General features: G+C 67.6%; 42 protein-coding genes and 1 rRNA gene. 19 read left to right on the top strand and 24 right to left on the bottom strand.

Going from position 1 to position 49,637, the window contains the following annotated elements:
* Both rrf and VL129_RS14885 read left to right on the top strand, forming a co-directional pair.
* Positions 1-89 (top strand): 5S ribosomal RNA (gene rrf, locus VL129_RS14880); the annotation flags it as partial.
* Between the two features lie 123 nt (positions 90-212).
* Positions 213-554, top strand: a complete 342-nt coding sequence (locus VL129_RS14885) for a hypothetical protein (RefSeq protein ID WP_325414044.1) — start codon at positions 213-215, stop codon at positions 552-554.
* Between the two features lie 22 nt (positions 555-576).
* Here VL129_RS14885 and VL129_RS14890 read toward each other — a convergent pair whose 3' ends face one another.
* Positions 577-3,186, bottom strand: coding sequence for a DEAD/DEAH box helicase (locus tag VL129_RS14890; RefSeq protein ID WP_325414046.1), 2,610 nt, complete (start codon positions 3,184-3,186; stop codon positions 577-579).
* A 293-nt stretch (positions 3,187-3,479) separates the two neighbouring features.
* On the opposite strand from VL129_RS14890, the gene VL129_RS17230 reads away from it, so the two are divergent.
* Positions 3,480-3,797 (top strand): DUF3509 domain-containing protein, encoded by a 318-nt coding sequence (locus VL129_RS17230; RefSeq protein ID WP_414705216.1) that lies wholly within the window; start codon positions 3,480-3,482, stop codon positions 3,795-3,797.
* On the opposite strand, the gene VL129_RS14895 is transcribed toward VL129_RS17230, so the two are convergent.
* On the bottom strand, positions 3,721-4,551 hold the full coding sequence (locus tag VL129_RS14895) for an SDR family oxidoreductase (RefSeq protein WP_325414048.1): 831 nt from the start codon (positions 4,549-4,551) through the stop codon (positions 3,721-3,723). The two genes, VL129_RS17230 and VL129_RS14895, sit on opposite strands and share 77 nt — an antisense overlap.
* A gap of 70 nt (positions 4,552-4,621) precedes the next feature.
* Positions 4,622-5,584 (bottom strand): outer membrane protein assembly factor BamD, encoded by a 963-nt coding sequence (locus VL129_RS14900; protein ID WP_325414050.1) that lies wholly within the window; start codon positions 5,582-5,584, stop codon positions 4,622-4,624.
* 131 nt (positions 5,585-5,715) lie between these two features.
* On the opposite strand from VL129_RS14900, the gene rluD reads away from it, so the two are divergent.
* From rluD to VL129_RS14925, 5 genes are all read left to right on the top strand, one after another.
* Entirely contained in the window at positions 5,716-6,687 is a 972-nt protein-coding gene (gene rluD, locus VL129_RS14905) for a 23S rRNA pseudouridine(1911/1915/1917) synthase RluD (protein ID WP_325414052.1), read from the top strand.
* Complete coding sequence (gene pgeF, locus VL129_RS14910) at positions 6,687-7,418, top strand: peptidoglycan editing factor PgeF (RefSeq protein ID WP_325414053.1); 732 nt, start codon at positions 6,687-6,689, stop codon at positions 7,416-7,418. Before rluD ends, pgeF begins: the two co-directional genes overlap by 1 nt.
* A gap of 244 nt (positions 7,419-7,662) precedes the next feature.
* Positions 7,663-10,227 (top strand): ATP-dependent chaperone ClpB, encoded by a 2,565-nt coding sequence (clpB, locus tag VL129_RS14915; RefSeq protein WP_325414055.1) that lies wholly within the window; start codon positions 7,663-7,665, stop codon positions 10,225-10,227.
* 233 nt (positions 10,228-10,460) lie between these two features.
* On the top strand, positions 10,461-11,000 hold the full coding sequence (locus VL129_RS14920) for a hydrolase (protein ID WP_325414057.1): 540 nt from the start codon (positions 10,461-10,463) through the stop codon (positions 10,998-11,000).
* A gap of 94 nt (positions 11,001-11,094) precedes the next feature.
* Positions 11,095-11,400, top strand: a complete 306-nt coding sequence (locus tag VL129_RS14925) for a hypothetical protein (RefSeq protein ID WP_325414059.1) — start codon at positions 11,095-11,097, stop codon at positions 11,398-11,400.
* A 127-nt stretch (positions 11,401-11,527) separates the two neighbouring features.
* Here VL129_RS14925 and rlmF read toward each other — a convergent pair whose 3' ends face one another.
* The 15 genes from rlmF to VL129_RS15000 all read right to left on the bottom strand — a co-directional run bounded on the left by rlmF (position 11,528) and on the right by VL129_RS15000 (position 29,257).
* Positions 11,528-12,499 (bottom strand): 23S rRNA (adenine(1618)-N(6))-methyltransferase RlmF, encoded by a 972-nt coding sequence (gene rlmF, locus VL129_RS14930; RefSeq protein WP_325414061.1) that lies wholly within the window; start codon positions 12,497-12,499, stop codon positions 11,528-11,530.
* A 187-nt stretch (positions 12,500-12,686) separates the two neighbouring features.
* Positions 12,687-13,541: an SPFH domain-containing protein gene (locus tag VL129_RS14935; RefSeq protein WP_325414063.1), complete on the bottom strand. Its 855-nt coding sequence runs from the start codon at positions 13,539-13,541 to the stop codon at positions 12,687-12,689.
* On the bottom strand, positions 13,538-13,993 hold the full coding sequence (locus VL129_RS14940; RefSeq protein ID WP_325414065.1) for an NfeD family protein: 456 nt from the start codon (positions 13,991-13,993) through the stop codon (positions 13,538-13,540). The genes VL129_RS14935 and VL129_RS14940 overlap by 4 nt, the downstream gene beginning before the upstream one ends.
* Before the next feature lie 52 nt (positions 13,994-14,045).
* Positions 14,046-15,875, bottom strand: coding sequence for an SLC13 family permease (locus tag VL129_RS14945; protein ID WP_325414067.1), 1,830 nt, complete (start codon positions 15,873-15,875; stop codon positions 14,046-14,048).
* A gap of 193 nt (positions 15,876-16,068) precedes the next feature.
* Positions 16,069-17,337 (bottom strand): NnrS family protein, encoded by a 1,269-nt coding sequence (locus VL129_RS14950; RefSeq protein WP_325414069.1) that lies wholly within the window; start codon positions 17,335-17,337, stop codon positions 16,069-16,071.
* Positions 17,331-18,161: an ABC transporter ATP-binding protein gene (locus VL129_RS14955; RefSeq protein ID WP_325414071.1), complete on the bottom strand. Its 831-nt coding sequence runs from the start codon at positions 18,159-18,161 to the stop codon at positions 17,331-17,333. The genes VL129_RS14950 and VL129_RS14955 overlap by 7 nt, the downstream gene beginning before the upstream one ends.
* Entirely contained in the window at positions 18,161-18,949 is a 789-nt protein-coding gene (locus tag VL129_RS14960) for an ABC transporter permease (RefSeq protein WP_325414074.1), read from the bottom strand. The genes VL129_RS14955 and VL129_RS14960 overlap by 1 nt, the downstream gene beginning before the upstream one ends.
* Entirely contained in the window at positions 18,946-19,941 is a 996-nt protein-coding gene (locus tag VL129_RS14965; RefSeq protein ID WP_325414076.1) for an ABC transporter substrate-binding protein, read from the bottom strand. Before VL129_RS14965 ends, VL129_RS14960 begins: the two co-directional genes overlap by 4 nt.
* Positions 19,941-21,980 (bottom strand): TonB-dependent receptor plug domain-containing protein, encoded by a 2,040-nt coding sequence (locus VL129_RS14970; protein WP_325414078.1) that lies wholly within the window; start codon positions 21,978-21,980, stop codon positions 19,941-19,943. Before VL129_RS14970 ends, VL129_RS14965 begins: the two co-directional genes overlap by 1 nt.
* A gap of 77 nt (positions 21,981-22,057) precedes the next feature.
* On the bottom strand, positions 22,058-22,354 hold the full coding sequence (locus VL129_RS14975; protein WP_325414080.1) for a winged helix-turn-helix domain-containing protein: 297 nt from the start codon (positions 22,352-22,354) through the stop codon (positions 22,058-22,060).
* Positions 22,355-22,406: 52 nt separating this feature from the next.
* Complete coding sequence (nhaD, locus tag VL129_RS14980; RefSeq protein WP_325414082.1) at positions 22,407-23,786, bottom strand: sodium:proton antiporter NhaD; 1,380 nt, start codon at positions 23,784-23,786, stop codon at positions 22,407-22,409.
* Positions 23,787-23,985: 199 nt separating this feature from the next.
* Positions 23,986-26,820, bottom strand: coding sequence for a valine--tRNA ligase (locus tag VL129_RS14985; RefSeq protein ID WP_325414084.1), 2,835 nt, complete (start codon positions 26,818-26,820; stop codon positions 23,986-23,988).
* Positions 26,821-26,958: 138 nt separating this feature from the next.
* Positions 26,959-27,282, bottom strand: a complete 324-nt coding sequence (locus tag VL129_RS14990; protein WP_325414086.1) for a DNA polymerase III subunit chi — start codon at positions 27,280-27,282, stop codon at positions 26,959-26,961.
* Positions 27,283-27,295: 13 nt separating this feature from the next.
* Entirely contained in the window at positions 27,296-27,715 is a 420-nt protein-coding gene (locus tag VL129_RS14995) for a DNA polymerase III subunit chi (protein WP_325414088.1), read from the bottom strand.
* A gap of 54 nt (positions 27,716-27,769) precedes the next feature.
* A complete protein-coding gene (locus VL129_RS15000) occupies positions 27,770-29,257 on the bottom strand; it encodes a leucyl aminopeptidase (RefSeq protein WP_325414090.1) in 1,488 nt (495 codons plus the stop codon).
* A 143-nt stretch (positions 29,258-29,400) separates the two neighbouring features.
* Between VL129_RS15000 and lptF the strand changes: the two genes are divergently transcribed.
* Entirely contained in the window at positions 29,401-30,504 is a 1,104-nt protein-coding gene (gene lptF / locus VL129_RS15005) for an LPS export ABC transporter permease LptF (protein ID WP_325414092.1), read from the top strand.
* Positions 30,501-31,559, top strand: a complete 1,059-nt coding sequence (lptG, locus tag VL129_RS15010) for an LPS export ABC transporter permease LptG (RefSeq protein ID WP_325414094.1) — start codon at positions 30,501-30,503, stop codon at positions 31,557-31,559. Before lptF ends, lptG begins: the two co-directional genes overlap by 4 nt.
* A 9-nt stretch (positions 31,560-31,568) precedes the next feature.
* On the opposite strand, the gene VL129_RS15015 is transcribed toward lptG, so the two are convergent.
* The 5 genes from VL129_RS15015 to gatC form a co-directional block, all read right to left on the bottom strand.
* Positions 31,569-32,651 (bottom strand): calcium/sodium antiporter, encoded by a 1,083-nt coding sequence (locus VL129_RS15015; RefSeq protein ID WP_325414096.1) that lies wholly within the window; start codon positions 32,649-32,651, stop codon positions 31,569-31,571.
* Positions 32,652-32,746: 95 nt separating this feature from the next.
* Positions 32,747-33,154 carry a septal ring lytic transglycosylase RlpA family protein gene (locus tag VL129_RS15020; RefSeq protein WP_325414098.1) on the bottom strand — a complete coding sequence of 136 codons (408 nt, stop codon included), beginning with the start codon at positions 33,152-33,154 and terminating at the stop codon, positions 32,747-32,749.
* Between the two features lie 108 nt (positions 33,155-33,262).
* On the bottom strand, positions 33,263-34,711 hold the full coding sequence (gene gatB, locus VL129_RS15025; protein WP_325414100.1) for an Asp-tRNA(Asn)/Glu-tRNA(Gln) amidotransferase subunit GatB: 1,449 nt from the start codon (positions 34,709-34,711) through the stop codon (positions 33,263-33,265).
* 66 nt (positions 34,712-34,777) lie between these two features.
* Positions 34,778-36,229: an Asp-tRNA(Asn)/Glu-tRNA(Gln) amidotransferase subunit GatA gene (gene gatA / locus VL129_RS15030; RefSeq protein WP_325414102.1), complete on the bottom strand. Its 1,452-nt coding sequence runs from the start codon at positions 36,227-36,229 to the stop codon at positions 34,778-34,780.
* A 15-nt stretch (positions 36,230-36,244) separates the two neighbouring features.
* Positions 36,245-36,532 (bottom strand): Asp-tRNA(Asn)/Glu-tRNA(Gln) amidotransferase subunit GatC, encoded by a 288-nt coding sequence (gene gatC, locus VL129_RS15035; RefSeq protein WP_325414104.1) that lies wholly within the window; start codon positions 36,530-36,532, stop codon positions 36,245-36,247.
* A gap of 192 nt (positions 36,533-36,724) precedes the next feature.
* Between gatC and mreB the strand changes: the two genes are divergently transcribed.
* The 8 genes from mreB to tldD all read left to right on the top strand — a co-directional run bounded on the left by mreB (position 36,725) and on the right by tldD (position 47,591).
* A complete protein-coding gene (gene mreB, locus VL129_RS15040) occupies positions 36,725-37,762 on the top strand; it encodes a rod shape-determining protein MreB (RefSeq protein WP_325414106.1) in 1,038 nt (345 codons plus the stop codon).
* A 117-nt stretch (positions 37,763-37,879) separates the two neighbouring features.
* Positions 37,880-38,797, top strand: coding sequence for a rod shape-determining protein MreC (mreC, locus tag VL129_RS15045; RefSeq protein WP_414705214.1), 918 nt, complete (start codon positions 37,880-37,882; stop codon positions 38,795-38,797).
* A complete protein-coding gene (mreD, locus tag VL129_RS15050) occupies positions 38,794-39,282 on the top strand; it encodes a rod shape-determining protein MreD (RefSeq protein ID WP_325414108.1) in 489 nt (162 codons plus the stop codon). Before mreC ends, mreD begins: the two co-directional genes overlap by 4 nt.
* 69 nt (positions 39,283-39,351) lie before the next feature.
* Positions 39,352-39,942 (top strand): Maf family protein, encoded by a 591-nt coding sequence (locus VL129_RS15055; RefSeq protein WP_325414110.1) that lies wholly within the window; start codon positions 39,352-39,354, stop codon positions 39,940-39,942.
* Between the two features lie 64 nt (positions 39,943-40,006).
* On the top strand, positions 40,007-41,464 hold the full coding sequence (gene rng, locus VL129_RS15060) for a ribonuclease G (protein ID WP_325414112.1): 1,458 nt from the start codon (positions 40,007-40,009) through the stop codon (positions 41,462-41,464).
* A gap of 1 nt (position 41,465) precedes the next feature.
* Entirely contained in the window at positions 41,466-45,266 is a 3,801-nt protein-coding gene (locus VL129_RS15065; protein WP_325414114.1) for a YhdP family protein, read from the top strand.
* A 4-nt stretch (positions 45,267-45,270) separates the two neighbouring features.
* On the top strand, positions 45,271-46,122 hold the full coding sequence (locus tag VL129_RS15070) for a carbon-nitrogen hydrolase family protein (RefSeq protein ID WP_325414116.1): 852 nt from the start codon (positions 45,271-45,273) through the stop codon (positions 46,120-46,122).
* Between the two features lie 2 nt (positions 46,123-46,124).
* Positions 46,125-47,591, top strand: a complete 1,467-nt coding sequence (gene tldD / locus VL129_RS15075) for a metalloprotease TldD (RefSeq protein WP_325414118.1) — start codon at positions 46,125-46,127, stop codon at positions 47,589-47,591.
* 53 nt (positions 47,592-47,644) lie between these two features.
* Here tldD and yjgA read toward each other — a convergent pair whose 3' ends face one another.
* Entirely contained in the window at positions 47,645-48,163 is a 519-nt protein-coding gene (yjgA, locus tag VL129_RS15080) for a ribosome biogenesis factor YjgA (protein WP_325414120.1), read from the bottom strand.
* 105 nt (positions 48,164-48,268) lie between these two features.
* Here yjgA and pmbA point away from each other — a divergent pair, with 105 nt between their 5' ends.
* The gene (pmbA, locus tag VL129_RS15085) at positions 48,269-49,615 is read left to right on the top strand and encodes a metalloprotease PmbA (RefSeq protein WP_414705215.1); all 1,347 of its coding nucleotides are present in this window, start codon (positions 48,269-48,271) and stop codon (positions 49,613-49,615) included.
* Positions 49,616-49,637: the final 22 nt, after the last annotated feature.

Genomic DNA, 49,637 nt, shown 5'->3' on the forward strand with positions numbered 1-49,637 from the left:
CCTGATCCCATCCCGAACTCAGCAGTGAAACGATGCATCGCCGATGGTAGTGTGGGGTTTCCCCATGTGAGAGTAGGTCATCGTCAAGCACCTAAAACCAAAACCCCAATCCGCTAACGCGGGTTGGGGTTTTGTCTTTTCCGACTTGGTGGATTCAACTTTTCGCCCGTCGAGCCGTTAACGTTTTACATTCATTTTCTAGGCGCTGCGCAATGGCTGTTCAACAAGACAATGCTCTGATCAACGATCTGATGGAACAGGTGCTGTTCCTGGTTTCCCACCCCGCACTGAATATGGAAGAGCCGGATCAGCAGGAAGTGGATCAGCTGTTTGCCGAAGTTCGTCAGAATATCTGGCAGATGCTTTCCGAAAAGCTGGACCTGGTGGGAAAGGAGCTGAATGAGAACAGGGCCAAGGCTATCGATGCCATCATCTATGTGGTCACCGGGCTCGGACAGGCCATGGGCGGCGCGGCTGATGAAGAGGTGCAGCTGGCCCTGCTGAACAAGGCTCGCGGCGAAGTCTGGTATGTGGTGGAGAACCACCTTCTCTGATCGCGGCAGTGCGGCCCGCTCGTTACTGGAGCGGGCCGAGCAGCGTATTTACATCCTCTTCGCTGAGCTGCCAGCCGCCATCCGTACCGCTAAGCAGTCCTTCGGCCAGTTGCGCCTTGTGTCGCTGCAACTGCTGGATTTTCTCTTCGACGCTGCCCCTGGCGATCAGCTTGTAGACAAACACCGGCTTGTCCTGCCCGATGCGATAGGCGCGATCGCTGGCCTGTGCCTCGGCGGCCGGGTTCCACCAGGGATCGAAGTGGATGACGGTGTCCGCCGCGGTCAGGTTGAGCCCCGCACCCCCCGCCTTGAGGCTGATCAGAAAGACCGCATGCCGGCCAGCCTGGAATTCGCGCACTGGCGTGGCGCGATCCTTGGTGCTCCCCGTCAGCGTGGTGTAGCTGATATGGCGACGTTTCAGTTCCTGTTCGATCAGCTCCAGCATGCCGGTGAACTGCGAGAACAGCAGGACGCGTCGCCCCTCGGCGTTCAACTCCTCCAGCATTTCGAGCGTGGCCACCAGTTTTGCCGAGTGTTCCGGCTTGCCGTGTCCTTCATCGAGCAGGCGCAGGTCGCAACAGGCCTGTCGCAGGCGCAGCAAGGCCTCGAGAATCACGAGTTGGCTGCGAGCCAGACCCTGGCGCTGGATTTCCTCGCGCACCTTGCTGTCCATCGCCAGGCGCAAGGCTTCATAGCGATCACGCTGCGCCGGCGTCAGTTGCACCCACTGGACGATCTCGGTCTTCGCCGGCAGTTCGGGCGCGACCTGCTCCTTGGTGCGGCGCAGCAGAAAGGGCTGCACCCGCGCGCGCAGCAAGGCGAGTCTCTCTGCGTCGCCGTGCTTCTCGATGGGGGTGCGGTAATGCCGTGCGAATTCCTGCTCGCGGCCGAGCCAGCCAGGCATCAGGAAGTGGAACAGGGACCAGAGCTCACCCAGATGATTCTCCAGCGGCGTGCCGGTCAGGCAGAGCCGCTGACGGGCAGTGAATGTCGCCAGTGCCAGGGCTGCCTTGCTACGCGCATTCTTGATGTTCTGCGCCTCGTCGAGGATCAGCAGATGCAGGCGCTGGCGACCGAGCTGTTCGGCATCGCGCGGCAGCAGGGCGTAGCTGGTCAGCAGCAGATCGTACTCCGCAAGGCGCGCGAACTGCTGATGGCGACGCGGCCCCTGCAGCGCCAGAACCTTCAACTGAGGTGTGAAGCGCGCGGCCTCATCCAGCCAGTTGGGAATCAGGCTGGTGGGCATGACGATCAACGCCGGAGCGTTCAGGCGCCCGGCGTTCTTCTCCGAGAGGATGAACGCCAGGGTCTGCAGCGTCTTGCCCAGCCCCATGTCGTCGGCCAGCACCCCGCCCATGCCCAGCTCGCCGAGCGCCTGCATCCAGGCCACACCCTGCTGCTGGTAGGGGCGCAGGCGGGCCTGCAGGCCCTCGGGTTGCGGTAGGGCCTGCGAGCCGAGCGCGTTGAGCCGGTGCGCCAGCTCGCGCAACCGCTCGCCGCCCTCCCAGCGCATATCCCCATCCGCGGCCTCCAGGCGCTGCAGCCGTGCCGCGTCCGCCTGCGGCAACCGCAGGCGCTGCAGATCCGCCGGCTGGTCCTGAAAATACAACTCCCCAAGATTGGCCAGCAGCGGCCTGAGGCGGGACAGTGGCAAGGCCACACGCTGCCCGCCTGGCAGCAGGGCAAAGAGCGCCTCGTCATCGGCGGCGTCCTGTGCCTCGCTGTTCAGCAGCCAGGGTTTGCTGCGGATGGCCTGCAACAGGATGGGCAGCAGACTGATGCGCTGTCCTTCCACTTCGATGCCCATTTCCAGGTCGAACCAGTGAGGATCGCTCGCCTCGTCGAGGCGGGCATACCAGCTATCCACCTCCGTGAGATTGAAGTGGAAATCCGGCAGGACGTGAATGTGCCAGCCCTCCCGGCGCAGCGCCGGCAGGCCTTCGCGGGTGAACTGCATCCAGCTGGCCGTATCGGGCAGTTCGTAGGGCTCGCCATCCTTCTCGCCGAGTGCCTCGCTGACCCGCAGGGCGATGCCGAACCCCAGTTCGGCGAGGCGCTGGCGGTACTGCGCCTCGCGCTCCTGGTCCCGGCGAATGCGCAACTGGCGTCCCGGCGCGATGAAGCGCAGCAGATCGCCACCGCTCTTGCCGTGCACGTGCTGGCCCTCGTAATCGAAGGTGAGGGCGGCGCGATGCTGGACCTGTTCGGTCATGCGGCCCTTGCGGGCGTCGAAATGCACGCGCACATGGCTATTGAGCAGCAGGTGCGGCCGAGGCTCGATGTCGGTGCGCACGATCTGCTCGACCTCGGGTTCGCCGGCATGCGGCGCGTCGCCCCGTCGATGCGCGCGTTCCAGGGTCAGCAGGGCCGCCACCACGTGCTTGCAGTTGTAGCCCACCGGGCAACTGCACAGGCCATGCACTTCCCACAGCGTGTCGCGAGGTTGCAGGCGTATGGACTGGCGGTAGTCGCGCCCCTCGGAGCCCTGGCAGCGGGCCTTGAGAATCTGTCCCTCGATCGCCAGCAGGGTGGCGCGTCCCTGTTCCGCATAGCGTCGGCCGCGCGCCACGCAGGCCGGCTCGAAACGGTCGAGCCAGTTACGCTGGGTCACCCCGCGAATGTCCACGCTCATGCCAGCGGGCTCGCTGGTGGGAAGGGAAGGTCAAACTGCATCAACATCACGGGCCGAATCTGGGAAACCGCAAATTCTCGCATGGCCATCGATAGCTGGGCAGTCCTGCGCGATGCGTTGCATCGTTGCGGGGCAGAAATGCGTGCGGGTCGCCGTCCTGGTGCGTGTCACTTCGTGGCGCCCGAGCGGCGCGGCGCTCTGGAATGCCGCTATGACCGTTGATCGGAGGTGTCGGGCGGCTGGTGCGCCGCTTGCTCGCCTTGGATGAGACCAGCGGCGGCGAGGCGACAGCCATGTTCGATCCCTATCGGTACCTGAGGCGGGCCTTCGCGGATGACTTCCGGATGGGCTTCAGCCCCGTGCGGGCGGATGGCAGTCGCCTGCTGGTGCTGTGCGACCGTCACCAACGGGTGATCAGGCGGCGCCTGTCGGCGCGTGAGCTCGAGGATCCCCGGGCGCTGCGCCTGTTGGTGCGCAGTATCCGCTTCGGCATCGCCATCGAGCGCGGTCAGGCGCTGCTCTGGCTGGCTGGGATCAGAGCTGACGGCGCAGGCCGAAACGCCGGCTCAGCACGCGATCCAGCAAGGCCCCGGGCAGGCAGGCGGCCATGAGCGGCAGGCTGCGGCTGCCATTGCCCAGGCGCAGCACGCGGGGACGCTTGCGTGCCTGGACGGCGGCGACTACCGCGTGGGCGAAGGTCGCGGCCGGGGTGGGATTGTCCTGGGAAGCCCTGGCGCGGGCGCGGATGCCGTCACGCATCGGCCACCAGGGCGACGATTCCGTCAGCATCGCTTCGGCCTGCTGGCTGGCATTGGCGCCGAAGCTGGAGGCGATGGCGCCGGGCTGGACCTCCATCACCTGGATGCCGAACGGCGCCAGTTCCAGGCGCAAGGCATCGGACAGCGCATGCACGGCCGCCTTCGATGCGCAGTAGGCGCCGGCGAAGGGCGTGACCAGCACGCCGGAGACGCTGCCGATGTTGATCACCAGGCCGCGACTGGCGCGCAGCAGCGCAAAGCAGGCGCGGGTCAGCTCGATCGGCGCGAACACATTGGTCTCGAACTGCCGGTGCAGCGCCTCGGCGCCACCATCGAGCAGCGGGCCCATGGCGCCATAGCCGGCGTTGTTGATCAGCACGTCGAGCCGGCCGGCACGCTGGCGCAGCTCGTCGGCCAAGGCCTGCACGGCCTGGGCATCGTTGACATCCAGGGCCGCCGCGCTGAAGCCGGCCGCCTCCAGCGCGGCGAGATCATCGGGCTTGCGGGCCGTGGCCCATACGCGATAACCGGCTGCCTGAAAGGCCTCGGCCAGGGCGCGGCCAATGCCGCTGGAACAGCCGGTGATCAGGACGACGGGTTGGGTCATGGGCGGCCTCGTTCTTGTTGTTGTGTGGCGCGGCAAACAAAAGGGGAGCGCCTGGCGCTCCCCTTGGTAGTCAGTCGAACAGGCCGAAGGTCAGCCAGCTCCACCAGGAGCGCTTGCGCTCGGGTTTCAGCTCCTCCGGCAAGTCATCCTCGGCTTCCTCGTACTGGCGTTGCACATCCTGGCTGGCCCGGGTTTCGCCGGGTTCGAGGGTGGTCTCGGTCTCGACCAGCCCCAGGGTGGCGCGCGCCAGCCAGCCGCGTTCGTCCAGGCTCTCGCGGGTAATGAACTGCCCATCCTCCAGGCTTGCGTGCCCGGGATAGTTGAGTTTCAGGGCAGTCAGGCTGCTGGCGGCCAGATCCTGCATGCCCAGGTGCAGATAGGCCTCGACCATCAGGGCCAGGCCGTCGCCGACCGCCGGGGTCTCCTGGAAGTTTTCCACCACGTAGCGGCCGCGGTTGGCGGCGGCCACATAGGCCTTGCGGGTCAGGTAGTACTGGCCGACATGGACCTCGTTGGCGGCCAGCCGGTTGCGCAGGAAGATCATGCGCTGCTTGGCGTCCGGCGCGTAGCGGCTGTTCGGGAAGCGACTGGTCAGCCGGGCGAACTCGTTGTAGGAGTCGCGCGCCGCGCCGGGGTCGCGCTTGGACATGTCCAGCGGCATGAAGCGCGCCAGCAGGCCACTGTCCTGGTCGAAGGCGGCCAGGCCCTTGAGGTAATAGGCGTAGTCGACCTGCGGATGCTGCGGGTGCAGGCGGATGAAACGATCGGCGGCCGATTTGGCGGCCTCCGGCTCCAGATTCTTGTAGTAGGCGAAGATCAGTTCCAGCTGCGCCTGCTCGGCGTAGCGACCGAAGGGATAGCGGGACTCCAGGGCCTTGAGCTTGCTGACGGCAGTGGTATAGCTTTCGTCGTCCAGCGCGGACTGCGCCTGGCGATACAGCTCGGCTTCGCTGAGCTCGTCGTCCTTGGAATCCTGGGAGGCGCAGGCGGCAAGGGCCAGGGTGGCGATCAGCAACAGGTGTTTCATGTGCATGGCGGCTTGCGTCCCTGTGACGGCCGCGGCCGTCCTGATATAGTGTGCGGCCCGGAACTCCGGGCCAGGACGCCGTATTTAATCACAAGCGCCGCCCCAGTCCAAAGGCCGCGCCCCTGCCGTTGCCGAGCATGTCACCGACTCCCACGCAAACCATTCAACTGCGCGCCGAGGTTCCCTACGAACTGGGCGGCCAGCGTCTCGACCAGATCGCCGCCCAGCTGTTCGCCGACCATTCGCGCTCGCGCCTGACCGGCTGGATCAAGGACGGCCGTCTGACCGTCAATGGCGCAGTGCTGCGTCCGCGCGACATCGTGCACGGCGGCGCCGTGCTGGAACTCGAAGCCGAGCAGGAAGTGCAGGGCGACTGGGTAGCCCAGGACATCGCGCTGAATATCGTCTATGAAGACGACCAGTTGATGGTGATCGACAAGCCGGCCGGCCTGGTGGTGCACCCGGCGGCCGGGCACGCCGACGGCACGCTGCTCAACGCGCTGCTGCATCATGTGCCGGGTATCGATCAGGTGCCGCGTTGCGGCATCGTGCATCGCCTGGACAAGGACACCACTGGCCTGATGGTGGTGGCCAAGACGCTGGAAGCCCACACCACGCTGGTGGATCAGCTGCAGAAGCGCACCGTCAGCCGTATCTACGAGGCCATCGTGATCGGCGTGATCACTGCCGGCGGCACCATCGACGCGCCGATCGGCCGTCACGGCACCCAGCGCCAGCGCATGGCGGTGAGCGTCGGCGGCAAGCCGGCGGTCAGCCATTACCGGGTGCTGGAACGCTTCCGCTCGCACACCCACGTGCGGGTCAAGCTGGAAACCGGGCGCACCCACCAGATCCGCGTGCACATGACCCACATCGGTTATCCGCTGGTCGGTGACCCGGTGTACGCGGGCCGCTTCCGCATTCCCCCGGCGGCCAGCCCCACGCTGGTCGACAGCCTGAAGAACTTCCCCCGTCAGGCGCTGCACGCGCGCTTCCTGGAGCTGGAGCATCCGACCACCGGCAAGCGCATGAAATGGGAATCGCCGCTGCCCGAAGACTTCGTCTGGCTGCTCTCCCTGCTGCGCCAGGACAGCGAGTCCTTCGTCTGATGCAAGCCGACTGGCTGGTCCCCGACTGGCCGGCACCGGCCCGCGTGCGCGCCTGCGTGACCACCCGCAGCGGTGGCATCAGCCAGCCGCCGTTCGACAGCTTCAACCTCGGCGACCACGTCGGCGACGACCCGCAGGCGGTGGCCGCCAATCGCCGCTGCCTGCAAGACACACTGAACTGCCAGCCCGCCTGGCTGAGCCAGGTGCATGGCATCCGCGTGGTGCAGGCCGATCCCGCCTGCGTCCAGGAAGCCGATGCCAGCTGGAGCGTCACACCCGGAGTGGCCTGCGCCATTCTCACCGCCGACTGCCTGCCGGCGTTGTTCTGTGACAGCTCCGGTACCCGCGTGGCAGCGGCGCATGCCGGCTGGCGCGGGCTGGCCAATGGCATGCTGGAAGCCACCCTTGATGCGCTGGATTGCGCGCCGGATGAGGTGCTGGTCTGGCTCGGTCCGGCCATCGGCCCGCAAGCCTTCGAGGTCGGTCCGGAAGTGCGCGAGGCGTTTCTGGTCGGACATCCACAGGCTGAGGCGGCGTTCCGGCCCAGCGCCAATCCCGGCAAATACCTGGCCGACCTCTACCAGCTGGCGCGCATCCGCCTGGCCGCGCGGGGCGTCACCGCCGTGTACGGTGGCGGGCTGTGCACCTGGGGCGACCCCCGTTTCTACTCCTACCGTCGCGCCGCGCGCACCGGGCGTTTCGCCTCGCTGATCTGGCTGGCGCCGCAGTAACGGAACCCTCTGCCGAATTGGTAGGAGCGGCTTCAGCCGCGATGCTTTTCGTGCCGGGTACCACCCAAGAGCTCGCGACTGAAGTCGCTCCTACAGTCGCTTCACGGCCGTGCCTGCAGGTCCGGCACCTGCGACCTGGCGTCACGCTTCGCCCGGCGCCCTTGAATCCTCAGCCTTAATCCTCATCTAAGGGAACATCCCGGGCCGTTCACCGCCCGCTCGCTTCTCGATGAGGAACCTCTTCATGCGTATCGATCGTTTGACCAGCAAGCTGCAGCTCGCGCTGTCCGACGCGCAGTCCATCGCGGTGGGCTTCGATCACTCGGCCATCGAGCCGTTACACCTGATGCAGGCGCTGCTGGAGCAGCAGGGCGGCTCGATCAAGCCGCTGCTGATGCAGGTCGGCTTCGACGTCAACAGCCTGCGCCAGGCGCTGACCCGCGAACTCGACCAGTTGCCCAAGCTGCAGAACCCCACCGGCGACATGAACCTGTCGCAGGATCTGGCGCGCCTGCTCAACCAGGCCGACCGCCTGGCCCAGCAGAAGGGCGACCAGTACATCTCCAGCGAGCTGGTGCTGCTCGCCGCGCTGGATGAGAACACCAGGCTCGGCAAGCTGCTGCTTGGCCAGGGCGTGGGCAAGAAGGCGCTGGAAAACGCGGTCAGCAACCTGCGTGGTGGCGCGGCAGTCAACGACCCCAACGCCGAGGAAGCGCGCCAGGCGCTGGACAAGTACACCGTGGACCTGACCAAGCGCGCCGAGGAAGGCAAGCTCGACCCGGTGATCGGCCGCGACGACGAGATTCGCCGCACCATCCAGGTCCTGCAGCGGCGCACCAAGAACAACCCGGTGCTGATCGGCGAGCCGGGCGTGGGCAAGACCGCCATCGTCGAGGGCCTGGCCCAGCGCATCGTCAACGGTGAAGTGCCGGACGGCCTGAGGGACAAGCGTCTGCTGTCGCTGGACATGGGCTCGCTGATCGCCGGCGCCAAGTTCCGCGGCGAATTCGAGGAGCGCCTGAAGGCTGTGCTCAACGAGCTGGCCAAGCAGGAAGGCCGGGTGATCCTGTTCATCGACGAGCTGCACACCATGGTCGGCGCCGGCAAGGCCGAGGGCGCCATGGATGCCGGCAACATGCTCAAGCCGGCCCTGGCGCGTGGCGAGCTGCATTGCGTCGGCGCCACCACCCTGGACGAATACCGCCAGTACATCGAGAAGGACGCCGCCCTCGAGCGCCGCTTCCAGAAGGTGCTGGTCGACGAGCCGAGCGAGGAAGACACCATCGCCATCCTGCGCGGCCTCAAGGAGCGCTACGAGGTGCACCACGGGGTGACCATCACCGACGGCGCGATCATCGCCGCCGCCAAGCTCAGCCACCGCTACATCACCGACCGCCAGTTGCCGGACAAGGCCATCGACCTCATCGACGAGGCCGGCAGTCGCATCCGCATGGAGATCGACTCCAAGCCCGAGGAGCTCGACCGCCTGGATCGCCGGCTGATCCAGCTGAAGATCGAGCGCGAGGCGCTGAAGAAGGAAGACGACGAAGCCACCAGGAAGCGCCTGAGCAAGCTGGAAGAGGACATCGCCAAGCTGGAAAAGGAATACGCCGACCTGGAGGAAATCTGGAAGTCGGAGAAGGCCGAGGTGCAGGGCACCGCGCAGATCCAGCAGAAGATCGAGCTGGCCCGCCAGGAGATGGAGGCGGCGCGGCGCAAGGGCGATCTTGAGGCCATGGCGCGCATCCAGTACCAGACCATTCCCGACCTGGAGCGCAGCCTGCAGATGGCCGAGCAGCATGGCCAGGTGGAAAAGCAGCTGCTGCGCAACAAGGTCACCGACGAGGAGATCGCCGAGGTGGTCTCCAAGTGGACCGGCATCCCGGTGGCCAAGATGCTTGAAGGCGAGCGCGAGAAGCTGCTGAAGATGGAAGACATGCTGCACCAGCGCGTCATCGGCCAGCACGAAGCGGTGGTCGCGGTGGCCAACGCCGTGCGTCGTTCGCGCGCCGGCCTGGCCGACCCGAACCGGCCGAGCGGCTCGTTCCTGTTTCTCGGCCCGACCGGCGTGGGCAAGACCGAACTGTGCAAGGCGCTGGCCGAGTTCCTCTTCGACACCGAGGAGGCGATGATCCGCATCGACATGTCCGAGTTCATGGAGAAGCACTCGGTGGCCCGCCTGATCGGCGCGCCGCCCGGCTACGTCGGCTACGAGGAAGGTGGCTACCTGACCGAGGCGGTGCGTCGCAAGCCGTACTCCGTCGTGCTGCTGGATGAAGTGGAGAAGGCCCACCCGGACGTGTTCAACATCCTGCTGCAGGTGCTGGAAGACGGCCGTCTGACCGACAGTCACGGCCGCACCGTGGACTTCCGTAACAGCGTGGTGGTGATGACCTCCAACCTCGGCTCGGCGCAGATCCAGGAACTGGTCGGCGACCCGGACGCGCAGCGCGCGGCGGTGCTGGATGCGGTCAGCCATCACTTCCGGCCGGAGTTCATCAACCGCATCGACGAGGTGGTGGTGTTCGACCCGCTGGCCCGCGAGCAGATCGCCGGCATCGCGCAGATCCAGCTGGGCCGTCTGCGCCAGCGTCTGGCCGAGCGCGAGCTGAGCCTGGAACTGAGCGACGAGGCCATCGACAAGCTGATCGCCGTCGGCTACGACCCGGTGTATGGCGCGCGGCCGCTCAAGCGCGCCATCCAGCGCTGGATCGAAAACCCGCTGGCGCAGCGCATCCTGGCCGGCGACTTCGCGCCCGGCGCGGTGGTGCAGGCCAGGGTGGAAGGAGACGACATCGTCTTCGCCTGAAAACCTGTTTAAAGCGCTGCTGCGCGTCGGGCCTGCCGCGTTAAAAACAGGCTCAGCATGCTCATTTACTAACCGTAAACTGCGCTGCTTCGCCTGTTTTTGCCTTGCATGCCGCTAGCTCGCGAGCCTTTAAAACAGGTTTTGTCTACGACCAATGAACCCACGGGGGCCCCTGGCCCCCGTTTTCGTCTGCGGGCATGCTGCGGGTTCCCTTTCCTTCAAGAGACCTGCCCATGCTGATGCGCGCCGACCATTCGACCCTGCTGGTCATCGATATTCAGGAACGCCTGTGCCCGGCCCTGCACGACGCCGAAGCGCTGGTGGAAAACAGCGCCTGGCTGATTGGCGTGGCGCGCCGGCTGAACGTGCCGGTATTGGTCAGCGAGCAGTACCCGAAGGGCCTGGGGCCGACGGTGGCGGCCTTGCAGCCCCTGCTGGAAGGCGTGATGCCGGTGGAAAAGCTGCGCTTCTCCACCGCCCGGGAAAAGGCGCTGCTGGCGCAGCCGGGTGGCGAGCGGCGGCAGTTCGTGGTGTGTGGCGCGGAAACCCATGTCTGCGTGCTGCAGACGGTGTTGGAGCTGCTGGAAGCCGGTCGCGAGGTTTTCGTGGTCGAGGAAGCGGTGACCTCACGCACCCTGGCCAACAAGCACCTGGCGCTGGCGCGCATGCGTCAGGCCGGCGCGCAGATCGTCTCGCGGGAAATGGTTGCCTTCGAATGGCTGGAGCGGGCCGGCAGCGAGGTGTTCAAGGACATCAGCAAACGGGTCCGTTGAGCCGTCAAGCGATTGGCGATATTGCAATGACATCATGGCAGGCTTCTTGCTGGCGCACGGGTCAACGTCAAACCCTGCACCATTTGGAGGCACGATGCGGCCCGTTCCATTGCACAGCCCCTGGCGCGATCGTCGTCAACGACTCTATGCGTTGCTCGTCTGGATGGGGGTGGGTCTGCTGCTGACCCGCCCGCAGACGCAGACCGGCATTTTCATCGCGCTGGGGGTCTTCCCGCTGCTGGGCATCCTGGCCCTGCTGCTGCACCGCTGGTGGATCAACCGCTTCGCCCGCAGCAACCTGATGCACGCCGTCTACGTCGGGCTGGTCATGCTGATTGGCGGTGGGGTGTTCGAAGCCATTCACCTGCTGCGGCCCTACCTGGGCGAGCATTTTCTCTGACGCGCCGCCAGGCGCGCCGTGTCCGGCGCGTTGGTGGACAGGTAAGACGTTGTCCACCCTACGGGTTCGCGCTGTTTCGTAGGGTGGATCGCGCTCCACCGATCCACCATGCGCGCCGTCAGGCGCGCTAGCTGCCTTCACCGCCCTGCCAACCCTTGCGCCAGGCCTCGCGCTGCTTCGGGGTCAGGAAGGTCCAGGACACGAAGCGGCTCTGCTTCTGGCCCTGCGCCATCGGCGTGGTGCGGATATCGCGCGCGCCCAGGACTTTCAGGCGGCCTTCCAGGCCCGGCAGGTTGCTCGCCTTGGACACCAGGGTGCTGAAGCGGTAGACCTGCGTGGCGAACTGCGCGCTTTCACAGGCCAGCGTGTCGATGAACGCCGCTTCGCCACCGGGGCAGTGCAGCTCGTTGTTCTGGCCGCCGAAATTGAGTACCGGCAGGGCACGCTTGGGGTCGAGCTTGCCGAGGTTGCGCCACTTGCGCCGGCTGCCGCTCAGCGCCTCGTCCGCCGAGGCGTGGAACGGCGGGTTGCACAGGGTCAGCTCGAAGCGCTCGTCGGGCTGGATGATGCCCTGGAAGATCTGCGCGGGGTCGGCCTGCTGGCGCAGTTCGATGCGCTCCTGCAGGTGATTGGCGCGCAGTATTTCGCCTGCCGCCTGCAGTGCAGTGGCATCGATGTCCGCGCCGACGAAGCGCCAGCCGTATTCATGCAGGCCGATCAGCGGATAGATGCAGTTGGCGCCGCTGCCCACGTCCAGCACACGAATACGGGAGCCCTGCGGGATGCGGTTGCCGTTGTCGCCGGCCAGCAGGTCGGCCAGCCCATGCAGGTAATCGGCGCGACCGGGAATCGGCGGGCACAGGTAGCCGGCCGGGATGTCCCAGTGGCGCAGACCGTAGTGCTGGCGCAGCAGCGCGCGGTTGAACACCTTCACCGCCTCGGGATCGGCGAAGTTGATGCTCGGCTTGCCGTAGGGATTGGTGATGACGAAACGCGCCAGTTCCGGACAGATTTTGATCAGCGCGGGGAAGTCGTAGCGCCCCTGATGGCGGTTGCGCGGGTGCAGGGCGGCTTTCGGCGGGCGGGCGGCGGTGGACATCGGGAAACATCGGCAGGCGGAAAGGGCGGCGATTTTCCCATATCCGTGCGGGTGGAGGGGAGCGTCGCTCGCTCATGGGGGCGCCCCCTCTCCCCGGCCCTCTCCCGCGAGGGGGCGTTCACGGTGCAGGCAGGCCACCCCTCTCCCCTCGCGGGAGAGGGGCCGGGGGGAGAGGGGGGAAGCCGACTCAGCCGCGCTTGCCCAGCACGCCGCGCAGGGTTTCCTGGATGTCGGCGGGAATCAGCACGGTCTTGGCGTTGGTGCTCTGGCCCAGGCTTTCCATGGCGGAAATGTACTTTTCGCCGAGCAGGAACATCATCGGGCCGGTTTCATTGCCGATGGCCGACGACACGCGACGAATCGCTTCGGCGGAGGATTCGGCCAGGGTCACCTGGGCGTCGGCGTCGCGCTTGGCCGATTCCAGGCGCGCTTCGGCTTCCAGGATCGCCGCCTGCTTGGCGCCTTCGGCGCGGGTCACGGTGGCCTTGCGCTCGCGTTCGGCGGCGGCCTGCATCTCCATGGCGCGCTGCATGGATTCGGACGGCTTGATGTCCTGGATCTCCACCGACTTCACGGTCAGGCCCCAGTCCACCGCCTCGTCGGCAATGCTTTCGCGCAGGCGGGCCTTGATCTTGTCGCGCGAGGACAGCGCCTCGTCCAGCTCCATCTCGCCGACGATCGAGCGCAGGGTGGTCATGATCAGGTTGCGGATCGCCTCGGAGAAGTCGGTTACCCCGTACACCGCCTTCACCGGATCGGTGACCTTCACGAAAGCGATGGCGTTGGTGAGGATCACCGCGTTGTCGCGGGTGATCACTTCCTGTTCCTGCACGTCGAGAATGATGTCCTTGGTGACCAGCTTGTAGGCCACCCGGTCCAGGTAGGGGATCAGGATGTTCAGTCCCGGGCGCAGGGTGCTGTGGTACTTGCCCAGGCGCTCGACGACCCATTCCTCGCCCTGCGCGACCAGGCGCACGCCCTTGGCGATGGTGACCAGGAGGAACACCAGCAACACGACAACAACGATCAATCCTTCATTCATGCGTGTACTCCAACTTTTGCAACCTTGATGAAACTGCCTTCCACGGAAACCACGCGTACCCGTTCACCCGCCGCAATGGCGGTTTCGGCCACGCATACCCATTCATCGGCGCCGAGGATCGGGCGCTGGAAACGCACCTTGCCGCGCTGGAACGGCTCGACCGCGCCGACCAGCAGGCCGACTTCGCCGAGCACCGTGCCATCGGCGGTACCGATCAGCGTCTTGTGCCGGTCGCGGCGGAACACGCGGAACCACAGCGCCACCATGGCCACCGAGCCGATGCCCCAGACCAGCAACTGCGTGGTCAGCGACAGGTCGCCGGCCAGCAGCATCAGCAGGCCGACCAGCAGCGCGCCGAGGCCGAACCAGAGTACGAAGAAGGCGGGGATCGCCAGCTCCAGCAGGATCAGCAGCACGCCGCCGACCACCCAGTACCACCATTCGATCGTCATCGTTTCCCTCCGGGATGAATCGCCCGCGCAGCCTACCAGCAAGCCAGACGGGTTACAGCGGAAAGACCAGGGGCACCGCCACCACGGTGAGAATCATCACCAGCAGGGTGAAGGGCACACCGATCTTCACGAAGTCGCCGAAACGATAGCGACCCGGGCCCAGCACCAGCGTGTTCACCGGCGAGGAGATCGGCGTCATGAAGGCGGCCGAGGCAGCCAGCGCGACGGTCATGGCGAACGGGTAGGGCGACATGCCCAGGTGCTGCGCCAGGGACAACGCCACCGGCGCCATCAATACCGCCGTGGCGGTATTGGAAATGAACAGCCCGGTCAGCGCGGTCACCGCGAACAGGCAGGCCAGCAGGGCGCGGGGGCCGGCATCACCGAACAGGGCCAGCAGGCCATCGACCGCCAGGCTGATCCCCCCAGTCTTCTGCAGGGCCATTGCAAACGGCAGCATGCCGACGATGAGGATCATGCTCGGCCAGTGGATGGACTTGTAGGCGCTGTCCATGTCGATGCAGCGGAAGGCGCCCATCAGCAGGCAGGCCAGCAGCGCGGCGATGGCGTTGGGCACGATGCCGCTGACCATCAGGCCGACCATCACCGCCAGGCTGAGCAGGGCATAGGGGGCCTTGTCGGCGGCCGGCACCACCTCGTTCACTTCCATCGGCAGGCTGAGCACCAGGAAGTCGCGGGACAGGCCATGCAGGCGGTCGATGTCCTTCCAGGAGCCGGCCACCAGCAGGGTGTCGCCGGGGCGCAGCTTCTCATCCACCAGCAGGCCGTCGAGGGCTTCGCGGTTGCGGCGCAGACCCACCAGGTTGAGCTGGTGATGGCTGCGAAAGCCCAGTTCCAGAATGGTCTTGCCCGGTAGCGAGGACTCCGGCGGCAGCGCCACCTCGGCCAGGCCAAGCTCATGGGCGTGATCGGCGTAGTAGGAGGTCTTCAGCTGCAGCGGCGCCAGGCCCAGTTCGTCGTAGGCGCCGAGCAGGCCGATGGCGGGACTGGCCAGGTCGGCCAGCAGGATGTCGCCGGGCAGCAGGTTGGTGCTGCCGGTGGCCATCATCAGCTGGTTGCGGAAGCGCCCGTGGCGCTCCACGGCGATCACGTTGATGCCGTACTGGCTGCGCAGCTCCAGCTCGTTGAGCAGGCGCCCGGCCAGCGGCGAATCCGGCAGCACCCGCAGGCGCCGTTCGCGCTCGGAGAGGCGATAGTCGCGGGCCAGGTCGGCCAGGGTATGGCGCGAGCGGTCGCCGGACGAGTGGCCGTCATCGCTGCGCAGCCAGCGACGGGCGAACAGCATGTAACCGATGCCCAGCGCGAGGATGGCGAGACCCATGGGGGTGAAGGCGAAGAAGCCGAAGCCCTCCAGCCCGGCCCGGCGCAGCTCGCTGTGCACCACCAGGTTCGGCGGGGTCGCCACCAGGGTGAGCATGCCGCTGATCAGGCCGGCGAAGGCCAGCGGCATCATCAGGCGTCCGGGGCTGATGCGCAGGCGCGCGGCAATGCCCAGCACGATGGGAATGAAGATCGCCACCACGCCCGTGGAACTCATCACCGAGCCCAGGGTCGCCACCGCCAGCATCAGCAACGCCAGCAGGCGGGTTTCGCTACTGCCCGCCTTGGCAACCAGCCAGTCGCCCATGCGGTAGGCAATGCCGGTGCGCACCAGCCCCTTGCCGATCACGAACAGCGCGGCGATCAGCACCACGCTGGGATCACTGAAGCCGGCCAGCGCCTCGGGAACGGTCAGCACACCGGTGAGCGGCAGGCCCACCATGGCCAGCACGGCCACCACGTCCATGCGCGGCTTGTTGCGCAGGAACAGAACAACACAGCAGGCGAGAAGGCCGAGAACCAGCAGGAGATCGAAGGTCATGGAAGATACGACAGGCACGGCGTGGCGAAATGCCGGCATACGATACCGGTAACCGGTTTTTTTGGAAGGCCTGTCGGGGTTGGCCTGTTGCGGAAGGCGGCGCGGCTCCGGTAGGAGCGACTTCAGTCGCGATGCTTCTGGGCGGGATTTGCGGGGGGTGGACAGGAAAACGCTGTCCACCCCCCGTGAATCCTCAGCCGCAACGCGGCGCCGTGCCTTCCTGTCCGTGGGCGTCCAGCGGTTCCTCGCAGCCCTGGCCACCGTCGCGGCGCGGACGGATGAACACCGCGCCGAGGTGGTAGCCGGCCAGGCCGAAGGCGAGCAGCCAGGACAGGCCGCTGGCGGCGAGCAGCGTCAGGTAGGGCCAGCCGGGCAGGCTGGCGGCCAGGCGCAACAGCGCGCCGGCCACCAGCAGCGCCGCGCTGAGCGGTACCCAGGCACGCGGGTCGAGTTCCTCGCCGCTGTGGGTGCGCCCGGCGATGTTGAGCACCGCGAACACCGACAGGCCCATGCCGCCGATGGTCAGCAGGTGCCGGCCGGCGCTCATCGGCAGTGCCTGCCAGAGCAGCGATGCCCCCAGTGCCGCGTAGCCGAGCGCCATCAGCCAGTAGATCAGGTACAGCGACAGCGCCCAGCGGGTGAACAGCGCGCGTCCCACATGCCAGTCGTTGAGGATGTTGAGCAGCGCGGCGGCGCAGGCCAGGGCCAGCCAGCCGCCGACCCTGGCCCCCGGCAGCAGGAACTCCGCCAGCGTGTAGAGCGCGATGCAGAAGATCGCCAGGTTGCGGCGCGGCGGCAGGGCGCGGTAGATCACCGGCTCGTCCTGTGGATCGCCGGCCTGCCGGGCCTCCAGGGCGTCGTTGACGATGCGCATGGAGATGCGGCTGAGGGCGATCAGCACCAGGGCGAGCATGGCGCCGATGCCGGCGTGCAGCCAGCGCATCGGCGGCAGGCCCTGCAGCAGGTCGCTGTAGAAGCCGATGGCGGTGAGCGCGAAGCTCAGCAGTCCGGCGGCGAAGGCCCACTGGCGGCGGCTCGGCTCGGCGAACAGCCGGCGCGCCAGCAGCAGCGGCAGGGCCAATGCCAGGCCGACGTTGCAGATCGCCGCCGGCCAGGGGCCGAGCAGGCCGCTCAGCCAGAAGCTGGCGCGGGCCAGCAGCCAGAGCACCAGCAGCCAGAAGAACAGCGGCCGGCTCACCGGCGCGGTGCGGGTGAATTCCGGCACCGCGGTGAGCACGAAGCCGGCCACCGCGGCCAGGCCGAAGCCGAACAGCAGCTCGTGGGCATGCCAGACCAGCGGCCCGCCGGGCACCGCCGGCAGCGGCCACAGCCCGCGCAGATAGCCCAGCCACACGCCCATCAGCAGCGCGGCGCTGGCCAGGGTGGCGAGGAAGAACGGGCGGAAGGCGCAGAGCAGCCAGGGCGCGCCCTGCCAGCGTGCGGGGACGGTGAGTTTCAGCATCGGCTCGGGCTCCGTTTGGGCGATACATCGCTCTCGGTCCGTACCGAGAGAGGCGTGCCAGGACTCGCCGGTACACCGGGGTGTGGCGTCGGCAGGCCGAAGCTGGCGCGCACCACGGGTTGTTGCAGCAACTGGGCGGTGGTCTGGTAGACCCAGGCGTCGTCGCGCCGCGCGCGCGGCTGGTCGAGGGCGAAGCGCGCGACGATGCGCCCCGGCTCGGCGGCCATGAGCAGGATGCGGTCGGACAGGCGCACGGCCTCCATCAGGTCGTGGGTGATCATCAGCACGGCCATGCCGCGCTCGGTCTGCAGCGTCTGCAACAGCGCGTAGAGCTCGCTCTTCAGGCCGATGTCCAGCGCCGCGAAGGGTTCGTCGAGCAGCAGCAGGTCGGGTTCGGGCAGCAGCGCGCGGGCCAGCGCCACGCGGCTCTGCATGCCGCCGGAGAGCTGGCGCGGGAACTTGTCCAGGTCGTCGCGCGACAGGCCCAGGCGCGCGGCCAGGCGGATGGCGGCCGCCTCGCGCCGCGCGCGCGGCACGCCGCGGGCCTTGAGGCTCAGGGCGATGTTGTCCAGCGCGGTCTTCCAGGGCAGCAGGCGCGGCTGCTGGAACAGCGTCACCGGGTTGGCGAAGCCGTTGGCGATTTCGCCGTCCTGCAGGTCCAGCAGGCCGTTGCACAGGTGCAGCAGGGTGGTCTTGCCGCAGCCGGAGGGGCCGACCAGCGCGCAGACCTCGCCGGCGGTCAGGGTGAAGGAAACGTCGGCCAGCACCGGGGTGCGCACGAAACTGTGCGCCAGCTGGCGGACCTCAAGACGTGGATGGCTCATCAGGACGGCTCCCGCCAGCGCTCGACTTCGCGTTTGAGCGGCTCCAGCAACAGGTATTCGATGGCCAGCAGCAGGCCGACCACGGCGCTGATCCAGGCCAGGGTGCCGGCGCTGTCCAGGTGCGAACGGGTGATCGCCAGGGCGGCGCCGACGCCGTCCTGGCTGGCCAGCAGCTCGGCCATGATGACGATCTTCCAGGACATGCCCAGCGCCGCCACCCAGGCCGGGAACAGGTAGGAGAACAGGTGCGGCAGGTACACATCCAGCACCATCAGGTGCGGCGGCAGGTGCAGGGTGCGGGCCATCTCGCGCAGCTGGCCGTCCAGGGTGCGCGTGCCCTGCAGGGCGCCGATGAACACCACCGGGAAGGCGGCGACGAACACGGTGAACACCGGCGTGCCGTCGCTGGCGCCGAACCACAGCATGGCCAGCACCAGCCAGGCGATCGGCGGCATGCCGAGCAGCACGGTGACCAGCGGGCGCGACATCATCGAGGCGGTCATCGACACCCCGGCGGCCAGCCCCAGCGCGCTGCCGATCAGCAGCGCCAGCAGCAGCCCGCTCAGCGCGCGGCGACCGGTGATCGCCAGTTCCCGCAGGGCGGTTCCGTCCGCCCAGAAACGCGCAAGGGAGGCGAATGCCTCCAGGGGTTCGGCCAGCACCAGCGCGCCGTAGTGTTCGGCGGCCAGCTGCCAGCCGGCGAACAGCAGCAACAGGCTGGCCAGGGCGCCCCAGCCGCTCCACAGGTAAGCCGGCCAGTCGCCCAGCAGGGTGCGCAGCAGTCTCATGGATGCACGTCCAGGTAGAAGCCGTCATCCGGCAACTTGCCGCCGATCAGCGCCGGGTTGCGGGCCTGCAGCTGTTCGAGCAGGAACTCCACTTCCGGGCGGGCGTCCGGTGCGGCCACCGCGCGCATCTGGCTGACCGCCATGGCGTCGCTGACCGCTTCGGGCAGCAGCGCCGGCAGGTGCGTGACCACCAACTGCCCGCACGCCTCGGCGTTGGCCTGGCACCAGGCCAGCGAGTCGGCGTAGGCGCTGGCGACGCGCGCGGCCAGCACGGCGTCCTCGCGGGCCGCGCCGACCAGCGCGATGCCGGCCTGGGCGATGCGCGGCGCGCGCTGGAAGCTCAGCCCCCAGGCCTGCTGGATGTCCAGGCTGCGGTACAGCTCCGGGGCCACCAGGCTGAGCGGGAAGGAGCCGCTCTTGCGCAGCGCCATGGACACCGCCGGCTCGGCCAGCAGGGCATGGTCGACGCGGCGCATCAGCAGCAGCTGCATGGCGTCCATCGGGTTGGCCACGTAGCGCAGCGTGAGGTCCTGACGCAGGTTCAGCCCGGCGCGCTCGGCGAGCAGGCCGAACAGCACGTCGGGCATGTCGCCGCGAAACGGCATGGCGATTTCCTTGCCCCGAAAGTCCTCGATGCGCGTCAGCCCCGGCTCGCGGGACACCATCCACAGCAGCCCCCAGGTGGAGACGTTGAGCAGCGCCACCGGGGCGCCGCGGTTGTAGAGGTTGGCGGCGACGTTGACTGGCATGGCCAGCACGTCGGCCTGGCCGTTCAGCGCCATCAGCCGCAGCTGGTCCGGGTCGCGCCAGCTGACGAACTCCACGCGCTCGGCCAGGTCGGCGAGCGCGCCGGATTCGACCATGTGGATCAGCGGGTTGGACACCGCCGACAGCGGCCCGGCCAGCAGCAGCCGCTGGCGCGGTTCGGCCTGCGTCGGCGCGCCGAGCAGCAGCAGGGCGGCGCAGGCCAGGGACAGCAAGGTCTGGCGCATCAGAAGTCTCCACTCAGGGCGAGCACGGCGCCGCGCCCCGGCATGGCCAGTTCCTGGCCGCTGACGCCGTCGGCCAGGTGTTCGTGGTAGCGCTTGTCTAGCAGGTTGTTCAGGCGCAGGTCGAGGCGCGCGGCGTTCAGCACGCCGAGGCTGCCGAAGCCCCAGCCGAGCCGGGCATCGACCACCGCGTAGCCGGGGGTGGCGTCCTCGGTGCCGTTGGCGAAGCGGGTGGCGACGCGGTCCTGCTCGGCCACCGCGCGCACCCCGGTGCGCCAGGACAGGCCGCGCTCGGCCGGCTGACCGATGCCCAGGCGCAGTTCGTGGGCCGGCATCTGGTACAGCGGCTCGTCGTACTGCCGGTTCTCGCCGCGCAGCCAGGTGAAGCCGGCATCCAGCAGGAAGGCGCCAAGCGGCAGGTCGAGGTTGCCTTCCAGGCCGTGGATTTCCACTTCGTCGATGTTCTCGGTGCGCTTGACCGGCAGGCCCGCCTGGACCTGCCCGGCAACCACGCGGCCGGCGATGTAGTCGTCGATGCGCGTGTGGAAGGCCGCCAGCTGGTAGCCGAGCGCGCCGTCGCGACCCTTGAGGCCGATCTCCACGCTGGTGGACCGCTCCGGGTCCAGTTGCGGGTTGCCGATGTGGTAGTAGCCGTCGCCGCGCGCGGCGTCCTCGAAGCGCTCGCGCAGGTCCGGCGAGCGGTAGGCCTGGCCGAGGTTGGCGTAGGCGTTGAGGGTGTCGGTCAGCGGCTGCACCACGCCGAGCGACCAGGAGAGGTTGTTGTCGCTGCTCGTCAGACCTTGGGTCTGCGCCATCGGGCCGCTGCCCTTCTTGGCGGCATCACCCTCGACCCGGTCGTAGCGCAGGCCGAGGGTGATCTGGGTGACGCCAAGGCTGAACGCGTCCTGTACAAACAGGCCGGCGGAGGTGATCTCGCCGTCCTCGAAGGGGTTGTTGAGCATGCGTACCCCGGTGGGCGACAGGTAGCGTTCCGGATCGCCGGTCATCTTCCAGCCGTCGACGCCGACGCTCAGCTGGTGGCTGTCACCCAGCGAGGCCAGCCAGGTGCTGCGCAGGCCGTGGGTGATGAAGCTGACGTCGTTTTCCACGTAGTTGCGCTGCAGCTTCGCGGAGTAGGCGCGGATCTGGCGGAACACCTCCTGGCGATACAGCTCGGTGGACAGGCTGCCGACGCCGAGCGGCGCATCCAGGCCGAGGGCATAGAGTTCGCGGGTCTGTTCCGGCGAATGCATGGTGATTTCGCCGAGCAGCGCGGCCTGGGCGGGCGGCGCGGACTTGCGCGAGGCCGGATACCAGACGTCGCGGTCGTCGTGGCGCTGGGCATTGAGGCGCAGCACGTAATCGTCGGCGAGCTTCTGCTGGTACTTGAGCAGCAGGCTGTTGGAGCGGTAGCCGGTGTTCGCTTGCGTGTCGTCGGGGCTTTCGTAGTCGCCGACGTCGCTGCCGGCCACGCCGACCAGCAGGCCGTGGCGCGGGCCGGAATCCTCGAGCAGCAGCGCGCCGCTCAGGGCATCGTCGACCGTGCCGGCGCCGAGGCCGAACCGGCCGCCCTGCTGCTGCTGATCGCTGAAGCGCGCCGGCGGGGTGAGCAGGTTGACCGCGCCGCCCAGGGCGCCGCTGCCATAGAGCACCGACCCCGGGCCCTTGACCACTTCCACGCGGTCCACCAGGCCCAGGTCGCTGAACGAGGCCAGCGCGCCCTGCGGCTGCGCGGAATTGACCCGCACACCGTCGACCAGCAGCACCACGCTTTCCTTCTTCAGCCCGCGCAGCACCGGGTTCTGTCCCCAGGCGCCGTCGCTGTGCACGGCCAGGCCGGGCTCGCCGCGCAGCAGGCTGCCCAGCGGTTCGCTGCTGGCCGGTTGCGGGCGCAGCACTTCAATGGCCTGCGGGGTGTCCTGGCTGTCGCTGGCGTAGCCGCGGGCGGTGACCACGGTGCTGTCCAGGGTGAGGGTGTCGGCGAAGGTCGGCAGGCTGGCCAGGCTCAGGGCCAGGGCGAGCGGGGTGAGGCGCAGGTGCATGTGGGACTCCCAGCGGAATGCGGTCTGGGAGCAATGCTAATTCAAACGAGAACTATTCTCGCTTGACGGAAGTCAAGTCAGGGATAGCCGAGGATGGACTTCAGTTGCGGCAGGTGCGCCTCGACCCAGCGCGGGTCGATCGGCCCCCAGTCGCGGATGCGGTAGCCGCCGCTGTTGTGGCGCTCGCCATCGCCCTGTTCGAAGACGCAGTCGATGTCCAGTTCGGCCAGCGCGTCCAGGGTGTCCTGGGCGGTGCGGCGCGGCATGCCGGTGGCGGCCATGATGGCCGGCACGCTGCTGGCGGTGTCGCTGTGGATCAGCCAGGCCACGTACAGGCGACGGTAGAAGCTGGTCCTGGTCTTGCTCGGTGGCATGGAGGTGACTTCCCTGTCAGGCGGGGCGCCGTAGCGCCCCGGAGGAGGAACATCAGAGGACGTTGATGGCCAGATAGGCGGCGGCACCACCGGTATAGCCCAGGAAGGCCAGCAGGCTGACCCGCTTGACGTACCAGAAGAAGCCGATGCGTTCCATGCCCATCGCGGCCACACCAGCGGCCGAGCCGATGATCAGCGAGCTGCCGCCGGTGCCGGCGCAGAAGGCCAGGAACTCCCAGAAGCGGCCGTCGGTGATGAACTGGGCCAGCCAGCCAGAGTCCTCGGCGGCGGCGGAAGCGAGCATGCCGTCGCTGACCAGCGGGTACATCTTCATGGCGCCGGCCACCAGCGGCACGTTGTCGACCACGGCGGAGAGCAGGCCGATGGCGTAGTTGATGGCGAAGATGTTGCCCAGGCTGTCGCGCAGCGCGGTAGCGACCTGGGTCAGGTGCCCGGCGGTGGCCAGCGAGGAGACCGCCAGCAGGATGCCGAGAAAGAACAGGATGCTCGGCGTATCGACGCGATGCAGAACGCCGATGACCGACAGCGGGTGACGGTGCTCGGCGAGCTTCTTGCGGTGCATGATTTCTGTGGCCACCCAGAGCACGCCCAGGCCGAACAGGATGCCCATGTACGGCGGCAAGCCGGTAACGGTCTTGAATACCGGCACGAACAGCAGGGCGCCCAGGCCCATGCCCAGCACAAGGTTGCGCTCGAACGGGGTGGTCACCGGTGGGTGCTTCTCGCCCAGGTGTGTCTGGGTGCGCGGGCGCGGTGCCTCGCCATGCAGACGGAAGCTGAGCACCAGCAGCGGCACCAGCAGGCAGACCAGGCTGGGGAAGAACAGCTGGGTGATCACGCCATGGGCAGTGATCTGGCCACCGATCCACAGCATGGTGGTGGTCACGTCACCAATCGGCGACCAGGCGCCGCCGGCGTTGGCGGCGATCACCACTACGCCGACATACAACCAGCGCTCCGGGCGGCCGCGAACCAGCTTGCGCAGCAGGGAGATCATCACGATGGTGGTGGTCAGGTTGTCCAGCACCGCGGAGAGGAAGAAGGTCAGCAGGCCGATGATCCACAGCAGGGTGACCCGCTTGCGCGTGTGGATGCGGTCGGTGATTACCTTGAAGCCGCCATGGGCGTCGATCAGCTCGACGATGGTCATGGCGCCGAGCAGGAAGAACAGGATCTCGGCGATCTCGCCCAGGTGGTGGCGCAGCTCGCCGACCACGAACGCGGAGGAGTCGGCCGGGTTGTGGCTGCCCAGTTCCAGCAGCGGCAGGATCTGGTCGGCGCCCAGAACAAGCACCGCCCAGGTGAGGGCGGCGGTGAGGAGGGCCGAGGCGGCCTTGTCGAGCTTGAGCGGATGTTCGAGCGCGATGCACAAATAGCCAACGACGAAGATGGCTGCCATCAGGAGGTACATGGACATGACTCCAAAGTGAAGGGATTCGTGCGCGGGAGGCTCGGCTGGCGTGGAGGTGAAGAGCTAATAGCCAGGCGCCATCATCCGTCTTGGCTGGGCATTATGCCTGCTAAAACGGGTGAGTGAAATTGTCGCAGGTCAAGCGTGCGGAAAAACCCGGAAACAGATCGCGAAGGGGTCTGTTTCCGGGTTTTGGGGATTACAGCGTGGCGATGCGCTCGCGCTGTTCGACCAGCTTGGCCAGGGCCTGTTCGGCTTCGGCGAGCTTGGCGCGTTCCTTGTCGATCACCGCCGGCGGCGCCTTGTCGACGAAGCTGGCGTTGGACAGCTTGCCGCCGACGCGCTGCACCTCGCCCTGCAGGCGGGCGATTTCCTTGTCCAGGCGCGCCAGCTCGGCATCCTTGTCGATCAGCCCGGCCATCGGCACCAGCACGCGCATCTCGCCGACCAGGGCGATGGCGGCCAGCGGCTCGCGCTCCTCGGCGCCCAGCACGCGCACCGATTCCAGCTTGGCCAGCTTGGCCAGCAGCGGCTCGAAGTCGCCCAGGCGACGGCGATCCTGCTCGCTGGCATTGGCCAGCACCACGTTGATGCGCTTGGCCATGGAGATGTTCATCTCGCCGCGAATCTGCCGCACGCCGAGCATGAAGGTCTTCACCCAGGCGATATCGGCCTCGGCGTCGGCGTCCAGCCTGGCCTCGTTCGCCACCGGCCAGGGTTGCAGCATCAGGGTCGGGCCTTCCTTGCCGGCCAGGCCCTTGATGCGCTGCCAGATCTCTTCGGTGATGAACGGCATGATCGGGTGGGCCAGGCGCAGGATGACTTCCAGCACGCGCACCAGGGTGCGGCGGGTACCGCGCAGGCGCTCGGCGGGCGCGATCTCGTCCCACAGCACCGGCTTGACCAGCTCCAGGTACCAGGCGCAGTACTCGTCCCAGATGAACTCGTAGAGGGCCTGGGCGGCCAGGTCGAAGCGGAAGGCGTCCAGGTGGCGGGTGACATCGTCCTCGCAGCGCTGCAGCGCGGAGATGATCCAGCGGTCCACGGCGGACAGCTCGACGGGCTCATCGTTGACGCCGCAGTCCTTGCCGTCGGTGTTCTCCAGCACGAAGTTGGTGGCGTTCCACAGCTTGTTGCAGAAGTTGCGGTAGCCTTCGACGCGGCCCATGTCGAACTTGATGTCGCGGCCGGTGGAGGCCAGCGAGCAGAAGGTGAAGCGCAGGGCGTCGGTGCCGTAGCTGGCGATGCCTTCCGGGAATTCGGCGCGGGTCTGCTTGGCGATCTTCTCGGCCAGCTTGGGCTGCATCATGCCGCTGGTGCGCTTGGCCACCAGGGTTTCCAGGTCGATGCCGTCGACGATGTCCAGCGGGTCGAGCACGTTGCCCTTGGACTTGGACATCTTGTGGCCCTGGCTGTCGCGCACCAGGCCATGGACATAGACGGTTTTGAACGGGATCTCGCCCATCAGGTGGGTGGACAGCATGATCATCCGGGCGACCCAGAAGAAGATGATGTCGAAGCCGGTGACCAGCACGTCGGTGGGGTGGAAGGTCTTCAGGAAGTCGGTCTGCTGCGGCCAGCCGAGGGTCGAGAAGGTCCACAGGCCGGAGCTGAACCAGGTGTCCAGCACGTCCTCGTCCTGGCGCAGCGCCTCATCGTTGCGGATGCCGTGCTTGTTGCGCACCTCCGCCTCGTCGCGACCGACATACACGTTGCCGGCCTCGTCGTACCAGGCCGGGATGCGGTGGCCCCACCACAGCTGGCGGCTGATGCACCAGTCCTGGATGTCGCGCATCCAGCTGAAGTACATGTTCTCGTACTGCCTGGGCACGAACTGGATCTCGCCGCTTTCCACCACGGCGATGGCCTTCTCGGCCAGCGGCTTGGTGGACACGTACCACTGGTCGGTCAGCCACGGCTCGATGACGGTGCCGGAGCGGTCGCCCTTGGGCACCTTCAGGGCGTGGTCGTCGATCTTCTCCAGCAGGCCCATGGCGTCGAACTCGGCGACGATGGCCTTGCGGGCATCGAAACGGTCCATGCTGGCGTAGGCGGCCGGCAGCTCAGCATCGACCTGCTCGTTGACGCTGCCGTCCAGGCTGAACACCTGGGCGCGCGCCAGCACGGCGGCGTTCTTGTCGAAGATGTTGATCAGCGGCAGGTTGTGGCGCTTGCCGACTTCATAGTCGTTGAAGTCATGGGCCGGGGTGATCTTCACGCAGCCGGTGCCGAACTCGCGGTCGACGTACTCGTCGGCAATGATGGGGATCAGGCGATTGACCAGCGGCAGCAGCACATGACGGCCGATCAGGTCCTTGTAGCGCTCGTCCTCCGGGTGCACGGCCACGGCGGCGTCGCCGAGCATGGTTTCCGGGCGGGTGGTGGCGACCACCAGATAGGTCAGCCCTTCGGCGGTCTTCGCGCCTTCGGCCAGCGGATAACGCAGGTGCCAGAGGTGGCCCTTCTCGTCATGGTTCTCCACTTCCAGGTCGGAAATCGCCGTGTGCAGCTTGGTGTCCCAGTTGACCAGGCGTTTGCCGCGGTAGATCAGGCCGTCCTCGTGCAGGCGCACGAAGGCTTCCTTGACCGCTTCGGACAGGCCGTCGTCCATGGTGAAGCGCTCGCGCGACCAGTCCACCGAACTGCCCAGGCGCCGGATCTGCCGGGTAATGGTGCCGCCGGACTGTTCCTTCCACTCCCAGACCTTTTCCAGGAACTTCTCGCGGCCCAGGTCGTGGCGCGACAGGTTCTGTGCGGCCAGCTGGCGCTCCACCACCATCTGGGTGGCGATGCCGGCGTGGTCGGTGCCCGGCTGCCACAGGGTGTTGCGACCCTGCATGCGGCGGAAGCGGATCAGCGCATCCATGATCGCGTTGTTGAAACCGTGGCCCATATGCAGGCTGCCGGTCACGTTCGGCGGCGGCAGGGCAATGGTGTAGGACTCGCCGGACCCTTGCGGGGCGAAATAGTTGTTCGCTTCCCATTCGGCGTACCAACGGGATTCAATGGCGTGCGGCTGGTAGGTCTTGTCCATGCGGCGGGACCCTTAACGGCTGGTCGGAAAAAGCCGGTGAGTATAAGGCAAAGCCGTGACGCCTGGGGGAGGGGCTTTAGCCGCACTGGCTCTGTAGGGCGGGCAACTCGCGTAGCGATTGTCCACCGCGTGGCGACGCTACGATTTCCCGGCGCGGATCAGGTTGCCCATGCGCTCGCGCAGTCGCTTGCGGATCTCGTCCTCGATACGCGGCAGGTACTCGTCCAGCACTTCCTGGAAGACCAGCTCGGCGGCATTGCGCAATTCATCGTTGCTGCGGCGCTCGGCGGGCGGTGCGGCCGGTTTCGGCGGCGTGCCGGGCTCGAGTACGTCGCTGAGCACGGGAATGCCATCGGCATCCAGGGCATCGGTGAGCAGCGGCGGTTCGGGGGCGATGCGCGGACGTTGCGCGCCTTGGCTATGCGGCGGCGGGTCGGGGCGGGGCGGCGGTTTGCGTTCCATGGCGGCAGGCGGGTCAGAGTTCAACACGCTGGGGAGCATAGCCGCGCTGACGGTACTGGCGGAAATGTTCCCGGCAGATGGTCAGCAGCTCTGGCGCCTGGTTGACGATCTCGATCACCCGACCGAAACGTTCGGGATCGGCGGGCAGCTCGGGATGCAGATTGATCAGCAGCCCCTGCGGATGGGCGGGCGGCTGGTCGATGCCGATCACCACCGGGGCATCCGCGCCGTCCTCGTGGCGGTTGTGGGGGATGAAGCTGGCGCTGCGGAAACTCCACAGCAGATCGTCCAGCGCTTCGCAGTCGGCTTCGTCCGCGCCACGGATGAACACCGTCATGCCGGCGCGCCAGGCCTTGCCCGCCAGCTGGCAGGCGACCTTGAGTCGCTGGCGCGGATCGGTATCGGGCAGGACGTAGAACTCGACGCGTGGCATGCGGCTTCCGGATCAGGTGAGGCGGGCGCCGGTTGCGGTGCCCGCGAAGGGGTATCAGACCTCGCTGCGGTCCAGCAGGTACTGGGTCAGCAGCGGCACCGGACGACCGGTGGCGCCCTTTTCCTTGCCGCCGCTGATCCAGGCGGTGCCGGCAACATCCAGGTGCGCCCAGGGATACGATTTGGTGAAGCGCGACAGGAAGCAGGCGGCGGTGATGGTCCCGGCCTTCGGGCCGCCGATGTTGGCGATATCGGCGAACGGGCTGTCCAGCTGTTCCTGGTAGTCGTCGAACAGCGGCAGCTGCCAGGCACGGTCGTCGGCGACGACGCCGGCGCTCAGCAGTTGCTGCACCAGGGCGTCGTCGTTGCCCAGCAGGCCGGAGGTCTGGCTGCCCAGCGCGACGATGCAGGCGCCGGTGAGGGTGGCGATGTCCACCACGGCCTTGGGCTTGAAGCGCTCGGCGTAGGTCAGGGTGTCGCACAGCACCAGGCGGCCTTCGGCGTCGGTGTTGAGGATTTCCACGGTCTGCCCGCTCATGGTGGTGACGATGTCGCCCGGACGGGTGGCCCGGCCGCTGGGCATGTTCTCCGCGCAGGCCAGCAGGCCGACCAGATTGATCGGCAGGCCGAGCTCCAGCACGGTGCGGAAGGTGCCGAGCACACTGGCGGCGCCGCACATGTCGTACTTCATCTCGTCCATGCCCAGGCCGGGCTTGAGGCTGATGCCGCCGGTGTCGAAGGTGATGCCCTTGCCGACCAGCACGTAGGGTTGCTCGCTCTTCTTTTTCGCGCCCTGGTAGTGCAGGACGATCAGGCGCGGCGGCTGCTCGCTGCCCTGGGCCACGGCAAGGAACGCACCCATGCCCAGCTCGCGCAGCTTCTTCTCGGTAAGGATCTCCACCTTGAGGTTCTTGTGCTCGACGGCCAGCGCCTCGGCCTGCTCGGCCAGGAAGCTGGGGTGGCACAGGTTCGGCGGCAGGTTGCCCAGGTCGCGGGCCAGCGCCATGCCGGCGGCGATGGCGCGGGCCTGGCGGGTGGCGCGTTCGGCGTCATCGGTGGCGGCGGTCAGCAGAGTGACCTTCTTCAGCTTGCGCGGCTTGGCCTTTTCACTCTTGAAGCGGTCGAACACATAGTTGCCGTCGGCCAGGCACTCGGCGATCAGGCGCGCGCGGCCGTAAGCGTCGCGGTCCTTGACCTGTACGTCGTCGAAGGCCAGGGCGGCATCGCTGCCGGCCAGCTCCTTGAGCACGCCGAAGGTCGCGCCGAGCACCTTGCGGAACTGCCTGGCGGATAGGGAGTCTTCCTTGCCGCGACCGACCAGCAGGATGCGCTCGGCTTTGATGTTCGGCAGACCCTGCAGCAGCAGGGTCTGGCCGGGCTTGCCCGCCAGGTCGCCGCGCTTGAGCAGCGCGCCGAGCGCGCCCTCGCTGGCGGCATCCACCGCACGGGCCTGTTCGCCCAGTTGCTGATCCTCGCCGACCGCCAGCACCAGCGTGGCGGTCTTCAGGGTTTCCGGGCGCGTTTGTTTGACAAGGAATTCCATTGCAGTGTGTCCCCAAGACAAAGGGTCGGCTTTGCAGGATAATCGCCGGCTGTTTTCAGTGGCTCGCCGGACGGTGGGCCGGCCCGAGAATGCGGCTAGTGTGAGCGTTGCCGCCCGCGGCTGACAACCCTGGAGTGCCCGTTGTGATCATCTTCCGCTACCTGTTCCGCGAGCTGTTGATAACCGCCACCGCGGTCAGCGCCGTGCTGCTGGTGATCATCATGAGCGGGCGCTTCATCAAGTACCTGGCGCAGGCGGCGCGGGGGGTTCTCGATCCCAGCGTGCTGCTGTGGGTGATGCTCTACCGCATGCCGGGCTTCCTGCAGCTGATCCTGCCGCTGGGTCTGTTCCTGGCCATCATGCTCAGCTACGGCCGGCTGTATCTGGAAAGCGAGATGGCCGCGCTGTCGGCGTCCGGCATGAGCCAGCAGCGCCTGCTGCTGTACACCCTGGGGCCGGCCGCGTTGCTGGCGCTGGTGGTGGGCTGGCTGGCGCTGTCGGTGGCGCCGAACAGTGCCTATTCCTCCTGGGAGCTGCTGGCTTCGCAGGACAACCTGAGCGAGCTGGAAACTCTTTCGGCGGGGCGCTTTCAGGAGCTGGGCTCCGGTGCCCGGGTGACCTACACGGAATCCCTCAACGCCGAGCGTACCGTGCTGCGCGGGGTATTCATCACCGAGCGGGACAGTGGACAGATCACCACCCTGATTGCCGAGCGAGGTCGCCACCTGATCCAGGAAGATGGCCGCCGCTATCTGGTGCTGGAGAACGGCTATCGCTACGACGGCATGCCCGGCCAGGCGGACTATCGCGTTTTGCAATACGACCGTTACGGTGTGCTGTTGCCCAGTCCCGAGGCGAATCTGGGTCCGAATCGTAGCCTGGATGACGACCCCACCTCCACCCTCTGGAGGCACCCGGGCAGGGCCCAGCAGGCTGAGCTGCAGTGGCGGCTGTCGCTGCCGCTCATCGTGCTGGTGATGACGCTGTTCGCCGTGCCGATGGCCAAGGCTAACCCGCGCCAGGGCCGCTACCTCAAGCTGCTGCCCGCGCTGTTCCTGTACATGAGTTACCTCGGCCTGCTGATCGCCATGCGCAGCCAGGTGGAAAAAGGCGGGATCCCCCCCCAGATCGGCCTCTGGTGGGTACACCTGCTGTTCCTTTGCATCGGCGCATTGATCTTCTTTTGGGAGCCGCTGTCGTTGAAGTGGGCCGCGCTGCGCGCCGCCCGGCAGGAGGGTCGCCCATGAACCGGCTGGATCGTTACGTCGGTCGCCAGGTGCTTATGTCCATCCTCGCGGTGCTGGGCGTGCTGTGGGGCCTGTCGCTGCTGTTCGCCCTGATCGATGAACTCACCTTCATGCGTGCCGCGTATGGCGTTCCCGAAGTGCTCGAGTATGTGCTGCTGACTTCGCCGCGCCGTCTGTACGAATTGCTGCCGATGGGCGCGCTGATCGGCTGCCTGATCGGTCTGGGCACCCTGGCCAGCAGCAGTGAACTTACCGTCATGCGCGCCTCCGGCGTGCCGCTGGTGCGCATCGTCGGTGCGGTGATGGCGCCCATGTTGCTGCTGATGGTGCTGGGCCTGGCGCTGTCCGAATTCGTGATGCCGAAGACCGAAGTGCTGGCCGACTTCAAGCGAGATATAGCCCGCAACGGCGGCCAGGCCATGAGCTCCAAGGGCCTCTGGCATCGCGAGGGCAATCAGTATGTGCACATCAACGCCGCGCGCAGCGACGGGGTAATGCTGGGAATCACCCGTTTCATCTTCGATGACGCCCGGGTTCTGCAAGAATCGAGTTTTGCCGAGCGCGCCGAATTTGCCGGTGACCACTGGATCCTGCATGGGGTGGCCAGCACCAGACTCACGGAGCAGCGCAGCGAGACAAGTCGTGTGCCCACCCAGACCTGGCGGGTCGAGCTGACCCCGCAACTGGTCAGCACCCTGATCACCGAACCGGACGCCCTGTCGATCAGCGGCCTGTGGCGCTACGCGCGCTTCCTCGGCGGCCAGGGGCTGGACAACGGTCCCTACTGGCTGGCGTTCTGGGGCAAGGTGCTGCAGCCGCTGATCACCGCCTCGCTGGTGATCCTGGCCATTTCCTTCATCTTCGGGCCGCTGCGCTCGGTGACCCTGGGCCAGCGCATCTTCACCGGCGTGCTGGTGGGCTTCGTGTTCCGCATCATCCAGGACCTGCTGGGCCCGGCCAGCCTGGTGTTCGGCTTTTCGCCGCTGCTGGCCGTGGTGTTGCCGGGCGCGTTCTGTGCGCTGATCGGCCTGCGCCTGTTGCAGCGCGCAGGCTGAGCGTGGGGGTCAGCGCTGGCGGCGCCAGGCGTTGCCGGCGATCACCAGCAGCGTCACGGCGGTCAGCGGCAGGGCGTAGCCAAGCAGCGCGTGGCCGAGAATGCCGGCCTGCGGCATGCCGACGCTGAACAACACCAGGTAGCTGGTGTAGGCGACGTAATAGCCCAGGAACAGCAAGCCCTCCCAGCGGTTGATGCGGTAGCCGGCGAAGAACACCGGCAGGCAGGCCACCGCCACGGCGATCATCACCGGGAAGTCGAAGGCCAGTGCGTTGGGGGAGACCGAGATCGCTGCGGGCGACACCAGCGAAGCCAGGCCGAGCACGCACAGCAGGTTGAAGATGTTGCTGCCGACGATGTTGCCCACCGCGATGTCGCGCTCGCCCTTGATGGCGGCGATCAGCGAGGTGGCCAGCTCCGGCAGCGAGGTGCCGATGGCGATCACCGTCAGGCCGATCACCAGCTCCGAGAAGCCCAGCGCCCGCGCCAGCGCCACGGCCCCTTCCACCAGCAGGTTGGCGCCGCCCACCAGCAACACCAGTCCGGCGAGCAGCAACAGCAGGTCGCGGACCCAGGCGTAGGGCTTGGGTGTCTCGTGCAGGCCGAATTCGGTGCCGAACTCGTCGCTGGCGCTGCCCGGGTCCTTGCGGCTCTGCACGATCAGGAACAGCGTGTAGGTCACCACGGCGGCAAACAGCAAGGCACCGTCGAGGCGACTCAACTCGCCATCCCAGGCCAGGGCGAACACGACCAGGCTGGCGCCGATCATGATCGGCACATCGAGGCGGATCAGCTGGCGCGATACCGTGAGCGGCGCGATCAGCGCGGTGAGGCCGAGGATCAGCAACACGTTGGCGATGTTGCTGCCCACCACGTTGCCGATTGCCAGGTCGCCGCTGCCGGCCAGTGCCGACTGCACGCTGACGGCGGTTTCCGGCGCGCTGGTGCCGAAGGCCACCACGGTCAGGCCGATCACCAGCGGCGAGATGCCGAAGCGGGCGGCCAGGCGCGCGGCGCCACGCACCAGCAGTTCGGCGCCGATCACCAGCAGGACCAGTCCCGCGATCAGATAGACGAAGGTCATCAAACTCATGAAATGCGCATCCTGGAGCAGGCCGACAGGCCCGATGGGTTTCGTTCAGCGGGCCGCGCTCACGCCGGCCACGCCATCAGGGGGAGAGGCGGGTATCAGTTGCGGCGGGTCAATCGCTCGACGCGCACCTGGGCCACGCCGCTGCGCAGCATGTCCAGGCGCTTGGCGGCGGCGCGCGACAGGTCGATCATCCGGCCCTTGGCATAGGGGCCGCGGTCATTGATGCGTACCACCACCGACTTGCCGTTCCTCAGGTTGGTGACCTTCACGCGCGTGCCGAAGGGCAGGCTGCGATGGGCCGCGGTCAGGTCGTGCTGATCGAAGGCTTCGCCGCTGGCGGTCTTGCGGCCGTGAAAGCGCGGGCCGTACCAGGAGGCCTTGCCTTCCAGGGCCTTGTGCGGACTGGCTTCGATGGGCGCTGGCAGCAGCGCGGTCTGCTGATTGCCGGGGTTGCTGCAGGCGAACAGGAGTACGGCGCTGAGCAGGATAAAGAGATAACGCATGCGAGGACCGGATGGGTTAGGCGCCCACGATGGGCAGGATAACGGCATGCCGGTGATCCACCCGGATACGGCATGCCCCGGTGCCGGCCCTCCATGGCCGGCGAGTAATCAGCCTTCGAGTTTCTTCTTCAGCAATTGGTTCACTTGGCCGGGGTTGGCCTTGCCCTTCGAGGCCTTCATGGCCTGGCCGACGAAGAAGCCGAACATCTTGCCGCGCTTGGCTTCATCGCTGGCACGGTACTGCTCGACCTGTTCGGCGTTGGCCGCCAGCACTTCATCGAGCATGGCTTCGATGGCGCCGCTGTCGGTGACCTGCTTGAGACCCTTGCTCTCGATGATCGCATCGGCCGTGGCGCCTTCCCCGGCGGCCAGGGCTTCGAAGACCATCTTGGCCAGCTTGCCGCTGATGGTGTTGTCCTGGATGCGCTGGATCAGCCCGCCCAGCTGCGCGGCGGAAACCGGAGACTGCTCGATGTCCAGGCCTTCCTTGTTGAGCAGGCTGGACAGCTCGCCCATCACCCAGTTGGCCGCCAGCTTGGCGTCGCCGCAGACCTGTTGCACGGCCTCGAAGTAATCGGCCATCTCGCGGCTGGCGCTCAATACGCTGGCGTCGTAGGTGGACAGGCCGAACTGGCTCTCGAACCGCGCGCGCTTCTCGGTGGGCAGTTCCGGCAGCTCGCCGCGCACCTGCTCGATGAAGCTGTCCTCCAGCACCACCGGCAGCAGGTCGGGGCAGGGGAAGTAACGGTAGTCGTTGGCTTCTTCCTTGCTGCGCATCGAACGGGTTTCGTCCTTGTTCGGGTCGTACAGGCGGGTTTCCTGCACCACCTTGCCGCCGTCCTCGATCAGCTCGATCTGCCGCTGCACCTCGTGGTTGATGGCCTTCTCGATGAAGCGGAACGAGTTGACGTTCTTGATCTCGGCGCGGGTGCCGAACTCGGCCTGGCCCTTCGGGCGTACCGAGACGTTGCAGTCGCAGCGCAGCGAGCCTTCGGCCATGTTGCCGTCGCAGATGCCCAGGTAGCGCACCAGCGCGTGGATGGCCTTCACATAGGCCACCGCTTCCTTGGCCGACCGGATGTCCGGCTCGGAGACGATTTCCAGCAGCGGCGTGCCGGCGCGGTTCAGGTCGATGCCGCTCATGCCGTGAAAGTCTTCATGCAGGCTCTTGCCGGCGTCCTCCTCCAGGTGCGCGCGGGTGATGCCGATGCGCTTGACCGTGCCGTCTTCCAGGGTGATGTCCAGGTGGCCCTTGCCGACCACCGGATGGTCCATCTGGCTGGTCTGGTAGCCCTTGGGCAGGTCCGGGTAGAAGTAGTTCTTGCGCGCAAACACGTTGGTGCGGCCCAGTTCGGCGTCGATGGCCAGGCCGAACTTCACCGCCATGCGCACGGCCTGCTCATTCAGCACTGGCAGGGTGCCGGGCATGCCCAGGTCGACCAGGCTGGCCTGGGTGTTGGGCTCGGCGCCGAAGGTGGTGGCGCTGGCCGAGAAGATCTTCGATTGGGTGGAGAGCTGGGCGTGGATTTCCAGGCCGATCACGGTTTCCCATTGCATGTGGGGCGTTCCTCGAATTCTGTAAGCCCCTCTCCCCTCGCGGGTTGGGGAGAGGGGGCAAGCCTTTTAAAACCCTTCCGGCGCGCGGGTGTGCCAGTCGCTGACCTGCTGGTACTGGTGCGCCACGTTGAGCAGGCGACCCTCCTGGAAATAGGGGGCCAGCAGCTGCACGCCGACCGGCAGGCCGTCGACGAAACCGGCGGGCATCGACAGGCCCGGAATGCCCGCCAGGTTGGCGGTGATGGTGTAGATGTCTTCCAGGTAGGCGGCGACCGGGTCGCTGGCCTTTTCGCCGAGCTTCCAGGCCGGGTTCGGCGTGGTCGGGCCGAGAATCAGGTCCACCTCGTTGAACGCGGCGATGAAGTCGTTCTTGATCAGCCGGCGGATCTTCTGTGCCTTCAGGTAGTAGGCATCGTAGTAGCCGGCCGACAGCGCGTAGGTGCCGACCATGATGCGCCGCTTCACCTCGGCGCCGAAGCCGTCACCGCGCGAACGCTTGTACAGGTCTTCGAGGTTGACCGGATTCTCGCAGCGGTAGCCGAAGCGCACGCCGTCGAAGCGCGACAGGTTGGAGCTGGCCTCGGCCGGGGCAATCACGTAGTACGCCGGGATGGCGTGCTTCATGTTCGGCAGGCTGATGTCCTTCACGGTGGCGCCGAGCTTCTTCAGCTCTTCCACGACGGCCAGCACGCGCTCGGCGATGCGGCTATCGAGGCCGTCACCGAAGTATTCCTTCGGCAGGCCGATGCGCAGGCCGGCCAGCGGCTGGGTCAGCACGGCCAGGTAGTCGTCCACCGGCTGGTCGACGCAGGTGGAATCCTTCGCATCGAAGCCGGCCATGGCGCCGAGCAGCAGCGCGCAATCCTCGGCGGTGCGGGCGATCGGGCCACCCTGATCGAGGCTGGAGGCGTAGGCGATCATGCCCCAGCGCGACACACGCCCATAGGTGGGCTTCAGGCCGGTGAGGTTGGTCAGCGCCGCCGGCTGGCGGATCGAGCCGCCGGTGTCGGTGCCGGTGGCGGCCGGGATCAGTCGCGCCGCCACGGCGGCGGCCGAGCCGCCGGAGGAGCCGCCCGGCACGCGGGAGGTATCCCACGGATTCTTCACCGCGCCGTAGTGGCTGGATTCGTTGGCCGAGCCCATGGCGAACTCGTCCATGTTCAGCTTGCCCAGGGTCACGGTGCCGGCGGCGGCGAGCTTCTCGACCACGGTGGCGTCGTACGGCGCCTGGAAGCCGGTGAGGATCTTCGAGGCGCAGCTGGTCAGCACGCCCTTGGTGCAGAACAGGTCCTTGTGGGCGATCGGCGCGCCGAGCAGGGCGCCGTTCTCGCCGGCGGCGCGGCGGGCATCGGCGGCGCGGGCCTGTTGCAGGGCCTGTTCCTCGGTGACGGTGATGAAACTGTTCAGTTGCGGGTCGAGCTGGCGGATGCGGCCCAGCAGGGCGCGGCTCAGCTCTTCGGCGGAAAACTGCTTGGCGGCCAGCGCACGGGCGATCTCGGCCAGGGTCAGTTGGTGCATGGGAAACCCTTTCCTTTATTCGATGACTTTCGGCACGAGGTACAGGCCGTTTTCCACGGCCGGGGCGATGGCCTGGTAGTCATCGCGATGATTCTGCTCGGTGACCACGTCGGCGCGCAGGCGCTGGGTGGCTTCCAGCGGGTGGGCCAGCGGCTCGACACCGGTGGTGTCGACGGCCTGCATGGCATCGATCAGGCCGAGGATGTTGTTCAGGGTCTCGGTGGTCTGCGGAATCTCGCTTTCGCCTAGCCCCAGGCGGGCCAGGTGGGCGATCTTTTCCACGTCGGAGCGTTCAAGCGCCATCGGGGAGTCTCCAGGAAACGCGCGGAAGGCGGGGCAGCGTCTAGGCTACCCTCGCGAAAGGCCGATGCATTGGGCCTCTGGCCCGGTCGTGAGCGTGGCAATCTAACACAGAGGCAGCCTTGCCCAAAATTCCCCCACTTTGCTAGAGTCAGCTGCCTTTTTTCCACGCGTTGCCTTTAGGGTCCCCAACTAATGTTCAAAAAACTGCGTGGCATGTTTTCCAGCGATCTGTCGATCGACCTGGGTACAGCCAATACCCTGATTTATGTGCGCGAACGCGGCATCGTGCTCGACGAACCTTCTGTCGTCGCCATCCGTAGCTCCGGTAACCAGAAGACCGTCGTCGCCGTCGGTAGCGAAGCCAAGCGCATGCTGGGCCGCACCCCGGGCAACATCGCAGCCATTCGCCCGATGAAGGACGGCGTGATCGCCGACTTCAGCGTCTGCGAAAAGATGCTGCAGTACTTCATCAACAAGGTGCACGAGAACAGCTTTCTGCAGCCGTCTCCGCGCGTGCTGATCTGCGTGCCCTGCAAGTCCACCCAGGTTGAGCGCCGCGCCATTCGCGAGTCCGCGCTCGGTGCCGGCGCCCGCGAAGTATTCCTGATCGAGGAACCCATGGCTGCCGCCATCGGTGCCGGCCTGCCGGTCGAGGAAGCCCGCGGCTCCATGGTCGTCGACATCGGTGGCGGCACCACCGAGATCGCGCTGATCTCCCTGAATGGCGTGGTGTATGCCGAATCCGTGCGCGTCGGTGGCGACCGTTTCGACGAATCCATCGTCACCTACGTGCGTCGCAACTACGGTTCGCTGATCGGCGAATCCTCTGCCGAACGCATCAAGCAGGAAATCGGCACCGCGTTCCCGGGTGGCGAAGTCCGCGAAATGAACGTGCGTGGCCGCAACCTGGCCGAAGGGGTGCCGCGCAGCTTCACCCTGAACTCCAACGAAGTGCTGGAGGCGCTGCAGGAATCCCTGGCGACCATCGTCCAGGCGGTCAAGAGCGCCCTGGAACAGTCCCCGCCGGAACTGGCCTCGGACATCGCCGAGCGCGGCCTGGTGCTGACCGGTGGCGGCGCGCTGCTGCGCGATCTGGACAAGCTGTTGGCCCAGGAAACCGGCCTGCCGGTGATCATCGCCGAGGACCCGCTGACCTGCGTGGCCCGTGGCGGCGGTCGCGCACTGGAGATGATGGACCGTCACTCCATGGACCTGCTGTCCACGGAGTGAGCCTTGTAGCGGCGTCCGGCCCCCGGGCAACGCGGCTTTGCGGCCGGACGCACTGACCAGGCACCCAGCGAGGATCCGCCCATCAAACCCTTATTCGTCAAAGGCCCTGCGCTGAGTGTGCGCCTGCTGGCGCTCACCGTGCTGTCGGTCGTGCTGATGGTGGTGGATGCCCGTTTCGAAACCCTCAAGCCGGTGCGCAGCCAGCTGGGTCTGCTGCTCACCCCGGTCTACTGGCTGACCGATCTGCCGTTGCGGGTCTGGGAAGGCATGAGCGAGCAGGTGGCCAGCCGCAGCGAGCTGATCGCCGAAAACCAGCAGCTCAAGACCGAGGCGCTGCTGCTGCAGCGCCGTCTGCAGAAGCTGGCCACGCTCACCGAGCAGAACGTGCGCCTGCGCGAACTGCTCAACTCCGCCGCGCTGGTCGACGACAAGGTCATCATCAGCGAACTGATCGGCCTCGACCCCAGTCCCTTCACCCAGCGCATCATCATCGACAAGGGCTCGCGCGACAGCGTGTTCGTCGGCCAGCCGGTGCTCGACGCCAGCGGGCTGATGGGCCAGGTGGTCGAGGTGATGCCCTATACCGCGCGAGTCCTGCTGATCACCGACAGCGTGCACAGCGTGCCGGTGCAGGTGAACCGCAATGGGTTGCGCGCCATTGCCAGCGGCAGTGGTTCCGACTACCTGGAATTGCGCCACGTGCCGGAAACCTCGGACATCAAAGAAGGCGACCTGCTGGTCAGCTCGGGCCTGGGCCAGCGCTTCCCGGCCGGTTATCCGGTGGCGCGGGTGCGCTCCGTGGTGCATGACGCCGGCCAGGCCTTCCTGCAGGTGCAGGCGCTGCCCACCGCGATGCTCAACCGCAGTCGGCATCTGCTGCTGGTGTTCAGCGATGCGCGCACGCCCGAGGAGCGCGCCAGCGCCGCAGGCCTTGCGCAGGACGATCACGAGGTGGAGCCGCCGAGCGCGCCGCTTGAGGAGCCGGATCAGGAGCAGCAGGAGCAGCAGGAGCTGGATCAGGAGCAGGAACCGTGAGCAGTGAACGTCCCAACAATGGCTGGGTGATCTGGGCCACCCTGCTGATCGCCTTGCTGCTCAGCGTCGCGCCGCTGCCGGGCAACCTGGATCTGATCCGCCCGCTCTGGCTGGGGCTGGTCGCGGCCTACTGGGCGCTGGCCCTGCCGCATCGCGGCGGCATGGTGCTGGCCTGGGGCTTCGGCCTGCTGCTGGATGTGCTGTCCGGTACCCTGCTGGGTCTCAACGGCATCCCGCTGGCGCTGATCGTCTTCCTGGTACTGAACCTGCAGCAGCGTCTGCGCATGTTTCCGCTCTGGCAGCAGGCCATGGTGCTGATGGTGATCCTCGGGATCGCCCAGCTGGTGCTGCTGTGGCTCAACACCCTGGCCGGCAACCGACCGCCCACCCTGCTGTTCCTGGTGCCGGTGCTGACCAGTGCCGTTCTCTGGTTCTGGCTGTACCTGGCCCTGCACTGGCTGCGCCGCCGCTTCGACGTCTACTAGCCGGGGCCCCGCCGCCGGCTGCGTCAGACGGATGCGCGCAGCCGGGCTCCGGACAAACAAGGATCTGACATGCCTGTGCTGTACCTCGCCTCGGCCTCACCGCGACGCCGCGAACTACTGACCCAGATCGGGGTCGCCCATCATCCGCTGCCGGTGGATATCGACGAGACGCCGCTGCCCGGCGAAGCGCCTGCCGATTACGTGCGGCGCCTGGCCCGGGATAAGGCGCTCGCCGCGCTGGCGCGCCTCGACCCTGCGCAGCCGCTGTGTGTGCTGGGGGCCGATACCACGGTCGTGCTGGGCGGACGGATCCTCGGCAAGCCGGCCGATCGCGCCGAAGGGCTGGCCATGCTCGCCGCCCTGTCCGGACAGACCCACCAGGTGCTGACCGCCGTGGCGCTGGCCGACGGCCGCCGCTGCGAGGTGCGCCTGGTGGAAAGCCGGGTGACCTTCCGCGCCATTCCGGGCGAGGAGGCCGCGCGTTACTGGGCCAGTGGCGAACCCGCCGACAAGGCCGGCGGCTATGCGATCCAGGGTCTGGGTGCGGTGTTCGTGCGCGAGCTGCAGGGCAGCTATTCCGGGGTGGTCGGCCTGCCGCTGTGCGAAACCGCCGAACTGCTGGCCGCATTCGGCGTGCCCTGCTGGTCGGGAACGTTATAGGCTGGGGACAGGATGTTCACGCGAAGCCATCTCCCCGGGCTTCGGTCATTTTCAGGAATCAGCCATGAGCGAAGAAATTCTGATCAACATCACGCCGATGGAATCGCGCGTGGCCGTCGTCGAGAACGGCGTGTTGCAGGAGGTGCATGTCGAGCGCACCCAGCGCCGCGGCATCGTCGGCAACATCTACAAGGGCAAGGTGGTCCGTGTGCTGCCGGGCATGCAGGCGGCCTTCGTCGACATCGGCCTGGAGCGCGCCGCCTTCATCCACGCCTCGGAAATCTCCCAGCGCGAAGGCAGCGCCATCGAGCCGATCAGCGCCCTGGTGCATGACGGCCAGAGCCTGGTGGTACAGGTCACCAAGGACCCCATCGGCTCCAAGGGCGCGCGGCTCACCACGCACCTGTCGATTCCCTCCCGTTACCTGGTCTACATGCCGCGTACCCGGCATGTGGGCATCTCCCTGAAGATCGAGGACGAGGCCGAGCGCGAACGCCTCAAGCAGGTGGTGGCCGAGTGCGTGGCGAAGGAAGGCATCGAGCAGGCCGGCGGCTTCATCCTGCGCACCGCCGCGGAAGGCGCCGGCGCCGAGGAAATTCTCGCCGACATCCGCTACCTGCATCGCCTGTGGGGGCAGATCGCCGCGCAGATGCAGACCGCCGCCGCGCCCTCGGTGATCTACGAGGACCTGCCGCTGGCGCTGCGCACCTTGCGCGACCTGGTGCATCCGGGCATCGAGAAGATCCGCATCGACTCGCGGGAAACCTTCCAGAAGGTCGGCCAGTTCGTCGCCGAGCTGATGCCGGAGATCGCCGACCGCCTGGAGCACTACCCCGGCGAGCGGCCGATCTTCGACCTGTACGGCGTGGAAGACGAGATGCAGAAGGCCCTGGAGCGCAAGGTGCTGCTCAAGTCCGGCGGCTACCTGATCATCGATCCGGCCGAGGCGATGACCACCATCGACGTCAACACCGGTGCCTTCGTCGGTCATCGCACCCTTGAGGAAACCATCTTCAAGACCAACCTCGAGGCGGCCATGGCCATCGCCCGCCAGCTGCGCCTGCGCAACCTGGGCGGCATCATCATCATCGACTTCATCGACATGGAGGACGAGGAGCATCGCCGCCAGGTGCTGCGCACCCTGGACAAGCAGGTGGAGCGCGACCACGCCAAGACCAACATCATCGGCATCACCGAACTGGGCCTGGTGCAGATGACCCGCAAGCGCACCCGGGAAAGCCTCGAGCAGGTGCTCTGCGAGCCGTGCAGCGCCTGCCAGGGGCGCGGCAAGCTGAAGACCGCGGAAACCATCTGCTACGAGATCTTCCGCGAGATCCTGCGCGAGGCGCGGGCCTTCCAGGCCGAGGGTTACCTGGTGCTGGCCAACCAGAAGGTGGTAGACCGCCTGCTCGACGAGGAGTCCGGCAACGTGGCGGATCTGGAGGCCTTCATCGGCCGCACCATCAAGTTCCAGGTCGAGCGCGAGTATTCCCAGGCACAGTACGACGTGGTGCTGCTCTGACGTGATCTCGCCGCTGCGTCTGTTCAATGCCCTGTTGCGCCTGTGCCTCGGCCTGCTGGCGGCGGGGCTGGTGCTGGCCGCCCTGTACGTCAGCCTGGGGCGCGAACTGGCGCCGCTGTTGGGCGACTATCGCGAGTCGCTGGAGCGGCGCGCCAGCGAGGCGCTGGGCACGCCGTTGCGCATCGGCCGTCTGAGCGCACGCATGAACGGCTTCCTGCCGGAGCTGGTCGCACGCGACATCAGCCTCGGCGAAGAACCCGGGCTGCGCATCGATGAGTTGCGCCTGCGCCCCGATCTGCTGGGCAGTCTGCGGCACTGGCAGCCGCGTCTCGACGCGCTGGAACTCGGGGGCGTGCAACTGCTGCTGCGCCAGGACGCACAGGGGCGCTGGTCGCTGGCCGGCCTGCCCCGGGGCGAGGCGCGGGGCGAAGCGGATCCCGTCCACTGGTTGCGTCAGTTGCGGCGCTTCCCGCGGGTCGCGGTGGTCGACAGCCAGCTCATCGTGCAGCCGCGCGAAGGCGCGGCCCTGAATCTCTCCTACCTGAACCTCAATCTCGACCTCGAGGGGGGCGACCGGCACCGGCTGGATGGCCGTCTGCTGCTGCCGGACGGCAAGCCGCTGGCCCTGCACCTGGACCTGCGCCTGCGGCCCAGCCGCTGGCAGGAGGCCAGCGGCGATCTGTACCTGCGTCTGCCCCAGAGCGACTGGGCACGTTGGCTGCCGGACGGCCTGCTGGGCGACTGGCATCTGCAGCGCCTGCTGGGCGGTGGTGAAGTCTGGGCGCAATGGTCCGAGCGCGCCCTGCAGCGCGCCGTGGTGCGCCTGCACCTGCCACTGGCGCAGCTCAGCTACGCCGATCGCCCGCCGGTGCGCCTGGAGGAGCTCAATCTCAGCAGCTATTTCGAGCCCGGTCCGAGCGGGCGGCGCCTGCTGGTGGATTCGCTGGCGGTCACCCTCGACGGCACGCGCTGGGGCGAGGCACGCCTGCGCCTGGAGGAGCACCGCGACGAGGGTCGCTGGGAACTGGCCAGCGATCGCCTGAACCTGGCGCCGCTGGTGCCGCTGGTCCAGCAACTGGCGCCCTTGCCGGAGCCGGCGCGCGAGTGGCTGCAGGCGCTGCGCCCGGAGGGCCGGTTGCGCAACGTCCGGCTGAGCTATCAACCGGAGGCCGCCGCGCCGGCCGAGCGCTTGCGCTATTCGTTGAATCTGGAGCAGGTGGCGTTTGCCGCCTACCATGGCGTGCCGGCGGCCGCCGGGCTGATGGGCCGCCTGGAGGGCACCCTCGGCGGGGGCGAGTTGCAACTCGACAGCCGCGACCTGCTGCTACACCTGCCGCAACTGTTCCCCGCGCCCTGGCGGTACCACCGCGCCCAGGGGCGACTGGGCTGGCGGCTGGGCGACGAGGCCTTCAGTCTGTGGGCGCCGTATGTGCAGCTCGACGGCGAGGAAGGCCGCCTGGCGGGTGACTTCATGCTGCGCTTCAGCCGCGATCCCCAGGCCGAGGATTACATGGATCTGCGCGTCGGCCTGCGCGACGGCGATGCGCGCTTTGCCGGCAAATACCTGCCGACCGCCAGCCCGGCACTCAGCCCGGCGCTGGCCGACTGGCTGCAGCGGGCCATCCGGGGTGGCCAGGTGGAGCAGGGCTTCTTCCAGTTCCAGGGTGCGCTGAACGCCGGCGTTTCGCCCGAAGCGCGTAGCCTGGCCCTGTATTTCAGGATGCGCGATGCCGAGCTGGACTATCAGCCGGGCTGGCCGGTGCTGCGCGAGGGACGCGGCGAACTGTTCGTTGAGGACAGCGGCGTGCGGGTCAGTCTCAGCGATGGCCGCCTGCTGGACAGCCGCATTCGCGAGGCCAGCCTCGCGGTGCCGCACGCCGAACCGGGCCAGCCCAGCCGGCTGCACGTGGAGGCGCAACTGCTCAGCTCGGTGGGCGACGGCTTGCGGATCCTGCAGGACAGTCCGCTGCCCACCGCCGCAGCCTTCAATGGCTGGGAAGGCGACGGCGAGCTGAGTGCGACGCTGCGTCTGGACATTCCCCTGGCCGCCGGCCCTGTGCCGCAGGCCGAGGTGCGCTTCAGCCCGAACGGCGCGCGGCTGCGGCTGCCCTATCTGCCGGGCCTGGAGCTCGACGGCCTGTACGGCGATTTCCGCTTCGATACCCGCAGCGGCCTCAGCGCACGGGGACTGCGCGCGCGCTTCCTGGAGCAGGGCGTGCAGGGCCGGATCGACAGCGACACGCAGGACGGGCGCCAGCGCACCCTGGTGGATGTGCAGGGCCGCATGCCGGTCGAGCGCCTGGCGCAATGGCTCGGGCAGGCGCGGCCACTGCCGGCCAGCGGCATGCTGCCCTACCGGCTGCGCCTGCGTCTCGACGGTGACGACAGCCTGCTGCGTGTGGACTCCAGCCTGCAGGGCGTGGCCCTCGACCTGCCGGCCCCGTTCGGCAAGCGTGCCGCCGAGGCCCGCTACGCCGACTGGCGCATGAGCCTGGGCGGCACGCAGCGGCGCCACTGGCTCGACTACAACGAATTCCTCAGCGTGGCGCTGAGCCTGCCGGGACAGGACTGGCAGCAGCTGCGTGGCGAAGTGCGCATGGGTCTGGGGCTGGCGCCGCCGCCCCGCGAAGCGGGTGTCCAGCTGCGTGGCCGGCTCGACAGTGTGGATGTGTCCGCCTGGCGCGCCTTCTGGGAGCGCTATGGTGGCGCCGGCGGGGCGGGTGGCACGCCGCCGCCGCTGCGCGAGGCGCACCTGCACATCGGTCGCCTGACCGGCGTGGGGCTCGAGCCGCAGGACCTGCTGCTGCGCGTGCATCGCACCACGCAGGCCTGGTTGCTGGAGCTGGACAGCCGCGCGGTCGCCGGCGACATCCTGGTTCCGGACCAGGCGGGGCGGCCGATCGATGTCCGACTGGGCCATCTGCGCCTGCCCGCGCCTGCCGAGGGCAAGAGGGGTGATGCGCTGGCGGGAGTCGACCCGCGCCGTCTGCCGCCGCTCGACCTGCGCATCGGCCAGGTGCTGCTGGACGACGCGCCGCTGGGCGCCTGGTCGTTCCAGGCCCGGCCCAGCGGCAGCGGCTGGGCCCTGAGTGAGCTGGCGCTCGATCTCAAGGGCTTGAAGATCAATGGCGAGGCCGGCTGGTCGCAGCTCAACGGCACGCAGGCCAGTTGGTTCCGCGGTCGCCTGCAAGGCGGCGACCTGAGCCGGATCCTCAAGGCCTGGGGCTTTGCCCCGACGGCCAGCAGCGAGAGTTTCCGCCTGCAGGTCGATGGCAACTGGCCGGGAGCGCCGACGGGCATCCGCCTGGCCAATTTCTCCGGCATCCTGGACGCCGACCTGCGCAATGGCCAGTTCTCCGAGCTGCAGGGCTCCGCCTCGGCGGTGCGGGTGTTCGGCCTGCTGAACTTCGATGCCATTGGCCGGCGCCTGCGGCTGGACTTCTCCGATCTGTTCGGCCGCGGGCTCAGCTATGATCGGGTCCAGGGCAAGCTGCTGGCCCGCAGCGGTGTGTACACCAATCTTGAACCGACCACCCTGACCGGGCCATCGGCCAACCTGGAGCTCACCGGCAAGCTGGACATGGCCAGCGAACAGGTGGACGTACGCATGCTGGTGACCCTGCCGCTGACCAACAACCTGACGCTGGCCGCGCTGATTGCCGGGGCGCCGGTGGTAGGCGGCGCGCTGTATCTGGTCGACAAGCTGCTGGGCGGCCAGATGCTGCGCTTTGCCGCCGTGGAGTATTCGATTCGCGGGCCGCTCGGCGCGCCGCGTATCACGCCCGGGAAGCCGAAGGACTGAAGCCATGAACCTAGCCGTCATCCAGATGGTCAGCGGCGCCGATGTGGCCGCCAACCTGCAGCGCGCGCGCTGCCTGCTCGAACAGGCCGCCGCCGAAGGCGCGCGCCTGGCGGTGCTGCCGGAAAATTTCGCCGCCATGGGGCATGCCGACCTGGCCGGGCTGGGGCGGTTGGAGGCGCAGGGCGACGGCCCGGTGCTGCCCTGGCTGAGCCGCACCGCCCGCGAACTGGGCCTGTGGATCGTTGCCGGCACCCTGCCGCTGCCGCCGGACGGGAGGCCGCACGCCAAGCCGCGCGCCTGTTCGCTGCTGATCGACATCCACGGTGAGCGGGTGGCGCGCTATGACAAGCTGCACCTGTTCGATGTGGAGGTCGGTGACGCCCGGGGCAGCTATCGTGAATCGGCGGACTTCGATCCCGGCGAGCAGTTGGTGGTGGCCGACACACCGGTCGGCCGTCTGGGTCTGACCGTCTGTTACGACCTGCGCTTCGCGGAGCTGTATGCGGCGCTGCGCGAGCGCGGCGCCGAACTGATCAGCGCGCCGGCGGCCTTCACCGCGGTGACCGGCGCGGCCCACTGGGAGGTGCTGATCCGCGCGCGGGCCATCGAGACCCAGTGCTACCTGCTTGCAGCCGGGCAGGGTGGCGAGCATCCGGGCCCGCGGGAAACCCACGGCCATTCGGCGATCGTCGATCCCTGGGGCGTGCCGCATGCCGCCCCGGTGCGTGGCGAGGGCCTGTGCCTGCTGCAGCGCGACCCGCAGGCGCAGGCCGGGATTCGCCAGAACATGCCGGTGCACGGTCACCGGCGCTTTTCAGTGTCGCTCGCGGCGTCGCGGGCGAAGCATTCGGAGTGACCATGAACGATCTGTTATTGCCGGTCAGCGAGCGTCTGCTGGCGCCGGGCGGCCTGAGCATCGAACACCTGCCGCGCCTGCTGGGCGAGCTGGCGGGGCCGGGCATCGATGCCGCCGACCTGTACTTCCAGTCGCTAGTGTCCGAGTCCTGGATTCTCGAGGACGGCATCGTCAAGGAAGGCAGCTTCCATCTCGACCAGGGTGTCGGCGTGCGCGCCCAGTCCGGCGAGAAGACCGGCTTCGCCTACAGCAACGCCATCGACGAGGCGGCGCTCAGCGCCGCCTGCCGCGCCGCCCGTTCGATCGCGCGGTCCGGGCAGCAGGGCAGGGTGCAGGCGTTTGCCGCGCCGCAGGTGCGTCACCTGTATGCCCATGACAACCCGCTCGACGTGCTGGAGCGCACCGCCAAGGTGGAGTTGCTCAAGCGCATCGACCGCGCCACCCGCGCGCTGGATCCGCGCATTCAGCAGGTCACGGTCAGCCTGGCCGGCGTCTGGGACCAGGTGCTGATCGCCGCCAGCGACGGCAGCCTGGGTGCCGACATCCGCCCGCTGGTGCGTTTCAACGTCAGCGTGATCGTCGAGCAGAACGGCCGTCGCGAACGGGGCAGCCATGGCGGCGGCGGGCGCACCGACTATCGCTTCTTCCTCGAACAGCTGAACGAGCATGAGGATCGGGCCATGGGCTACGCCCGCGAGGCGTTGCGCCAGGCGCTGGTCAACCTGGAGGCGATTGCCGCTCCCGCCGGCACGCTGCCGGTGGTGCTCGGCCCCGGCTGGTCCGGTGTGCTGCTGCACGAGGCGGTCGGCCATGGCCTGGAAGGCGACTTCAACCGCAAGGGCAGCTCGGCCTACAGCGGGCGCATTGGCGAACAGGTGGCCTCGCCGCTGTGCACCATCGTCGACGACGGCACGCTGGCCAAGCGGCGCGGCTCGCTGAGCCTGGACGACGAGGGCACGCCGACCCGGTGCACCACGCTGATCGAGAACGGCGTGCTCAAGGGCTACATGCAGGACAAGCTGAACGCCCGCCTCATGGGCGTGGCGTCCACCGGCAACGGGCGGCGCGAGTCCTATGCGCACCTGACCCTGCCGCGCATGACCAACACCTACATGCTGGCCGGGCAGAGCGAGCCGGAAGAGATCATCCGTTCGGTGAAGCGCGGGCTGTTCTGCGCCAGCCTCGGCGGCGGCCAGGTGGATATCACCAGCGGCAAGTTCGTGTTTTCCACCAGCGAGGCCTACCTGATCGAGGACGGGCGCATCACCGCGCCGGTCAAGGGCGCGACCCTGATCGGCAACGGTCCGGAGGTGATGAACCAGGTGTCTATGGTCGGCAACGACCTGGCACTGGACAGCGGTGTGGGCACCTGCGGCAAGGATGGCCAGTCGGTGCCGGTGGGCGTCGGTCAGCCGACGCTGAAGATCGATGCGATCACCGTGGGCGGAACGGGGAGCGCCGTAGGGTAGACACCGGCGCGCAGGCGGTGGGCAATCGCTGCGCGAGTTGCCCGCCCTACGGATTAGCGCAGGCCGCGCTGCAGCTCATCCAGCTCGCGCAGGTACTTGAACACCTTGCGCGCGGACGCCGGCGGCTTGTTGTGGGCCGCCTCGTGCTGGGCCTGGCGCAGCAGGCCGCGCAGGTGCTGGCGGTCGGTGTCCGGGTAGGCCGCCACGAAGGCTTCCAGATCCGCGTCGCCGCCGGTGAGCAGGCGGTCGCGCCAGCGTTCCAGGGCGTGGAAGCGTTCGTTGTATTCGCGGGTCGAGGCATCCAACTGGTCGACCAGGGCAAGAACGGCCGGGATGTCCTGCTCGCGCATCAGCTTGCCGATGTACTGGACGTGGCGCTTCTTGGCCACATTGGCGGTGTGCTTGGGCGCATCGGCCAGGGCGCGGCGCAGGGCCTCGGTGATCGGCAGCCGGTCGAGCAGCTCGGGCTTGAGGGTGGTCAGGCGCTGGCCCAGCTCCTGCAGGGCGTGCAGTTCGCGCTTGACCTGGGATTTGCTCTTCTCTTCGGAGAAGTCGTCGCGGAATTCAGACATGGGGCGCATCCAGTGGATAATGCGCGCCATGATAACAGCAGCCCGATCCCGCAGCGCGCGGGACGGATGAGGCGCGTGGCCAGGGGCCGCGCCCGGAGAGTGGCCATGAATGCTAGTGAAAAGGTGGGACCGCAGACGCTGCCGTCCCTGCAGGAAAAGGTCGAGCGGATCATCGCCGAGGCCCGCCGCCAGGGTGCCAGTGACTGCGAGGTATCGGTCAGTGCCGGTCAGGGACTGAGCACCACGGTACGCCAGCGCGAGGTGGAAACCGTCGAGTTCAACCGCGATCAGGGCTTCGGCATCACCCTGTTCCTCGGCCAGCGCAAGGGCTCGGCCAGCACCTCCGCCACCGGTGATGAGGCCATTCGCGAAACCGTGGCGGCGGCCCTGGCTATCGCCCGGCACGCCTCGGAAGACGAATGCGCGGGACTGGCCGCGCCGGAGCTGATGGCCCGCGAGCTGCCCGATCTGGACCTCTATCATCCCTGGGACATCGAGCCGGAGCAGGCCGTCGAGCTGGCGCTGCGCTGCGAGGCCGCGGCGTTCGAATATGACCCGCGCATCCGCAACGCCGACGGCACCAGTCTGAGCAGCTACCTGGGCTGCCGCGTCTATGGCAACAGCCATGGCTTCGTCGGCGGCTATGCCAGCAGCCGGCACAGCCTGAGCTGCGTGATGATCGCCGAGGGCGATGGCCAGATGCAGCGCGACTACTGGTACGACGCCAGCCGGATCGGCAGCGCTTTGGCCGACGGCGTCGTCATCGGCCGGCGCGCCGCCGAGCGGGCGGTCAGCCGCCTGGGCGCCCGTGCCGTGCCGACCTGCGAGGTGCCGGTGCTGTTTTCGCCGGAGCTGGCCACCGGGCTGTTCAACCACTTCCTGGCGGCGATCGCCGGCGGCAACCTGTATCGCAAGGCCTCGTTCCTGGAAGGCGCGCTGGGTCAGCGGCTGTTTCCGGACTGGCTGACCCTGGACGAGCGGCCGCACATTCCCCGCGCGCTGGGCAGCGCCGCGTTCGACAGCGACGGCCTGGCGACCTTTGCCAAGCCCTTCGTCCAGGACGGCGAGCTGGTGTCCTACGTGCTGGGTACCTATTCCGGCCGCAAGCTGGGCCTGCCGAGTACCGCGAACGCCGGCGGAGTGCACAACCTGTTCATCACCCATGGCGACGAGGACCAGGCCGCGCTGCTGCGGCGCATGGGCCGCGGCCTGCTGGTGACCGAGCTGATGGGCCAGGGCCTGAATCTGGTGACCGGCGATTACTCGCGCGGCGCCGGCGGCTACTGGGTGGAGAACGGCGAAATCCAGTTTCCGGTGCAGGAAGTGACCATCGCCGGCAACCTGCGGGACATGTTCCGGCAGATCCTGGCCATCGGCAGTGATCTGGAAATGCGCGGCACCATCCGCACCGGCTCGGTGCTGATCGAAAGGATGACGGTGGCGGGACGCTGAAGGGATTCGGGCCGGCAGGCTG

Source organism: Pseudomonas sp. (assembly GCF_035497915.1).
GTDB lineage: Bacteria > Pseudomonadota > Gammaproteobacteria > Pseudomonadales > Pseudomonadaceae > Serpens.

Excerpts from the sequence above, each read along its gene's own strand:
- VL129_RS15055 (WP_325414110.1), top strand. The coding sequence starts at position 39,352 with ATGCCTGTGCTGTACCTCGCCTCGGCCTCACCGCGACGCCGCGAACTA.
- clpB (WP_325414055.1), top strand. The coding sequence starts at position 7,663 with ATGCGTATCGATCGTTTGACCAGCAAGCTGCAGCTCGCGCTGTCCGAC.
- gatB (WP_325414100.1), bottom strand. The coding sequence starts at position 34,711 with ATGCAATGGGAAACCGTGATCGGCCTGGAAATCCACGCCCAGCTCTCC.
- VL129_RS14995 (WP_325414088.1), bottom strand. The coding sequence starts at position 27,715 with ATGCCACGCGTCGAGTTCTACGTCCTGCCCGATACCGATCCGCGCCAG.
- gatC (WP_325414104.1), bottom strand. The coding sequence starts at position 36,532 with ATGGCGCTTGAACGCTCCGACGTGGAAAAGATCGCCCACCTGGCCCGC.
- VL129_RS15070 (WP_325414116.1), top strand. The coding sequence starts at position 45,271 with ATGAACCTAGCCGTCATCCAGATGGTCAGCGGCGCCGATGTGGCCGCC.
- VL129_RS17230 (WP_414705216.1), top strand. The coding sequence starts at position 3,480 with ATGTTCGATCCCTATCGGTACCTGAGGCGGGCCTTCGCGGATGACTTC.
- gatA (WP_325414102.1), bottom strand. The coding sequence starts at position 36,229 with ATGCACCAACTGACCCTGGCCGAGATCGCCCGTGCGCTGGCCGCCAAG.
- VL129_RS15000 (WP_325414090.1), bottom strand. The coding sequence starts at position 29,257 with ATGGAATTCCTTGTCAAACAAACGCGCCCGGAAACCCTGAAGACCGCC.
- pmbA (WP_414705215.1), top strand. The coding sequence starts at position 48,269 with ATGAATGCTAGTGAAAAGGTGGGACCGCAGACGCTGCCGTCCCTGCAG.
- VL129_RS14970 (WP_325414078.1), bottom strand. The coding sequence starts at position 21,980 with ATGCACCTGCGCCTCACCCCGCTCGCCCTGGCCCTGAGCCTGGCCAGC.
- VL129_RS14945 (WP_325414067.1), bottom strand. The coding sequence starts at position 15,875 with ATGACCTTCGATCTCCTGCTGGTTCTCGGCCTTCTCGCCTGCTGTGTT.
- lptG (WP_325414094.1), top strand. The coding sequence starts at position 30,501 with ATGAACCGGCTGGATCGTTACGTCGGTCGCCAGGTGCTTATGTCCATC.
- yjgA (WP_325414120.1), bottom strand. The coding sequence starts at position 48,163 with ATGTCTGAATTCCGCGACGACTTCTCCGAAGAGAAGAGCAAATCCCAG.
- VL129_RS14895 (WP_325414048.1), bottom strand. The coding sequence starts at position 4,551 with ATGACCCAACCCGTCGTCCTGATCACCGGCTGTTCCAGCGGCATTGGC.
- VL129_RS14890 (WP_325414046.1), bottom strand. The coding sequence starts at position 3,186 with ATGAGCGTGGACATTCGCGGGGTGACCCAGCGTAACTGGCTCGACCGT.
- VL129_RS14975 (WP_325414080.1), bottom strand. The coding sequence starts at position 22,354 with ATGCCACCGAGCAAGACCAGGACCAGCTTCTACCGTCGCCTGTACGTG.
- rng (WP_325414112.1), top strand. The coding sequence starts at position 40,007 with ATGAGCGAAGAAATTCTGATCAACATCACGCCGATGGAATCGCGCGTG.
- mreB (WP_325414106.1), top strand. The coding sequence starts at position 36,725 with ATGTTCAAAAAACTGCGTGGCATGTTTTCCAGCGATCTGTCGATCGAC.
- VL129_RS15015 (WP_325414096.1), bottom strand. The coding sequence starts at position 32,651 with ATGAGTTTGATGACCTTCGTCTATCTGATCGCGGGACTGGTCCTGCTG.
- VL129_RS14985 (WP_325414084.1), bottom strand. The coding sequence starts at position 26,820 with ATGGACAAGACCTACCAGCCGCACGCCATTGAATCCCGTTGGTACGCC.
- VL129_RS14920 (WP_325414057.1), top strand. The coding sequence starts at position 10,461 with ATGCTGATGCGCGCCGACCATTCGACCCTGCTGGTCATCGATATTCAG.
- VL129_RS14950 (WP_325414069.1), bottom strand. The coding sequence starts at position 17,337 with ATGCTGAAACTCACCGTCCCCGCACGCTGGCAGGGCGCGCCCTGGCTG.
- nhaD (WP_325414082.1), bottom strand. The coding sequence starts at position 23,786 with ATGTACCTCCTGATGGCAGCCATCTTCGTCGTTGGCTATTTGTGCATC.
- VL129_RS14940 (WP_325414065.1), bottom strand. The coding sequence starts at position 13,993 with ATGACGATCGAATGGTGGTACTGGGTGGTCGGCGGCGTGCTGCTGATC.
- VL129_RS15020 (WP_325414098.1), bottom strand. The coding sequence starts at position 33,154 with ATGCGTTATCTCTTTATCCTGCTCAGCGCCGTACTCCTGTTCGCCTGC.
- VL129_RS14990 (WP_325414086.1), bottom strand. The coding sequence starts at position 27,282 with ATGGAACGCAAACCGCCGCCCCGCCCCGACCCGCCGCCGCATAGCCAA.
- VL129_RS14960 (WP_325414074.1), bottom strand. The coding sequence starts at position 18,949 with ATGAGACTGCTGCGCACCCTGCTGGGCGACTGGCCGGCTTACCTGTGG.
- rluD (WP_325414052.1), top strand. The coding sequence starts at position 5,716 with ATGTCACCGACTCCCACGCAAACCATTCAACTGCGCGCCGAGGTTCCC.
- tldD (WP_325414118.1), top strand. The coding sequence starts at position 46,125 with ATGAACGATCTGTTATTGCCGGTCAGCGAGCGTCTGCTGGCGCCGGGC.
- VL129_RS14900 (WP_325414050.1), bottom strand. The coding sequence starts at position 5,584 with ATGCACATGAAACACCTGTTGCTGATCGCCACCCTGGCCCTTGCCGCC.
- VL129_RS14935 (WP_325414063.1), bottom strand. The coding sequence starts at position 13,541 with ATGAATGAAGGATTGATCGTTGTTGTCGTGTTGCTGGTGTTCCTCCTG.
- VL129_RS14955 (WP_325414071.1), bottom strand. The coding sequence starts at position 18,161 with ATGAGCCATCCACGTCTTGAGGTCCGCCAGCTGGCGCACAGTTTCGTG.
- VL129_RS14925 (WP_325414059.1), top strand. The coding sequence starts at position 11,095 with ATGCGGCCCGTTCCATTGCACAGCCCCTGGCGCGATCGTCGTCAACGA.
- VL129_RS14965 (WP_325414076.1), bottom strand. The coding sequence starts at position 19,941 with ATGCGCCAGACCTTGCTGTCCCTGGCCTGCGCCGCCCTGCTGCTGCTC.
- rlmF (WP_325414061.1), bottom strand. The coding sequence starts at position 12,499 with ATGTCCACCGCCGCCCGCCCGCCGAAAGCCGCCCTGCACCCGCGCAAC.
- pgeF (WP_325414053.1), top strand. The coding sequence starts at position 6,687 with ATGCAAGCCGACTGGCTGGTCCCCGACTGGCCGGCACCGGCCCGCGTG.
- VL129_RS14885 (WP_325414044.1), top strand. The coding sequence starts at position 213 with ATGGCTGTTCAACAAGACAATGCTCTGATCAACGATCTGATGGAACAG.